Source organism: Actinomadura livida, from assembly GCF_014648675.1.
Classification (GTDB): Bacteria; Actinomycetota; Actinomycetes; order Streptosporangiales; family Streptosporangiaceae; genus Spirillospora; species Spirillospora livida.
Genome location: NZ_BMRO01000006.1, coordinates 252,768 through 310,438, shown reverse-complemented (window position 1 = coordinate 310,438; position 57,671 = coordinate 252,768). Strand labels below are relative to the sequence as shown.

46 protein-coding genes and 1 pseudogene (1 of these 47 only partly in view) are annotated in these 57,671 nt (G+C 69.4%); 35 read left to right on the top strand and 12 right to left on the bottom strand.

Features of this window, described 5'->3' with window-relative positions:
* Both IEZ03_RS38575 and IEZ03_RS16605 read left to right on the top strand, forming a co-directional pair.
* Positions 1-1,578: the end of a polymorphic toxin-type HINT domain-containing protein gene (locus IEZ03_RS38575; protein ID WP_184883529.1), read on the top strand. It extends 5,331 nt beyond the left edge of the window; only the last 1,578 of its 6,909 coding nucleotides appear in the window; its start codon lies beyond the left edge, outside the window; the stop codon is at positions 1,576-1,578.
* Positions 1,579-1,968 (top strand): hypothetical protein, encoded by a 390-nt coding sequence (locus tag IEZ03_RS16605; RefSeq protein ID WP_184883530.1) that lies wholly within the window; start codon positions 1,579-1,581, stop codon positions 1,966-1,968.
* Positions 1,969-3,309: 1,341 nt separating this feature from the next.
* Here IEZ03_RS16605 and IEZ03_RS16600 read toward each other — a convergent pair.
* Genes IEZ03_RS16600 through IEZ03_RS16590 form a run of 3 tightly spaced genes read right to left on the bottom strand, consistent with a single transcriptional unit; the run spans position 3,310 to position 7,195 of the window.
* Positions 3,310-5,319: a hypothetical protein gene (locus tag IEZ03_RS16600; RefSeq protein WP_184883532.1), complete on the bottom strand. Its 2,010-nt coding sequence runs from the start codon at positions 5,317-5,319 to the stop codon at positions 3,310-3,312.
* Positions 5,316-6,464 (bottom strand): 5'-methylthioadenosine/S-adenosylhomocysteine nucleosidase, encoded by a 1,149-nt coding sequence (locus IEZ03_RS16595; RefSeq protein WP_184883534.1) that lies wholly within the window; start codon positions 6,462-6,464, stop codon positions 5,316-5,318. The genes IEZ03_RS16600 and IEZ03_RS16595 overlap by 4 nt, the downstream gene beginning before the upstream one ends.
* Positions 6,461-7,195, bottom strand: a complete 735-nt coding sequence (locus tag IEZ03_RS16590; RefSeq protein ID WP_184883536.1) for an NUDIX hydrolase — start codon at positions 7,193-7,195, stop codon at positions 6,461-6,463. Before IEZ03_RS16590 ends, IEZ03_RS16595 begins: the two co-directional genes overlap by 4 nt.
* Positions 7,196-7,393: 198 nt before the next feature.
* Here IEZ03_RS16590 and IEZ03_RS16585 point away from each other — a divergent pair, with 198 nt between their 5' ends.
* On the top strand, positions 7,394-7,723 hold the full coding sequence (locus IEZ03_RS16585) for a hypothetical protein (protein ID WP_184883538.1): 330 nt from the start codon (positions 7,394-7,396) through the stop codon (positions 7,721-7,723).
* Positions 7,713-8,354: a nucleotidyl transferase AbiEii/AbiGii toxin family protein gene (locus IEZ03_RS16580; protein WP_184883540.1), complete on the top strand. Its 642-nt coding sequence runs from the start codon at positions 7,713-7,715 to the stop codon at positions 8,352-8,354. The genes IEZ03_RS16585 and IEZ03_RS16580 overlap by 11 nt, the downstream gene beginning before the upstream one ends.
* A gap of 398 nt (positions 8,355-8,752) precedes the next feature.
* Here the strand turns inward: IEZ03_RS16580 and IEZ03_RS38845 are convergent, their stop codons facing one another.
* From IEZ03_RS38845 to IEZ03_RS16550, 6 genes are all read right to left on the bottom strand, one after another.
* Complete coding sequence (locus tag IEZ03_RS38845) at positions 8,753-9,361, bottom strand: IS3 family transposase (protein WP_184883542.1); 609 nt, start codon at positions 9,359-9,361, stop codon at positions 8,753-8,755.
* 388 nt (positions 9,362-9,749) lie between these two features.
* A complete protein-coding gene (locus IEZ03_RS16570) occupies positions 9,750-10,760 on the bottom strand; it encodes an ABC transporter ATP-binding protein (RefSeq protein ID WP_184883543.1) in 1,011 nt (336 codons plus the stop codon).
* 2 nt (positions 10,761-10,762) lie between these two features.
* Positions 10,763-11,914 (bottom strand): ABC transporter ATP-binding protein, encoded by a 1,152-nt coding sequence (locus IEZ03_RS16565; RefSeq protein ID WP_184883546.1) that lies wholly within the window; start codon positions 11,912-11,914, stop codon positions 10,763-10,765.
* Complete coding sequence (locus IEZ03_RS16560; RefSeq protein ID WP_184883548.1) at positions 11,911-12,798, bottom strand: ABC transporter permease; 888 nt, start codon at positions 12,796-12,798, stop codon at positions 11,911-11,913. Before IEZ03_RS16560 ends, IEZ03_RS16565 begins: the two co-directional genes overlap by 4 nt.
* Positions 12,795-13,775: an ABC transporter permease gene (locus IEZ03_RS16555; protein ID WP_184883550.1), complete on the bottom strand. Its 981-nt coding sequence runs from the start codon at positions 13,773-13,775 to the stop codon at positions 12,795-12,797. The genes IEZ03_RS16560 and IEZ03_RS16555 overlap by 4 nt, the downstream gene beginning before the upstream one ends.
* Before the next feature lie 5 nt (positions 13,776-13,780).
* A complete protein-coding gene (locus IEZ03_RS16550; protein WP_221480670.1) occupies positions 13,781-14,596 on the bottom strand; it encodes a FadR/GntR family transcriptional regulator in 816 nt (271 codons plus the stop codon).
* 284 nt (positions 14,597-14,880) lie between these two features.
* Here IEZ03_RS16550 and IEZ03_RS16545 point away from each other — a divergent pair, with 284 nt between their 5' ends.
* The 17 genes and pseudogenes from IEZ03_RS16545 to IEZ03_RS37950 all read left to right on the top strand — a co-directional run bounded on the left by IEZ03_RS16545 (position 14,881) and on the right by IEZ03_RS37950 (position 36,615).
* Positions 14,881-16,218: an FAS1-like dehydratase domain-containing protein gene (locus IEZ03_RS16545; protein WP_184883552.1), complete on the top strand. Its 1,338-nt coding sequence runs from the start codon at positions 14,881-14,883 to the stop codon at positions 16,216-16,218.
* Between the two features lie 5 nt (positions 16,219-16,223).
* On the top strand, positions 16,224-17,792 hold the full coding sequence (locus IEZ03_RS16540) for a class I adenylate-forming enzyme family protein (protein WP_184883554.1): 1,569 nt from the start codon (positions 16,224-16,226) through the stop codon (positions 17,790-17,792).
* Between the two features lie 64 nt (positions 17,793-17,856).
* Positions 17,857-18,648: an enoyl-CoA hydratase/isomerase family protein gene (locus tag IEZ03_RS16535; RefSeq protein ID WP_184883556.1), complete on the top strand. Its 792-nt coding sequence runs from the start codon at positions 17,857-17,859 to the stop codon at positions 18,646-18,648.
* Between the two features lie 45 nt (positions 18,649-18,693).
* On the top strand, positions 18,694-19,509 hold the full coding sequence (locus tag IEZ03_RS16530) for an enoyl-CoA hydratase/isomerase family protein (protein WP_184883558.1): 816 nt from the start codon (positions 18,694-18,696) through the stop codon (positions 19,507-19,509).
* Positions 19,510-19,549: 40 nt separating this feature from the next.
* Positions 19,550-21,115, top strand: a complete 1,566-nt coding sequence (locus tag IEZ03_RS16525) for an ABC transporter substrate-binding protein (RefSeq protein WP_184883560.1) — start codon at positions 19,550-19,552, stop codon at positions 21,113-21,115.
* Between the two features lie 103 nt (positions 21,116-21,218).
* Complete coding sequence (locus tag IEZ03_RS16520) at positions 21,219-22,853, top strand: AMP-binding protein (protein WP_184883561.1); 1,635 nt, start codon at positions 21,219-21,221, stop codon at positions 22,851-22,853.
* A complete protein-coding gene (locus IEZ03_RS16515) occupies positions 22,850-24,046 on the top strand; it encodes an acyl-CoA dehydrogenase family protein (protein WP_184883563.1) in 1,197 nt (398 codons plus the stop codon). The genes IEZ03_RS16520 and IEZ03_RS16515 overlap by 4 nt, the downstream gene beginning before the upstream one ends.
* 14 nt (positions 24,047-24,060) lie before the next feature.
* Complete coding sequence (locus IEZ03_RS16510) at positions 24,061-25,236, top strand: acyl-CoA dehydrogenase family protein (RefSeq protein ID WP_184883565.1); 1,176 nt, start codon at positions 24,061-24,063, stop codon at positions 25,234-25,236.
* Positions 25,221-26,387 carry an acyl-CoA dehydrogenase family protein gene (locus IEZ03_RS16505; RefSeq protein WP_184883567.1) on the top strand — a complete coding sequence of 389 codons (1,167 nt, stop codon included), beginning with the start codon at positions 25,221-25,223 and terminating at the stop codon, positions 26,385-26,387. The genes IEZ03_RS16510 and IEZ03_RS16505 overlap by 16 nt, the downstream gene beginning before the upstream one ends.
* Positions 26,387-27,151 carry an SDR family NAD(P)-dependent oxidoreductase gene (locus IEZ03_RS16500; protein WP_184883569.1) on the top strand — a complete coding sequence of 255 codons (765 nt, stop codon included), beginning with the start codon at positions 26,387-26,389 and terminating at the stop codon, positions 27,149-27,151. The genes IEZ03_RS16505 and IEZ03_RS16500 overlap by 1 nt, the downstream gene beginning before the upstream one ends.
* Positions 27,152-28,399 carry a CaiB/BaiF CoA transferase family protein gene (locus IEZ03_RS16495; RefSeq protein WP_184883571.1) on the top strand — a complete coding sequence of 416 codons (1,248 nt, stop codon included), beginning with the start codon at positions 27,152-27,154 and terminating at the stop codon, positions 28,397-28,399. It begins immediately after the preceding gene.
* The gene (locus IEZ03_RS16490) at positions 28,392-29,537 is read left to right on the top strand and encodes a thiolase family protein (protein WP_184883573.1); all 1,146 of its coding nucleotides are present in this window, start codon (positions 28,392-28,394) and stop codon (positions 29,535-29,537) included. The genes IEZ03_RS16495 and IEZ03_RS16490 overlap by 8 nt, the downstream gene beginning before the upstream one ends.
* A 10-nt stretch (positions 29,538-29,547) precedes the next feature.
* Positions 29,548-30,696: an acyl-CoA dehydrogenase family protein gene (locus IEZ03_RS16485; protein ID WP_184883575.1), complete on the top strand. Its 1,149-nt coding sequence runs from the start codon at positions 29,548-29,550 to the stop codon at positions 30,694-30,696.
* Between the two features lie 714 nt (positions 30,697-31,410).
* Positions 31,411-33,534 (top strand): ATP-binding protein, encoded by a 2,124-nt coding sequence (locus IEZ03_RS16480; RefSeq protein ID WP_184883577.1) that lies wholly within the window; start codon positions 31,411-31,413, stop codon positions 33,532-33,534.
* A gap of 44 nt (positions 33,535-33,578) precedes the next feature.
* A complete protein-coding gene (locus IEZ03_RS16475; RefSeq protein WP_184883579.1) occupies positions 33,579-34,937 on the top strand; it encodes an FAD-dependent oxidoreductase in 1,359 nt (452 codons plus the stop codon).
* A 64-nt stretch (positions 34,938-35,001) separates the two neighbouring features.
* Positions 35,002-35,862, top strand: a pseudogene (locus tag IEZ03_RS37955) (Sco1979 family transcriptional regulator); the annotation flags it as partial.
* Positions 35,863-35,913: 51 nt separating this feature from the next.
* On the top strand, positions 35,914-36,615 hold the full coding sequence (locus IEZ03_RS37950; RefSeq protein ID WP_229808351.1) for a PP2C family protein-serine/threonine phosphatase: 702 nt from the start codon (positions 35,914-35,916) through the stop codon (positions 36,613-36,615).
* Between the two features lie 32 nt (positions 36,616-36,647).
* Here the strand turns inward: IEZ03_RS37950 and IEZ03_RS16465 are convergent, their stop codons facing one another.
* Complete coding sequence (locus tag IEZ03_RS16465; protein WP_229808333.1) at positions 36,648-37,592, bottom strand: class I SAM-dependent methyltransferase; 945 nt, start codon at positions 37,590-37,592, stop codon at positions 36,648-36,650.
* A 74-nt stretch (positions 37,593-37,666) separates the two neighbouring features.
* Here IEZ03_RS16465 and IEZ03_RS16460 point away from each other — a divergent pair, with 74 nt between their 5' ends.
* The 10 genes from IEZ03_RS16460 (at position 37,667) to ispG (ending at position 49,796) form a co-directional block, all read left to right on the top strand.
* The gene (locus tag IEZ03_RS16460; protein WP_221480672.1) at positions 37,667-38,203 is read left to right on the top strand and encodes a hypothetical protein; all 537 of its coding nucleotides are present in this window, start codon (positions 37,667-37,669) and stop codon (positions 38,201-38,203) included.
* A gap of 882 nt (positions 38,204-39,085) precedes the next feature.
* The gene (locus IEZ03_RS16455) at positions 39,086-39,607 is read left to right on the top strand and encodes a cupin domain-containing protein (protein ID WP_132044970.1); all 522 of its coding nucleotides are present in this window, start codon (positions 39,086-39,088) and stop codon (positions 39,605-39,607) included.
* A 14-nt stretch (positions 39,608-39,621) separates the two neighbouring features.
* On the top strand, positions 39,622-40,767 hold the full coding sequence (locus IEZ03_RS16450) for a DegT/DnrJ/EryC1/StrS family aminotransferase (protein ID WP_184883583.1): 1,146 nt from the start codon (positions 39,622-39,624) through the stop codon (positions 40,765-40,767).
* Positions 40,768-40,795: 28 nt separating this feature from the next.
* A complete protein-coding gene (gene wrbA / locus IEZ03_RS16445) occupies positions 40,796-41,407 on the top strand; it encodes an NAD(P)H:quinone oxidoreductase (protein WP_132044974.1) in 612 nt (203 codons plus the stop codon).
* 147 nt (positions 41,408-41,554) lie between these two features.
* Positions 41,555-43,141 carry a class I adenylate-forming enzyme family protein gene (locus tag IEZ03_RS16440; protein WP_184883586.1) on the top strand — a complete coding sequence of 529 codons (1,587 nt, stop codon included), beginning with the start codon at positions 41,555-41,557 and terminating at the stop codon, positions 43,139-43,141.
* A gap of 70 nt (positions 43,142-43,211) precedes the next feature.
* Positions 43,212-44,291: a methyltransferase gene (locus tag IEZ03_RS16435; RefSeq protein ID WP_221480673.1), complete on the top strand. Its 1,080-nt coding sequence runs from the start codon at positions 43,212-43,214 to the stop codon at positions 44,289-44,291.
* Between the two features lie 239 nt (positions 44,292-44,530).
* Positions 44,531-45,634 (top strand): type III polyketide synthase, encoded by a 1,104-nt coding sequence (locus IEZ03_RS16430; RefSeq protein WP_184883588.1) that lies wholly within the window; start codon positions 44,531-44,533, stop codon positions 45,632-45,634.
* 26 nt (positions 45,635-45,660) lie between these two features.
* Positions 45,661-46,620 (top strand): 4-hydroxy-3-methylbut-2-enyl diphosphate reductase, encoded by a 960-nt coding sequence (locus IEZ03_RS16425; protein ID WP_184883590.1) that lies wholly within the window; start codon positions 45,661-45,663, stop codon positions 46,618-46,620.
* A 51-nt stretch (positions 46,621-46,671) separates the two neighbouring features.
* Positions 46,672-48,513: a 1-deoxy-D-xylulose-5-phosphate synthase gene (locus IEZ03_RS16420; protein WP_184883592.1), complete on the top strand. Its 1,842-nt coding sequence runs from the start codon at positions 46,672-46,674 to the stop codon at positions 48,511-48,513.
* Between the two features lie 107 nt (positions 48,514-48,620).
* The gene (gene ispG / locus IEZ03_RS16415; protein WP_184883594.1) at positions 48,621-49,796 is read left to right on the top strand and encodes a flavodoxin-dependent (E)-4-hydroxy-3-methylbut-2-enyl-diphosphate synthase; all 1,176 of its coding nucleotides are present in this window, start codon (positions 48,621-48,623) and stop codon (positions 49,794-49,796) included.
* A gap of 279 nt (positions 49,797-50,075) precedes the next feature.
* Here ispG and IEZ03_RS16410 read toward each other — a convergent pair whose 3' ends face one another.
* Together IEZ03_RS16410 and IEZ03_RS16405 are read right to left on the bottom strand one after the other, a co-directional pair.
* The gene (locus IEZ03_RS16410; RefSeq protein ID WP_207945471.1) at positions 50,076-50,237 is read right to left on the bottom strand and encodes a helix-turn-helix domain-containing protein; all 162 of its coding nucleotides are present in this window, start codon (positions 50,235-50,237) and stop codon (positions 50,076-50,078) included.
* Between the two features lie 521 nt (positions 50,238-50,758).
* Positions 50,759-51,277 carry a hypothetical protein gene (locus IEZ03_RS16405; RefSeq protein WP_221480674.1) on the bottom strand — a complete coding sequence of 173 codons (519 nt, stop codon included), beginning with the start codon at positions 51,275-51,277 and terminating at the stop codon, positions 50,759-50,761.
* Between the two features lie 2,076 nt (positions 51,278-53,353).
* On the opposite strand from IEZ03_RS16405, the gene IEZ03_RS16400 reads away from it, so the two are divergent.
* The 4 genes from IEZ03_RS16400 to IEZ03_RS16385 form a co-directional block, all read left to right on the top strand.
* The gene (locus tag IEZ03_RS16400) at positions 53,354-54,259 is read left to right on the top strand and encodes an aromatic prenyltransferase (protein ID WP_184883595.1); all 906 of its coding nucleotides are present in this window, start codon (positions 53,354-53,356) and stop codon (positions 54,257-54,259) included.
* 231 nt (positions 54,260-54,490) lie between these two features.
* Positions 54,491-55,147, top strand: a complete 657-nt coding sequence (locus tag IEZ03_RS16395) for an undecaprenyl diphosphate synthase family protein (protein WP_184883597.1) — start codon at positions 54,491-54,493, stop codon at positions 55,145-55,147.
* Between the two features lie 150 nt (positions 55,148-55,297).
* On the top strand, positions 55,298-56,878 hold the full coding sequence (locus IEZ03_RS16390) for a DUF6851 domain-containing protein (protein ID WP_221480675.1): 1,581 nt from the start codon (positions 55,298-55,300) through the stop codon (positions 56,876-56,878).
* A 194-nt stretch (positions 56,879-57,072) separates the two neighbouring features.
* Positions 57,073-57,671, top strand: a 599-nt coding sequence (locus IEZ03_RS16385) for an aromatic prenyltransferase (RefSeq protein ID WP_229808332.1), incomplete at its 3' end; no start/stop codon positions are given.

Sequence of the window (57,671 nt, the reverse complement as noted above, 5' to 3'; positions counted from 1 at the left end):
GCGAACACCCAACAAATCACCATCCGACGCTTCGACCCCTTCGGCGCCATTCGCGCCCTCGACGAGGACGCAACCTGGCCGAGCGATAAGGGCTTTGTCGGCGGCACCCAAGACCCCATCGGCCTCACCCACCTCGGCGCACGCGAGTACGATTCGCAAACAGGCCGCTTCATCTCCATCGACCCACTCATGGACCAAGCTGACCCTCAACAGATGAACGGCTATACCTATGCCAATAACAACCCCATCACCAACGCTGACCCCGACGGCAGAATGTGCCGCAGAACTCCCGAAGGTGTGGAGTGCTTCAACGGTGATGGCGTGGACCGCCGACCAAACAACAAGGGCGGTTACGACGTCTACAATCCTCGTGGTCGTAGAGTCGCGAGAAGCGGTGACAGTGACGCAGGAAGCAGCAGGAGCTCGATTGGGCGCCGCACCATCGGAGCCTCAGGTATCACCATTCCTAAACATCTCGAAGAAAAGCGTTTTAGGAAACTTTTCTGGAACCTTTACGGTCAAATGACTAACGGGCTCGTCATCAAGGACCCCGACTACCTATACGCGGTTGAACTTCAAGCAGCACTCAACACCTGTAGAGAAATAGACGAATGCCTACAAGACGGATATACGAAATTTCTAGCCGCATTTTCAATTCTGAATGCCGGGCTTTTTGTTGGTTCGGGAGGTGGGCGCAGCGGTTCGCGCAAGGGAAGGGCTAACGGAGCACTCGTTGCCAAGTCGAAAAGGCGTCTAGGGATATGCAGCAGCAGCTTCGTCCCCGGCACACCCGTCCTCATGGCCGATGGGAGCCACAAGCGCATCGAGGACCTTGAAACCGGCGACAAGGTCATTGCAACCGACCCCAAGACCGGACGCACCGAAGACAAACCCGTCATCGCCACCATCACCAGCAAGGGCGACAAAGACCTCGTCCGAATCACCATCAACACCGATGCCCCCCGCCGCTTCCGTGCAAGCGGCAACGAACCACCGCACGCCACCACCAAGGTCATCGCTACCGAATTTTCCAACAGTGGCGTACTCATCGCCACCGACACTCACCCCTTCTGGGTCGCTGGCGAAATCAATGCCTGGGTGCAGGCCGCCGACCTCAAGCCAGGCATGTGGCTCCGCACCAGCGCCGGCACCTACATCCAGATCACCGCCACTGAGCACCGGACTGCTCGCCACCAGCGGGTCTACAACCTCTCTATTGGAGACATTCATACCTTCCACGTGCTTGTGGGTGAAACGTCAGCGCTTGTTCACAACGACGGCAGAGATGATCGCCCTGTAGCCGCTCGAATTCCGTCCCTGGAGGGGCTGACGCAAACTAAGGCACACGACATACTGGAGCGCGGTGGGCTAGAACTGAAGTACATGGCGGGGAGTGGTAAGTGGGTCAGATATGATGCTCCAGATGGTAGTAGTGTCCACATCGAGATGGTGAACGGTCGCGTCGTGCGCACATCCGTTATCGACATGGGGCCGAACACGAAAAATAGGACTCAGAGGTGGACGCCGGATGGTGAGAGGACGGATTCGCACGACACAGGAGAAAGGATTGAATGTTAGGTGACCGCAGAACTTCGTTCCGCCTGCGAGGAAGCCCATTTCGCTTTGGTCGGGTATGTGAATGAATTTTTTGAGGAATTCGCTTATATGGCAGGCTCGGAGGAGCAGTGCCGGATCGTGCTGGCAAAAAATGCCGGAACAGAAGAGGTGGCCATACGACTTGCAGGTATTCGCTTTCTGTCTATCACTAACTCAGCTGCGTTGAGCGATGGATCCTCTATTGTCGATGAAATCTCTATTTCTTACCTTCCGTCGACCGGAAAAAATTGGCCCACTGGTGCCGAGCACATGATTCGGCAGTTTTCTGAACTCCCGTCTCTGGTGTGGTTGAGGATCACTGGCTTGGTTGAGTTGAATGTAATTTCATCGATGCTAAACATTTCTCGTTAGATCCGGGGCCGATGATGCCTGAAAGGTGATTAAGGGTGACTGGCCAGCAGTTTGAAACTGATGATTAATTCTGGATCGGGTGTAACTTTGAAGCGCCCCGACGATTTTGGAGGCGCCGCCGGCGGCCAGCGCGAACAGCAGCGCGATCCCGATGTAGCGGGCGGCGACGTTGCGGTGCTCGGTCTCGAAGCCGAGCGAGGTGCCCGATGCTGGTGGCGGCGGTGGCGCTGGTGAAGCTGCCGTTCGGCGGGTGGCTGGTGCGGGGGCGGGTTTCGACAGTCGAGTGATCTCGGCGATTTTGTCGTTCGAGGATGGTGATTGGCAGGGCGGCTGTGACCAGGTCGCCGATCCGAAAGGGGCTTTTGGCTGTGCGGCGCAGGACCCGCCAGCGGCCAGCCAAGCGGGCAGTTGGTCAACCCGGTGCCGGAGCGGGGTCTGGAGGCCGAGCTGACTCCGGACCTGGCCTACGCACCTGTACGCGTATGGCATGAGCGTCCGCGACGTCCTGCACCACCTCAGGTAGGTACACGGCACCGAGTCGTCCCACGAGCAGATCTCCCGGACTGCCATCCCAAGTGATGGACGAGGCCAAGGCCTGGCAGACCCTCCCCTGGAACCGGCGATTCAGTGGTGTTCCTCGACGCGGTCATGGTCAAGGTGCGCGACAAACACTGGTGCAGAACAGGCCCGCCTACATCGCGGTCGGCATCGACGCCGAAGGGCACAGCGCATACTGGGCATGTGGCTGGCGGCCCCCCATCAACACTGCCACCGCCGCAGTGAGTTCCCGGTTCTAAACCTCGGACATCACCGCTCTGCGCAAGATCTTTGTCTTTGGCGCACAGTCGGCGAGGATCCAAATTTGTGGCCGACGGTCATCACGGATAGTATCGTCTTTTGGGAATACCCGAAAAGTATGACGGATTTTTGGTGGGAGTCATGGATCAGACGATTCGGTGTCCAATCTTTCCTGACGACTTCCCGAGTAGCCATCGTGCGTCAAATAGCTGACTAGGGCTCCAGTCGGAGGCGCCTGAGATCGGGAGGGCGTGTCTGGTGAGAAACTGCTCTGAAGAAGGTCCGACCACAGAACGGTAGTGGCTCCGCCTGCGGAGCGCGAGGCCCGTGACGGTTTGTGTCGATCAGGGGTGTTCGCGGGCGGTGTGCGTCGTCGGTTGGCGGGACGGTGCCGGTGCTGACGTGCGTCGTGTCCCCGCTCGGTCGGCGTCCCCTCACGCCTCCCCGCCGGTCGCCGTCCGCCGTCCGACTGGTGCCGGTGCGTTGATGGGGCCGCCTGCATCGACCGAGTCGTGTCGCAAGATTTCTACCCCGAGAAGCGCCTCACTTGGACTCCGCCGGGTGGGGACCGGACTCTGTCCGGTCGCCCAGGCGTTGGCGTTCTCGTACGATCCACCGCTTGCCTTCCGCGGCGATTCCTTCCATGACGGTCAGGGTGTGGCGGAGATTGGCGGCGTCTTGCGTTACTTCTGACACGACGCTGCTGGGCTCGTCCTGGAGTTTCTCCGCTTCCGGGGCCATTGCCTCGACGTGGATCTCCTCACCGTTGACGAGGGTGAGTCTGAAGTCGTGTTCATCGTCGTCGGTCTGGCGTACCCGTACGGCGGCGACCGCCTCGTAGCGGTAGTTGGTCCGGTGCCGATCGTGGAAGGTGCCCTTCGCGAAATCGAGTTCGGCGTTGAGTTGCCGTACCCCGTCCGTGGTGAGGAGGAAGAGGAGCAGCTTGTAGCGCTCGTAGCGCCAGGGGCCTTTGCGTACGCGTGCGCTTCTGCCTGGGAAGGCGCGCGTCTCGATGAACGCGTGGGAGATCAGGCCGCTCATCGTTAACCGGTAGTGGCGTAGTGCCTCGTCCAGGAGCATCTTCCGGTCGCAGTCCAGCCAGGTGGCCATCTGGCGGTCGTCGGGTTTGTCGGCGAGCTTCGCCTTCCAGCGCTTGAAGGCCGCTTCGCAGGCCTTCAGCGTCTGTGTGTTCTCGGCGAGGTCGGCCGCATATCGCCTGCGCTCCAGGACGATGCGCAGCCAGGCGTGGGCGGCGATCACGCCCGCCGGCAATGCCAAGGCGGCCGTGCGGACGACGCTCAGCGGGTCGATCCGTACCGCGACCTCCAGCGTCCACGTAACCCCGGGGACGAGGAGGGCGAGACCGAGGACCGTCAGCAGCATGGAGGCCGGGGGAGTGGCGAGTTCCTGCCGGTAGTTCCACAGCGTGCCGTTCTCCCACCGTGTCCTGACGTCGCTGACCCGGTACCGGATCAGCCAGGAGATCCTTTCGACGCCGGTCCGCTGCTCCCGGTAGACGTCCACGATCTCGTCGCGCAGGCACCTGCGGATCCCCGCCGTCTCGGCCAACCAGACGGACCTGCTGGTGTCGCGTGGAACGTATCTGGCGAAGTAGTGGTCCAAGCGCCGGCTCACCTTGTCGGCGAAGCCGCCGGAGGGGGCGCTTCGCGGGCGCGTCCACGGCGCATATTGCGCATCCTTCACCCGGCGCCGCTCGATGCGGAAGCGCCACTCCACACCGCCCCTTGCGGCGCAGTAGCCGCCACCGACGCTCAGCAGGTACGCGAGCAGAGCGACCGCCTGAAGTTCCCGCACCAGAAGGTAAGCGATGTGGATCGCCGCCGCGGTCAGAACGGCGGTCGACACCAGAGCTTGAACCCAGGTGCCGGTTGTGAGGTCCGGTGGCCGCGGCTCACGAACCCGTGGCCGGGCCGGTTTCGGCTCGAAGAACTTCCAGACACGGTCGGCTCTGCCGTTCGCCATCTGTTTCTGCTGGGCGCTGTCCAGGGCGCGGCGCCACATCTGGTTCTCGAGTGGCCCGTCCAGGAACAGCTGCAGGTGCCGAAGGATCATGGAGCGCTGCGGGTCGGCAAGCCCGTCGAGGTCCTTGAGCAGGGGACGCAGGTCCTCGTCGGGTTGCTGCGCGGACTCCAGCAGCCGGCATAGGGTCCGCACTCCGTCCGCCCATGCGTCGTCACCGGTGGCGTTGCAGGTTCCCGGTGCCCGATGCAGCATTGTGAGGTGCTCCTGCGGCATCTCATGCCGTGTCCGGCCGCTGACGAGGGCGAGCTGCCAGTGGAAGCAGACCCGGCTGCCGGTGAGACCGCCGTCCATGACGGCTCGGCCGATGAGCTCACGTGCCTTACCCGGTATCCCGCCCGTGAGCAGCCGGACGCCGATTTCGAACATCTCCGCAGGCGATGCGCCTGCGGGGGTCTCGTAGACATATACGTCGCCGTGCACGACTCCTGCCTGGACCCCTACGTAGGCGGAATCTCCGGCGTAGTTCGTCGTGGTGCCATTCGGTGCAGCGGTGGTGTCCTGCGCGGTCATGAGAGGCCTTGAACCAGGGCGATGACGCTCGCCACTTCTGCGGAAAGGGCGGCCACGTCCCCGACCAGCCCGCGTACCTTCTTCAGGGCCAGCGTCACCGCCCCGACGTCCTGCGGATCGGTCGTCTGCAGTGTCTCGCGGGCGGCGGCGAGTTCCGCCTCGGCCGCGCGGTAGGTGTCCTCGTCCAAGTGTCCCGCCGTCCGCGCCTGCCGAAGCCGGAGGGCGAGTTCGGCGATCGCCGTGGCTGGATCGGTGGGGGGTCCGTGCTCACCGGACACCCGGATGCCTCCGTGCACGTGCCCGGCCTGCACGACCACCCGTGCGTTGTCCTTGGCGACGTTGCGGATAGTGTCGCTCATCATCGGTGTTCCTTTCGGATCGGCCGGTTCGCGTTGTTGCGGTTCCTCGGCGGAGAGGGTTTCGGCCAGTGCGGTGGTGAACGCCGCAGCGTTCGCCACCGCCCGTGCCTGCCAGTGCTCGCGGTCGGTGGTCTCCTTGGTGCCGTCGGCGTGGTCGCTGACGCCACGGATCACGACCACCGGCAGGGACCTGTTGAGGTGCGCGGCCTGAGCCACGCCGGCGCCTTCCATCTCGATGGCGCGTGCGTCGTTGTAGTTCTGCCGGATCCAGTGCGCGTGCGGCGAAGTCGTCGAGTTCAGTACGATTTCGCCGGCTGCGATCGGCCCGAAGTGCACCGTGGGCTCTTGGTCATCGAGCTCGTCCGCCCATGCGCGGTTGCGAGCCACATGCCGGGCGACCTGGTCGGCGCCGTGCGACACCTCCCAGACACGGGGGCGGCTCTTGAACCCGTCGTCCTCGCTCGTCCCGCCGTGGAAGGCATAAATGTGGGTGGCCACCACCACATCCCCGAGGGCGATGTCGGAGTGCAGGGCCCCGGCGACCCCTGCGAACAGCAGCGCCGCCGGGGAGAACTCGTTGATGGCGCGTTCGGCCAGCACCGCCGCGGACTGGTTGCCCTTCCCGACGAGGCCCAGTGCGATGCGTGCCCGGCCGTGCGCCAGCCGGCCCACCTCGAATCGGGTGCCCTGCGGGTGGCGATACAGCCGCGGCTTGTCAAGCTTCGTCCGGACGGACTCGTACTCCACGTCCAGCGCCGTGAGAACGACGATCGGATTGCCGCTCATTGTCCCGATCCCTTCGTGATCGACGGTTCGACTGGCCGGGCCATCGGCGGATTCAAGGCCTTCTGCGGACCGGCTTTGAAGACTCGGGCCGGCCGGCCGGTCGTGCCCTTGCGTTCCGGGCCGGCCGCGACGATGAATCCGCTGGTCTTCTGGACCTTGCGATAGAAATTGCGGGGGTCGAGAGAGATCCCCCATACCGCTTCGTAGACCCGCTGGAGGTCGGTGATCGTGAACGTCGGGCCGCAGAACGCCGTGGCGAGCGCGGAGTGCTCGAGCTTGGCGCGGGCGTTCTCGACGCCGTCCTCGACGATCCGCCGGTGGTCGAAGGCGAGCTCCAGGTCGCCGGAGAGCACCTGATCTGCTCGCTGCCACCGGGCCCCGGCCGCGTCCGTTCCGGCAGCCGGTTCCGGGAGCCGCGGTGCGATCGCCAGGAAGGCGACCGACACCACCCGTCCGCGCGGGTCCCGGCCAGGGGCACCGTAGACGCCCAGGTGCTCAAGGTGCAGCGTATCGACGTCCATGTCTGTCTCCTCCTCCAGCTCGCGGTGGGCCGCGGCGGTGATGTCCTCCTCGGCGTGCTGCAGGAAGCCGCCCGGAAGCGCCAGAGCCCCCTTATAGGGCTCGATGCCGCGTTCGATCAGCAGCACATGAAGGAGAGACTCGCGCAGCGTCAAGATCACCAGATCGACGGCGAGCATGACTTCGGGGGGAGTCCAGCGGTCCTCGGCCATGCGCTGACCCTAGCTTTTTGTCAGACTGACAAAAAGTAGTTTCAGGATGCCGTCCTGGCCATCGCCTTGTCACCCGTTGGCAAGACCGTTGGCCGCAAACCAGCCTCACTTGCGCTCCGGCCGTGGCTGGTCTACTCCTGGGCCAGCACCTCCCATGAAGAAGGTCCTCCCGGTGGTGGATAGGGCACACTGGTGTGTATGGAGGGGCACGGTGGAGCGCCGTTCAGTTACGCCGAGACCAGGCCGTACGAGGTGGCCGGGTCACTGAGTGAGCTGCAAGGGCCGGAGCACGGGGTCGTGGTGCTTCCGCTGGAGCTGGCGTGGGGTGGGCGAACCGAATTCGACCTCGATGACGACTACGATCGGTCTGCCGTTTACAAGATCGTGTTGGAGGAGGGCGGTGCGGAGCACCAGCGGCAGTTGATCAACGGCCGACTGCTGGTGGAGCACTGGGACGAGATTCTCCCGGCACGTCCAGTCCGAGCCCTGTGGGAACGGCGCTTTCCCCAGCTTCGGCATGCCGCCTGATGGATCGGTTCCAGTTCCGGTTGGTCTGCATGCGCTGGATGTCGTCGGTGACCGAGGTTTCGTGCTGGGCGGTGGGCACGCCGTCCAGATGCACGGCATGGGCGCTCGTCCTTCAGAGGACATCGACCTGTTCTCCTCTCAAAGAGGAAGCCCGGAGCAGGTCGCCGACGACGTCATCGCCGCCTATGCGAGCCAAGGGCTGCGACCCGAAGTGGCCCGGCGCACGCCGGACCTCGTCCAGATGACGGTCACTGACTCTGATGGCAATGCCTGCAAAGTGGATCTCGGGGTGTTCTGGCGGGCTCACGCTCCGGTGATTCTGGAAGTCGGCCCGGTACTGCACCCTGACGATGCCGTGGCCGGCAAGATGGACGCTTTGTTCAACCGGTGGGCACCACGCGACTTCCTGGACATCGATGCGGTCTTGGCTAGCGGACGTTATGACCATGACCACCTCTTGGCCGTGGCCGCGGAGCACAACCCGGGCTTCGACACTGCCTTGTTCGCCGAGTCGCTCTCCTATCTGCACCGCATCCCCGACCGGGACTTCACGGCCTACGGCGTGCCCGTTGCGCAGATCGCAGTAATGAGAGACCGGTTTGCCGACTGGGAACGAATGCTTGCACCGTAGGCAACGACGCGAGCCGCTGCTTGCCGCGCCGTCTTGGCGTTGATGCGGGCATCCCATACTCCGTATGGGCGGTATGTGACTTCTGTGTCGCGGGTTCCTGTAATGAGCATTCTGATGGGCCGACGGGTCACCCAAGGTAATTGGCGGTTAAGGGCCAGGAGCGTGAATCGTGGGAGATCAGAAGTGACTTGATCTTCCTTGAACTGGTGCCACTGGAGCGGAAGGCGGGCTTCTGACCTGGGGTGATGTCTGAACGGCCTGTGCTGCCGGGTTGTCCGATCGTTTTCACACCGAAGAGGTCACTGGTTCGAACCCAGTATCGCCCACATTTCCCCAGCTCAGAGGTCTGCTCTCGAAGAGAGTGGACCTCTTGTCGCTGTTCGGGTCTGCCGAAGTGGTCACATGTTCGTAGTGGCGTCAGTGCAGGTCAGTCTGCCCGTCGATGACTCGGACCGCGCGTGACGGTTCTGTGGGGCAGATCCGGGGCAAGGATCTTGCCCCAGCGAACCTGTGGTCACCGGTTCAGCCTGAGATGGGTCACCCTCCGTGTTGGCGAGACGCCGGCTCCGACCTCGCCCGGGTCCTGGTGCCGACAGCTGCCGGGGGTCGGATCTGACCTGTGCTGGTGACGACAGTTCCGTGTGCAGGCCATCCCCTGGACTTGGATCTTGAATCCCAGGGGTGACCACCTTCGGTGCCACCCCTGCATGACAGGCCCTCCATTGAAGCGCCCCCGGGTTCGGTAGAGGCTCTAGGTTGTGGCTGTGACCTGCAGTTCTGTGTGGCTCTGGCGGTAGTAGAGGGCCTCGTATCCGTCGGGTGGTGTTGTACCAGTCCACGTACTCGCCAATGGCCAGCTCGACGCCGGTCAGGTTCTTCCACGGCCCACACGGTTTGATCAGCTCGGTCTTGAGCCACTCGTCACGGACCGCCCGGGGCGCGGCCGGACGTGACTCGGCGGCGTAGTAGGTGAACGGTGCGATCTTGGTGCCGTGCGCGGACAGCACCCGGCAGATCGGCTCGACCCTGCGGAACGCGTCGATGAACGCGATCAGTATTTGTGTGGCCGGTCGAGCTCGGTCGCGAAGAAAGCGCCGCGGCTTTCAGGATTTCGTTCGCCCGCCGCAACTCGGTGTTCTCTCGCTTGAGCTCCGCTGATTCCTCGGTCGTGGGCGCCGGCTTCGAGCTCGGCCCGCCAGTCGCGCACTGTCTCGGTCGAGGTGACTCCCTGCCTGGCCGCGACGGCCTTCATCGCCGACCACCCACTCGGGTGAACCGGGTGGACCTCGGCCCCAATTCGGACCGCGCACCTGCGCGGCTCAGGGGGATAGGTGGACGGACGTGCCATGACTCGATCTCTCAGGGACGCCTCCATCCGACCCGGGCGGTTCACCTTTACCTCTGGTCAGCGTCAGGTCGTCTCTGATTCCTGTGGTGGCAGGCGACGTAGTGATCTTTGGCGATCTCTTTGAGTACGGGCTCTTCCTTCGTGCAGAGGTCGGTCGCCAGTGGGCATCTGGTGCGGAAGCGGCAGCCTGAGGGCGGGTCGACAGGGGAGGGGATCTCGGTGCCCAGGCCGTATCCGGGAGCCGCCGGCGCCTGACCGAGGCGGGGTATGGAGCCGAGCAGCAGGGTGGTGTAGGGGTGGCTGGGCGCCTCGTACAGGCTCGCGGCGGAGGCCACTTCGCAGATCTTGCCGAGGTACATGACCATGACCCGGTCGCTCACCATCCGCACGACCGCCAGGTCGTGGCTGATGAACAGCATCGACAGGTCCAGTTGTGCCTTGAGGTCGCCGAGCAGATTGAGGATCTGGGCCTGTACCGAGACGTCGAGCGCCGCGACCGGTTCGTCGCAGATGACGACCCGCGGTTCGAGCATGAGCGCGCGGGCGATCGAGACACGCTGGCATTGGCCCCCGGACAGCTCCGACGCGCGGCGTCCTCCCATCGTCTCGGGGTCCAGTCCCACGGAGCGCATGGCGGCGCGGGCCGCGTCTAGCTGCTCCCGGCGGGTGCCCCGTCGCCATATCTGCAGTGGCTCGGCGACTATGTCGAGGACCTCCCGCCACGGGTTGAGGGAGGCGATCGGGTCCTGGAACACCATCTGCAGCCGCGACCGTACCTGGCGCAGGGCGCCGGACCGGAGGACGGTCAGGTCATCGCCTTCGAAGTGCACATGTCCCGCCGTCGGCTTCTCCAGCTGCACGATGGCCTTCGCGGTGGTCGACTTGCCGGAGCCGGACTCGCCGACCAGGGCGAGCGTCTCACCGGGCAGGATGTCGAAGTCGACGCCCGACACGGCGTGGACGCGCTTGCCGCCGCGCAGCGGGAACTCGACGACGAGGTCCTCGGCCCGAAGCACCGCGCCGGCGCTCCGCAGGTGCGCCTTTCCCGTACCCGCCATGGTCAGGCTCCTCTCACGACGTCGGTCTCGGTCACCGCGAGTCCCGCCGCCGTACGCCCGCGCGCGAGGTTGGCGGCGAGGGCCTCCTGCGCTGCGGTCCCGTCCAGCGGCAGGTGGCACCGGTAGCCGCGTCCGCCGGGGGTTGCCGCCAGGGGCGGTTCCGTGGTCAGGCATCGTTCGACGGCGTAGCGACACCTGGACGCGAACCGGCAGCCGGTCACCCGGCGCTCCGGTGGCAGCGGTTCGCCGGGGATCGTGTGGAGACGGGTTCCCGGCGCCTTGTCGACGGTCGGCGTGGATCGCAGGAGCGCCGCGGTGTACGGCATCAGCGGCGCGTCGAGGACCGCCGCGGTCGGGCCGGACTCGACGATCTGGCCGCTGTACATCACGGCGAGTTCGTCCGTCCTGCTCGACACGACCGCGAGGTCGTGGCTGACCAGGATCATCGCCATGCCGCGCCGGGACTGGTGCAGGCTGAGCAGGTCGAGGACCTGGGCCTGGACGGTGACGTCCAGTGCGGTGGTCGGCTCGTCGGCGAGCAGAAGGTCCGGGGCGCAGGCGATGGCGATGGCGATGACGATCCGCTGCCGCATCCCGCCGGACATCTCGTGCGGGTACTGGCGGAGCCGCCGGGCGGGCTCGGGGATCGCCACGCTCTCCAGGAGCCGGAGCGCGCGGTCCTGGGCCTCATCGGGGGAGAGGGGAAGGTGCTCGCGGAGGGCCTCGGTGATCTGGAATCCGATCCGGTGGTTGGGGTGGAGCGTCGTCATGGGGTCCTGGAACACCATCGCGATGCGGTCGCCCCAGATCTTGCGCATCCGGGCGTTGGACGCGGTGAGGAGTTCCTCGCCGTCGAACCGGACGCTGCCCTCGTGCCGCACGCCGCGGGACCGCAGCAGCCGCATGATCGACCGGACCAGGACGGATTTGCCCGATCCCGATTCACCGACCACGCCGAGCGTCCGGCCTTGGGGGAGCACGAGGCCGGCGTTCCGGAGTGCGAGGACGGGGCCGCCGGGGGTGGCGAACTCCGTCGCGAGGTCGTCGACCACGAGCAGCGGGGCGGACGTGCCGGAAGGCCGCCCGTCCGGCGCCGTCTGCTCGGGGGGCCGGTGTCCGAGGGCCGGTGTTGATCGCCGGCTGAGCCGTTTCATGGGTTCCCCTGCCGCGACGACCGGCCCAGCACGCCGAGTGAGAGCACGGTGATGAACAGGATCGCCGCCGGGACGAGCACGAGGTACGGCGCCTGATCGAGTGACGACTGCCCGTCCGAGATCATTCCGCCCCAGGTCGGGGTCGGCGGCGGGACGCCGAGTCCTAGGTAGCTGACCGACGCCTCCGCGACGACCAGGCTGGCGAGCACGACGACCGAATAGGCGATCACCGGGCGCAGCACCGCGGGCAGGATCTCCCGGACGAGGATCCGGAACTGCCCCGCGCCCATCACCTGGGCCGCCTGCACGTGGGGCCGGCCGTGGACGGTCCGCGTCGTGCCGCGGGCGAGCCGGGCGAACGACGGCATGGCGTACAGGGCGAGGCCGAGCACCAGCGGGGTGAGGCCCGCGCCCATCGTGGCGCCGAGTGCCAGCAGGAGGACGACCCCGGGCACGGCGAGGAGGCTGTCGGTCAGCGCGCCGAGGACGAAGTCGGAGGCCGGCCGGACGGCCGAGAGCATCCCCATCGCGACGCCGGCCGCCATCCCGAAGACGGTCGCCAGGACGCCGATGAGCAGCGAGACCTGGGCGCCGTGCGCGAGGCGCGAGAGCACGCTCCGCCCCAGCCGGTCCGTGCCGAGGAACTCCGGCCAGGCGCCGAACGGCGCGGACTCGGCCGGCGCGATGTTGACGGTCGGGTCGGCGAGCGGAAGGACGTCCGCCAGCAGTGCCACCGAGATGACCAAGGCCAGCCATGCCCCGGCGAGCCACACGCCCACCCGGCGGCGTCCCTTCGGCCGGGTGCGCGCCGGCGCTCGCCCGTCAAGGCCCGGTTCCGCGGGCAGCACCGGGGGCGGCCCGGCTCCGTCGATCTTGGATTTCATTCTGCTGCAACTCTCGGATCGAGCTTCACCAGGAGGAGGTCGACGGCGAAGTTCGCGACGACGTAGATCAGGGCGATGAACGCCACGAGGCCCTGCATGAGGAGGAGGTCGTTCGAGCGGATCGCGGTGATGAGGAGGGAGCCGAGGCCGGGCAGGTTGAAGACGAATTCGATCACGATGGCGCCGCCGAACAGCCGGGCGAGCGCCAGCCCCAGCAGGGTGGTGGTCGAGATCGACGAGGGGCGCAGGACGTGCCGGAACAGCAGCCGGGCGGTGCCGATGCCCTTCGCGCGGGCGAGCGCGATGTAGTCGTTCTCGAGCGTCGCGACCGCGTCGGCGCGCAGGATCGGCGTGATGATCGCGATCTCGACCAGCGCGAGCGACAGTGCCGGCAGGAAGGCCGCGGAGAGGTTGCCCGGCACGCTCTCGTCCAGGTAGGTCCAGTTGCTGGCCGGGAACCAGCCCGTCCCGATCGCGAAGGCCAGGACCAGGACGAGGCCGATGACGAAGCTGGGCACGGCGATGAGCGCCGAGGTCATCGCGTTGATCGCCCGGTCGGCCCACGAGCCGGACCGGTAGGCGGCGTACAGCCCGAGCGGGACGGCGACGAGGACGGTGAACAGCATCGCCAGCACCGTGAGCTCGATCGTCACCGGCAGCCGCTCCGCGATCAGCGTGGTGACCGGCCGGCGGGTCGAGTACGACTCGCCGAGATCCCCGGTGACCACGGACGCCGTCCATTCCCACCAGCGCTGCAGTATCGGCTGGTCGAAGCCGTACTGCTCGCGCACGGCGGCGATGACCGCGTCGCTCGCCGTCTCCCCGGCGATGGCGACCGCCGGATCGCCCGGAACCAGGTCGATGAGCAGCGAGGTCCCGAGCGTCACGATGAGCAGGACCGCGGCGAGCCGGGCGACCCGGAACGCGAGCAGCCGGGCCGACCGCGGCGCCGCGATGCTCCGGAGACCGTTCTTCATGCCGGTCAGCCGATCCCGGGTGGTTCCGCCTGGTCGTGCGCCCGTCCGGCCGCGGCGCCGCCGCCGGCGGGACGCGGCACCGAGGGCCCGGCGTCGACGAGGTAGTCGTGCACGGCCTCGATGTGCCTGCGCGTGCGGTGCAGCGCGAGTGCCAGGTCGCCCGCGACGATGGACTCCACGATGGCGCGGTGGGCCTGCTTGGACTCCTTCACCTTCGCCTCGCGGTCCCCGGCGCCGTGGTCCGCGCCGCCGGCGCCGCCCATGCGCCACTCGGTCAGGTTGACGAGCACGTCGATGAAGAGGGCGAGGGCGGGATTGCCGGACATCTCGGCGAGGACGCGGTGGACGTCGTGCGAGTGGTGCCCCGGCTCCGTGCTGGTCTCCTCCGCCTGGAGCGCCGCGCGGAGCCGGTCGACCCCGGCCTCGTCGAGCTTCTGAACCGTGCGTTCGACGGCGTGGAGTTCGAGGCTGAGCCGCGCCTCCAGGAGGTTGGAGACGGATACGTCCTCGTAGTCGAGATAGAGCATCGCGGCCCGGATGAGCGCGGTGGCGTCGGGCGCGCTGACGACGAGGCCGCCGCCCGGCCCGCTGCGCATCTTCACGACGCGGTGGTGTTCGAGGATCCGCACGGCCTCCCGGAAGATCCCGCGGCTGACCCCGTACCGCTCGATGAGCTCCGGCTCGGTTCCGATCAGCTCGCCGATCGGCCACCGGGCCCGCATGATCTCCCGCTCGATCTTGCCCGCCAGCTGCTCGGCGCGCTTGCTGGCCGGACGGGCGGCGGCGTCCATGGCCGGGCCGTCACCACTTCGGGGCTTCACGGCGCTCCCTTCCCGACCGGAGTCCAGCGGGGCCGCTTTCCAACGCCCGAAGGGCTTCTAGGATCCTCATAACGCGCAATCCTCAACGCTGACCGTGGTGGGTGTCAACCTGTCGCGGAGTTCGGACCATCGGCTTGCGGGTCGTTCTTCCTGCTGATGGGTGCGCATCTTGGCGCGGTCGTCCCGCAGGTTTCCGGGATCGGGGTATTGACATCAGACATATCCGCGATCCAGGGTACTAGTGCTCTAGATACCGGACCTGCCGCGATGTCCCGGAGGAACACTTGCCAGACCCAGACTTCGGACGGATCACCGACGAGCGGGTGCGCCGGCTGCGAGACCGGATAGGTGTCGACCTCGACCCGGCGAACTTCGAACCTCCGGACGAGGATCCCGCCGGGTGGCGGCCCGCCCCGACGGGCTTCAACCACGAGGTCACCGCGGACGGCGTCCGTCACTTCGTCAACGGCTACGGCGATGACGACCCTCTGTACTGCGACCCCGAGTACGCCGCCGGGACGCCCTGGCGCGGGCTGATCGCCCCGCCCACGTTCGTGTGGTCGATGTACCTGCCGCCCCGCGACGACGACATCACCTACGGCGGCGGGGACGAACCGCCGCGCCGGCTCAAGCCCGGGACCCGGGAGCGGTTCCGGGGAGACCCCCTGCGCGGTACTGGCGCCCTCCAATCCCGACTGGAGTACGAGTTCTACCGGCCGCTGCGAGCCGGTGACCAGCTGTTCGCGAAACGGTCGCTGCTCGCCGTGGACGAGAAGGAGAGCAGCTGGGGCGGCCGCGCCGTCCACGTCACCTGGGGCCTGGTCACTTGGAACCAGCGGCGCGAGCTCGTCCACCTCCAGCGCGGCACCTGGGTCAAGACCGAGCGGCGCGAGGTCAGGAACGGCGCCGCGGGCGGCCGCAAGCGGGTGCAGCCGCCCGCCGACCCGTACACCGCCGAGCAGCTCGCGGAGATCGACGCGGCCTACGCGGCGGAGGAACGGCGCGGCGCCGAGGTCCGCTACTGGGAGGACGTAGAGGTCGGGGAGGAACTGCCGGGCAGGGTCAAGGGGCCGCTGCGGCTCACCGACGTCATCCTCTGGCACGCGGGCTTCGGGCAGGCGTTCCCGACCTACGCATTCCGGCTCGCCTACGAGAAGCGGAAGCAGACGCCTGGGCTCTACACGCCGAACGAGTACAACGTGCCGGACATCGTCCAGCGCATGCACTGGGACGCGGAGTGGGCCCGCAAGGTCGGTGCGGCCGAGCGGTACGACTACGGCGCGCTCCGCGAGACGTGGCTGTGCCAGCTCGTCACCGACTGGGCGGGCGACGCCTCGTACATCACGTCGCTGGAGGCCGAGCACCGCCGGTTCAACTACGTCGGCGACACGACATGGCTGCGGGGCAGGGTCGTCGGGAAGACCCGCGAGGGCGGCCTGCCGCGCGTGCAGCTGTCGGTCTGGTGCGAGAACCAGCGCGGGGAGGTGACCTCGCCCGCCACCGCGACGGTCGCGCTGCCCAGCCGCGGCGACGGTGACCTGGCCATGCCCGCGCCGCCCGCGGACGACCCGCTCGATCTCCTCCGGCTGGAGATCGACCGGCTGAAGAGCACCGGAGCTTGAGCGGCATGGCGACAGAGACCTCCACCGGCCACGAGACCGCCGACCACGAGACGGCGGGCATTGCCCGGCTGCGGGCCGTCCTGGACCCGGCGCTCGACGTTCCCGGCGTCCTCACCGGCTCCGACTGGACCACCTGGGGCCAGCTCGGGCGCTGCGCGGAGTCGATCGCCGCCCGCCTCGACGAGATCGGCGCCGGGGCCGGGTGCCCGGTCGTCCTCGTCCTGCGGAACCGGCCATCGGGCGTCGCGGCGCTCCTCGGGACGCTCGCGCACGGGCGCGTCCCGGTGCTCGCGTCATCCCTCCACCCCGCGCCGCAGATCCGTGCCATCGCCGTGTCCGCCGGGGCCGGCGCGGTCGTCCTGGACGAAGAGGACCATGCCGCCGGCCTGGACCGCGAGCTCGCGGCCGAGGGGGTCGGCTCCGTCGTCATCCCCTCCGGCTCGGGCGAGGCCGTGGTGAGCGCGCGGACGGTCGCCGCGGCATCGGAACCGGCCGAGCGGCGGGCGAGCGCCGCGATCGGCGGCGGGGTCGCCATGATCGTGCCCACGAGCGGTACCACGGGCGCTCCCAAGCAGATCCCCGTGCGGTGGGAGCAGATCCCGTTCGACCCGGCGGCCCCGATACGCCGGCCCCACGATCCCGCGCAGCGCCCGCCGGTCGTCCAGGCGCTGTCGATGGCGACCATCACCGGCGTGCGGGGCGTCTTGGCGGCGGTGGCGAGGGAACGTTCCATCGCGCTGCTGGAGCGGGTCGACGTCGAGGAGTGGACGAAGCTGGTGGAGCGCTTCGGCGTCAGGCGCACCGGACTGCCGCCCGCGGCGATGCGGATGATGCTGGACGCGAAGGTGCCGCCCCGGCGGCTGCTTGGCATGGAGGCGTGGCTCACCGGGTCCGCGCCGCTGGAGCCGGGGCTCCAGCGGGAGTTCGAGGAGTACTTCGGCGTGCCGGTCCTGGTCGCCTACGGGTCCACCGAACTCGGCGGGTCGGTGGCCGGCTGGACGCTCGGCCTCCACCGCGAATGGCGCGACCGGAAGCTCGGGTCGGTCGGCCGCGCCCGCGCCGGCGTCCGGCTCCGGATCGTGGACGAGTCGACCGGTGAGCCGGTGCCGGAAGGCGAGCCCGGGATCCTGACGGTCCGTTCCCCGGCCACCGCGGGGACCGGTGACGGCTGGTTCCGGACGAGCGACCGCGCCCGCATCGACGCCGACGGGTTCCTGTTCATCCTGGAACGGGCCGACGACGTCGTCATCCGGGGCGGATTCAAGGTGTCGCTCGGCGAGCTGGAGGACCTGTTCCGCCGGCATCCGGCGGTCCTCGACGCGGGCGCGGTCGGCCTCCCCGACGAGCGCCTGGGCCGGCTTCCCGCCGTCGGGGTCGTGCTGGGCCGGGAGACGTCGGTGACGGCGGACGACCTGCGCGCGTGGGCCATCGAGCGGACCGCCCGGTACAAGGTGCCGCGGATCGCGGTCGTCCCGAGCCTGCCCATGGGGGCGTCGCACAAGGTCGACCGGACCAAGCTGGCCGCCGTCCTCGGACCGCTGGTCGGCCCGGATGCCGCCGAGGGAGGGGCGTGACCATGCGTTTCCATTCGAGGTCCACGCCGGCGAACCCGGTCGGCCGCCGGGCGGTGGGCGCCGTATGAGCACCGTGGTGACCGAGCGCGACGGCCGCGTCCTCGTGGCGAGACTGAACCGGCCCGACGTCCTGAACGCCTTCGACCCCGAGATGACGGACCGCCTCGCGCGCGTGGTGGACGAGGCGGAGTCCGACCCCGGCGTCCACGTCCTGACGATCACCGGGACGGGCCGGGCCTTCTCGGCGGGCCACGACCTGTCGGCTCCTCCCGATCCCGGCCGCGAGTTCGGCACCGCCGCGATGTTCAAGAAGCTGACCCTGTTCCCCAAGCCGCTCGTCCTCGCGATCAACGGCCTCGCCGTCGGCCTCGGCGTGACGCTGACCTCGTTCGCGGACGTCGCCGTCATCGCCGACGACGCGCGGTTGCGCTGCCCGTTCGTCGGGATGGGCCTGACGGCCGAGGCCGGGAGCACCTACCAGCTCACCCGGCTCCTCGGGCCGCAGCGCGCGGCGTGGTTCCTGATGTCCGGCGCCTGGCTGTCGGCACGCGAGAGCGTCGAGGCGGGGCTGGCCATGGAGTGCGTGCCCGGCGGCCGTGTCCTCGACCGCGCGCGGGAGATGGCGGGCGTCCTCGCCGCCCAGCCCCTCAACCCCCTCATGGAGACCAAGCGGCTGCTCAACGCCCCGCACCGGGAGGCGCTCATCGCCAGCATCCGGGCGGAGAACGAGGCGGTGATGCGGCTCAGGGAGGCGCCCGCCTACCGGGAGGCCGTCAATGCCTTCCGGGCACGCCGCGAACCCGACTTCAGCGAGGCCAACCTCGCCCGCTACAGCACGGAGGACGAGGACCGATGAGGCACATGCGGCCGCGCAGGCCGAGCCCAGGGAGGGGCACGTTCGATGGACGAGAGTGAAAGCGGGCAGGGGCCGTCGGTCCTGGTGACCAGCGAAGGCCACATCGGCTTCATCACCTTGAACAGGCCGGAGAAGCTCAACGCACTGAGCCCGGACGTGTTCGCGGGGCTGGAGGCGGCGTGGCGGCGCTTCGACGCGGACCCGGCGATCCGCGTCGTCGTCTTCACCGGGACGGGCCGCGGGTTCTGCGCCGGCGCGGACATGGTGGCCCCGTCGGTGACCGGCCGCGACCGGCCGGAGCGGGACGGCCACGTGGACATGCCGAAGTTCACCGCCCGCCACCTCGGCTGCCACAAGCCGGTGATCACCGCGGTGAACGGCGTGTGCGCGAGCGCGGGGCTGCACTTCGTCGTGGACTCCACCGTCGTGATCGCCAGCGACCGGGCGACCTTCCTCGACACCCACGCGAACCTGGGGCAGGTCGTCGCGCTCGAGCCGATCGGCCTCGCCCGCAAGATGCCGCTGGGCGCGGTGCTCCGGATGGTCGCGCTCGGGAGGGCGGAGCGGATGAGCGCGCAGCGGGCGTACGAACTCGGGATGGTCAGCGAGGTGGTTCCCCACGAGAACCTCGCCGACCGGGCGCGGGAACTCGCCGCGATGGTCGCCGAGCTGTCCCCGACGACGCTGCAGCGCTCCCTGCGCGTCATCTGGGAAAGCCTCGACCTCGGGCTCGCCGAGGCCGAGGAACGCGGGTGGCGGATGGTCCAGGACCACTACGGACACCCCGACAACGTCGAGGGCCCCCGGGCGTTCGCGGAGAAGCGGACGCCCGACTGGGTCGATCCACCAGAGCGTGTGTGACCGATCGATGTCCGAACCCACCCCGCAAGGACGGTCTCCGATGATCAGACGGATCCATTTCAAGTCGGGCAGGCCGTGGTCGCCGGCGGCGCTGCTCGTGGCCATCACTGTCCTGGCCGCGGCCGCGTGTTCCCCGGGGAACACGGCGGCGGCCAAGAAGGACAGCATCGAGTACCTCAGCGTCGTCCAGGCCGACGTCCCCGCTCTCGACCCCGCGCAGGGGTCGACGAGCGGCCAGACCTCCGGGCCGCTGTGGATCGCGCTGTACGACACCCTCGTCAACATCACCCCGGACGGCCGGATCGAGCCGAGGCTGGCGAACGAGGTGACCTCCAACGACGACGCGACCGTCTGGACCGTCAAGCTCCGTCCAGGCCTCACCTTCGCGGACGACACGCCGCTCAACGGCGAAGCCGTCGCCGCGCACTGGCGGCGGCTGGCCGAGCCCGAGGTCGCCTCGCCGGCGCAGGGCGACGCGGCGGCGCTCAAGGACATCAAGGTCGCCGACGACCAGACGGTCGTCGTCACCCTGGACGAGGCGGACGCGCACTGGCCCACCCGGCTCGCCTCCTCGGCGCTGGCCCTGATCCCGTCGCCGGCGGCGGTGAAGCAGCATGGGAAGCAGTACGGCACGAGCCCGGAGACGACGGTCGGCGCGGGCCCGTTCCGGGTGAAGTCCTGGCAGCGCGACGACCGTGTCGTCCTCGTCCGCAACGAGGACTACTGGAACTCCGCGCAGGTCGCGCTCAAGGAGATCGTGTACCGGATCATGCCGGACCCGTCGCTGCGGAGTAAGACGTTCGCCTCGGGCACGGGCGACGTCAACGCCGTGCAGACCGCGGGCGACGACCTGGTGAAACTGCGGAAGGAGCACGACGAGACCGCGTGGGAGTCGGTGGGCGGGCTCTCGATCGCCTTCAACGTCCGGGACGGCCACCCGACCAGCAGCCGGACCCTCCGCGAGGCGCTCGTCGCCGCCGTGGACATCGAACCGACGCTGCAGCGCGCCGTGCCCGGTGCCGAGCCGGTCCGCAGCCTCTTCATCGACTCCTCGCCCTTCAGCGCCCCGGTCGAGATGCCGTTCGGCGACAAGGCCCGCGCCCAGGAACTGGTCGACGGCTACCTCGCCGAGTCCGGGAAATCGTCGGTCAGCCTCACCTGGGTGGTGAACCAGCAGTTCAGCACCTTCGCGCAAGCGTTCAAGCAGGAATGGGACAAGATCAAGGGGCTGGACGTCCGAATCGAGGTCGTGCAGTCCGTCCTCGACCGCAACCGCAGCCGCGACTTCGACCTGACGATGTCCGGCTTCGGCGGCGGGACGCCCCGGGTCCTGGTCGACCTGCTGCTGTCGACGGAGAAGGCGACCAACCTCACCGGGATCTCCGACTCCGAACTCGACGACGCGCTCGGCCGCTACCTCACCGCGGACGGCCGCGAGGCCCAGCGGGCGTCCCTGGAGCAGGTCCAGAAGCGGCTGGTGGCGGAGCTGCCCTACCTGTGGGCGCACCGGCTGATCGCGAGCTACTTCGCACGCGACGGGATCAGCGGGCTCAAGATCCTGACCGACGGATCACTGGACTTCGCCTCGCTCAAGGCGGGCGAGTAGTGCACGTCGCGACACTGGTGAGCGGCTGCCGCGCCCGGAGGCCACGACGGCTCCGGGCCGGCACCCCCGCCCGCCGCGGCCCGGCCTCCCGGGAGGTGCCGCGGTGAGCCCGGACGACGGCCACCGGCCGCGGGACGCGGCGGGCATCGTGTTCCGGTACGTACTCGAACACCGGGCCGCGACCACGCCCGACCGGGTGTTCGCCACCTTCCCCGATGACCGGACGGAGTGGACCTGGGCGCAGGCCGACGAGGCGGCGAACCGGCTGGCGTCGGTCCTGGCCGCCCACGGCGTCGGCCGGGGGGACCGGGTGGCGGTCCTCAGCGACAACGGCGCCTCGATGGTGCAGACGCTGCTGGGGACCACGAAGCTCGGCGCCGTCTTCGTGCCCTTCAACACAGGATGGAAGGCCGACCAGATCCGGCACGCGTTCGACGTCGCCCGTCCGTCCGTCTTCCTCTGCCAGGCGAGGTACGCCGACCGCGTCTCGGGCGTGGAGCCCGGTGACGGCCTGCCCGCCCTCGTCATCGTGTCGGACACAGATGCGCAGGACACCGATTCGCGGGTCGCGGAACTCGCGTCCCTCGGCGTGCTCGCCGACCTGACGGGATCGGCGTCCCCGGCGAGGCCGGCCGACCCCGGCATCGACGTGTGGGATCCGTACGCGGTGATCTTCACGTCGGGGACGACCGGGCGCTCCAAGGGGGTGCTCTGCCCGTACGGGCAGCTGCTCGGGCAGGTGGAGCATCCGATGCTGCCGCACTGCACCCCCGGCGACGTGTTCATGGGCGACATGCCGCTGTACCACGTCGGCGGCCTCCTGGCGTTCATGGCGGTGCTGCAGCTCGGAGCGCGCTGGGTGGTGACGCCCCGGGTCCGCGTCGGGACGTTCTGGGACACCGTCAAGTCCTTCGGCGTCACGCACGCGACGCTGCTTCCGCAGGTGGCGACGTTCATCGAGAAGCAGCCGCCGCGGCCCGACGACGCCGACAACCCGCTGCGCATCATCATCACGGGCTCGTACTCGCGCGGACTCGACCGCTGGTGCGAGCGGTTCGGCGTCGAGCACCGCTACCGCTACTACAACGCGACGGAGCTGTGCGCGCCGCTCATGACCGGCCTCGACCCGCCGGAGGACGCCGCGACCGGCCATGTGCGGCCGGGCGCGACGGTGCGGGTGGTGGACGAGCACGACGTCCCGGTCCCCCGGGGAACCGTCGGTGAGCTGGTGGTGCGGACCGACCTCCCGTGGGAGATGTTCCTCGGCTACGTCGGCGACCTGCCCGCCACGGCCGCCGCCTGGCGCAACGGCTGGTACCACACCGGCGACCTCTTCGTGCAGACCGCCGAGGACACCTACCAGTACGTCGACCGCCTCAAGGACGCCATCCGGCGGCGGGGGGAGAACATCTCCTCGTTCGAGGTGGAGGAGGTGATGCTGCGGCACCCGGCCGTCGTCTCGTGCGCCGCGATCGGGGTCCCGGCCGACGACGTCCCCGGCGACGAGGACATCAAGGCCTGCGTCGTGACGCGGGAGGACACCGGGTTCGATGTCGCGGAGTTCATCGCGTTCGTCGGGCGGCACCTGCCGTCGTACGCCGTCCCGCGCTACGTCGAGGTGTACCGGGAGCTTCCGCGCACGTCCACGCAGAAGGTGCGCAAGGCCGATCTGCGGGCGGCCGGGGTGACCTCCATGACATGGGACCGGCTTGGGGCAGTGGAAGGAGTCCGAAAATGATCGACGAACCGGGGCTGGACGACTTCCGGGCCGGTCTGCGGTCCTGGATCGAGCGGGAGGTGCCCGCGGACTGGCGCGACCGGCTCCGCGGCGACCTGCGGGAACTCTACGTCTGGTGGGCGAGCGCGCTCCGGGACGCCGGATACGGACCCCCGCACTGGGCGCGGGAGCACGGCGGTCCCGGGCTGAGCCTCGCCCGGCAGCTGGTGGTCTACGAGGAGGTGGCCCTCGGCGACTGCCCGGACTACCCGGGACTCTTCTCGTGCGCGTACAACCACGTGTACAGCACGCTCACCGCGCACGGCACGCCCGACCAGGCGGCCGCCCACCTGCCGCCGATCCTCGCCCACGACCGGGTGTGGGCCCAGGCGTTCTCGGAGCCCGAGGCCGGGTCCGACCTCGCCTCGCTGCGGACCACCGCGACCCGCGACGGCGACCGGTACATCGTCAACGGGCAGAAGATCTGGTCGACGCGCGCCCCCCACGCGGACTGGGCGATCCTCCTGGCGCGCACCGACCCGGACGCCCCCAAGCGCCGCGGCCTCTCCTACTTCCTGGTCGACCTGAGCAGCCCCGGCATCGAGGTCCGGCCGATCAAGCAGATCACCGGTGTCGACGACGACTTCGCCGAGATCTTCTTCACCGGCGTGAGCGTCCCGGCGGCGAACCTCGTCGGGCGGGAGAACGACGGCTGGCGGGTCGCCCAGACGACCCTCGCGTCCGAGCGCGGCCCGCTGGCGGTGCCGACCGCGCTGCGCCTGCGGCGGATGCTCGACGCCGCGCTGCCGCTGGCGATCGGCCGGGCCGAAGACGAAGGCGCCGACTTCGCGACGTCCTCGGTCGGCCGCCGCTACGCGGACCTGCACGCCGACGTCGAGATCCTCGCCGAGCTCATCTACGGGACCCTCGCTCGGTTCATCGAGGCCGGGACCCCCGGTGTGGAGGCGTCCTTGATCAAGCTCTTCCTCAGTGGGCTGATGCAGCGGACGTCCGAGTTCGGCCTTGACATGGCTGGCGCAGCGGGCCACTACGAGCAGCCCGGCAAGGTCGTGCGAGGCCTCGACACCCACGACTGGCTCGTCGAGCACCTCGAGTCGTGGGTGTGGACGATCGCCGGAGGCACCGACCAGATCCAGCGCAACATCATCGGGGAGCGGGTGCTCGGGCTGCCGAGAGACCCGCTCGTGAGCTGAGGAGCTGATTCCGGGTGCAGATCGTGTCGCTCACGAGCGAACAGCGGATGCTGCGGGAGGTCGTACGGGAGATGCTGGACGCCGACAGCGGGCCCGACGCGGTGCGCCGGTCCGGCGGCACCGAGCACGGGTTCGATGAGGCGCTGTGGCGGAAAGCCGCGGATCTCGGCTGGTTCGGTCTGGAGGTGCCCGAGGAGTCCGGGGGAGCGGGCGGAACCTACCTGGAGACCTCGATCGTGCTCCGCGAGATCGGCCGGTGCGCGACCCCGGGCCCGTACCTGCCGCACAGCCTCGCCGTCGCGGCGATGGCCGCCGCGCCGGACTCGGCGCCCGCCGGGCGGTGGCTGGACACGATGCTCTCCGGTGAGGCGATCGGCGCGGTCGTCCTGCCCACCGTCATCGCCGATGGCCGGACCCGGTACCCCGTCCGGGCGGTGGAGTCCGGCCCGGACGCCGTGCTCCACCTCACCGGGTGCGTGGCCGACGTGCCTGATCTGGGTGTGGCCGACGTCGTCGTCGTCGCGGCGGACGGGCCGGACGGTCCCTGCGTCTTCGCTGTTCCGGCCGAGGAAGCGTCCTTGCAGCCGGAGTGGAACCCCACGCACGACCGCACCAGGCGCCTCTACCGCCTCGATTTGGACCGGTGTGCGGTCGCGGAGCAGTGGCGCCTGGCCGCGGGCGAGGAGGCGGCCCGGCTCGTCGACTCGCTGATGTGGCGCGCGGCGACCGGCATCGCCCTCGACGGAGTCGGCGGCGCCGGACGCGTCGTCGAGATGGCGGTGGAGCATGCGAAGGAGCGGGAGCAGTTCGGGCGTCCCATCGGCGCGTTCCAGGCGGTCAAGCACATGTGCGCGGACGCCTTCCTAGAGGCCGAGACCGCCCGTGTCGCGGCGGACGCGGCGGTCATGGAGATCGCCGGCACCGGCCCGCGCCGCGCCTACTGGAGTTCGGTGGCCAGGTTCCGCGCCGCCGACGCCTACGCCCGCGCCGCCGGTGCCGCCCTGCAGATCCACGGCGGCATCGGGATGACGTGGGAGTTCGACCTCCATCTCTGGCTGAAACGGGCGAAGCTGAATCGAGCGATCTTCGGGTCCTGCGACGCCCACCGGGCACGCGTCGCGCGCATCGCGAGCGGAGCCCACGAGCTCGTCGCGGCGGGGGAGGGGGATCGCCGGTGGACTTCGCGCTGACGGAGGACCAAGAGACCATCCGGCGGTCAGTCGCGGACCTGGTACGCCGGTTCGACGACCACTACTGGCGGGAGAAGGACCGCGGGCACGAGTTCCCGGCCGAGTTCTACGAGGCCATCGCCCGCGGGGGTTGGCTGGGGCTGACCATCCCCGAGGAGTACGGCGGGCACGGGCTCGGGATCACCGAGGCGACGCTCCTGCTGGAGGAGGTCGCCCGCTCCGGCGGGGGGATGAACGCCGCCAGCGCGATCCACCTCTCGATCTTCGGGATGCACCCCGTGGTCGTGCACGGCTCGGACGAACTGAAGCGGCGGACCCTGCCGCGGATCGTCTCCGGTGACCTCCACGTCTGCTTCGGGGTGACCGAGCCGGGCGCCGGCCTGGACACCACCCGGATCACGACCTTCGCCCGCCGCGACGGTGATTCCTACGTCGTCAACGGCCGCAAGGTCTGGATCTCCAAGGCGCTGGAGTCGGAGAAGATCCTCCTGCTGACGCGGACGACCCGGCGGGAGGAGGCCGCCCGCAGGACCGACGGGCTGACGCTCTTCCTCACCGACCTCGACCGCGCCCACGTCGACATCCGCCCCATCCGCAAGATGGGGCGCAACGCCGTCAGCTCCAACGAGCTGTTCATCGACGACCTGCGCGTCCCGGTCGAAGACCGGGTCGGGGAAGAGGGCAGGGGCTTCACCTACCTGCTCGACGGCCTCAACCCCGAGCGGATGCTGATCGCCGCCGAGGCGCTCGGCATCGGCAGGGTCGCCCTGGAGAAGGCGGCGAGGTACGGGACCGAGCGGGAGGTGTTCGACCGGCCGATCGGCATGAACCAGGGCATCCAGTTCCCACTCGCCGACGCCCTGGCCCGCCTGGACGCCGCCGAACTGGTCCTGCGCAAGGCCACGTGGCTCTACGACGGCGGCAGGCCGTGCGGGCGGGAGGCGAACACCGCCAAGTACCTGTGCGCGGACGCCGGGTTCAGCGCGGCCGACCGCGCGCTGCAGACGCACGGCGGGATGGGCTACGCCGAGGAGTACGACGTCGCGCGGTACTTCCGCGAGGCCCGCCTCATGAAGATCGCCCCGGTCAGCCAGGAGATGGTCCTCAACTACCTGGGGTCGCACGTGCTGGGAATGCCGAGGAGCTACTGATGGACACGAGCCGGTTGTTCGACCTGACGGGACGCTCGGCGCTGGTCACCGGTGCGGCCGGAGGGATCGGCGCCGCGGTGGCGCGCGCCCTGGCGGGCGCCGGGGCGGCGGTGCTGGTCACCGACGCCGACGCGGACGCCGCGGCCGAAGTCGCCGCGCGGATCACGGCGGACGGCGGTCGCGCCGACAGCGCCGCCTTGGACGTCCAGGACCGGGCCGCGGCGGACGCGGCGGCCGCACGTGCGGCGGCGCTGACCGGCGGGACGCTGCATGTGCTGGTGAACAACGCGGGCGTGACCGCTCCGGCGATGTTCGCCGACACCACCGAAGAGTCGGTGCAGCGGCTGATCGACGTCCACCTCGTGGGGGCCTTCCGCTGCTCGCAGGCCGCGCTGGCGTACCTGGCGGCCGACGGCACCGGCCGGATCCTCAACGTCACGTCGTCGGCCGGGCTGACCGGCACGCTCGGCCAGGTCAACTACTCCGCCGCCAAGGCAGGCGTGGTCGGCCTGACCAAGTCACTGGCCCGCGAGCTGGCCAGGAAGAAGATCACCGTCAACGCGCTGGCGCCGCTGGCCGCCACACCGATGACCGAGACCATCCGGACCAACGAGAAGTTCGCCGCCACCATGCTCGCCCGGATCCCGATGGGGCGCTGGGCCGAGCCGGAGGAGGTCGCCGGGGCGTTCGTGTTCCTCGCCTCCGACGCCGCGTCATTCGTCACCGGCCAGGTGCTCCCCGTCGACGGCGGGCTGGTGATCTGAATGCCCGGCTCCGCCGCGGGCCCGCTCACCGGGATCACGGTCGTCACCCTGGAGCAGGCGGTGTCCGCACCCCTGTGCACCCGCACCCTCGGCGACCTCGGCGCGCGGATCATCAAGATAGAGAACCCCGGCGGTGGCGACTTCACCCGGTACTTCGACGATGTCGTCCACGGCCTGTCCGCGCACTTCGTCTGGGTCAACCGAGGCAAGGAGTCCGTGGCGCTCGACGTGAAGAGCGCCACCGGGATGGCCGTGCTGCACCGCCTGCTCGACCACGCCGACGTCCTGGTCTCCAACCTCTCCCCGGGCGCCACGACCCGGCTCGGCATCGATCGCGCCGGCCTCGCCGGGCGGCACCCCCGCCTGATCGCCGTGGAGATCGACGGGTACGGCGCGGGCGGCCCGCTGTCCCACAAGCGGGCCTACGACCTGCTCGTCCAGGCCGAAGCGGGCGCGTGCGCGATCACCGGGCGCCCGGGCCGCCCCGCCAAGCCCGGCCCGCCCATGGCCGACGTGTGCACCGGCCTGTACGCGGCCTTGTCGATCCTGGCGATGCTGCGCGACCGTGACCGGGACGTCCGCCGCGGCGACGGCCCCGCCACCGCCGCGGTCAGCCTGTTCGACACCATGACCGAGCTGATGGGATACGCGCTCACCCACGCACAGCACACCGGAACGGACCAGGAACCGGTCGGCATGGGCTCACCGGCAGTGGCGCCGTACGGCGCCTACCGCACCGCCGACGACCGCACGGTCGTCCTCGGAACCACGAACGACCACGAGTGGCGGCGACTCGCGCGAGACGTCCTGCAGCGCCCGGACCTGGCCGGCGACGAACGGCTCCGGACGAACCCCGGACGCGTCGCCGCCCGCGCGGAGCTGGACGCGGAGATCGCCGCCTGGTGCGCCCGGCACGACATCGACGACGTGCAGCGGGCCGCCGACGCCGCCGGGATCGGCAACTCCCGCTACAACCTCCCCACGGAGGTCGTCGCACACCACCACCTCACCGCCCGAGACCGCTGGCGACCCGTCGAAACGCCCGGCGGCCCGACGACGGCACTGCTGCCGCCTCCGGTCCTGTCGGGCTACGAGCCCCCGATGGGGGCCGTGCCCTCCCTCGGCGAGCACACCGACTCCGTCCTCACGGAGGTGGGGCTGGGCCGTGACGAGATCGCCGGGCTTCGGACGCAGGGCGTCATCGGACCGATCAGGAACGAGTCGAATGGGGACGCGAGCAATGCGTGAAGCACTGATCGTCGAAGCGGTCCGCACACCGGTGGGCAGGCGGAACGGCGGGCTGTCCGGACGGCACGCCGCCGACCTGTCCGGTCTCGTGCTCAACGCGCTCCTGGAGCGCGCCGGAGTGGAACCCGACGTCGTCGACGACGTCGTCTGGGGCTGCGTCGGGCAGGTGGGGGACCAGTCGAGCAACATCGGGCGCTACTCGGTGCTCGCCGCCGGCTGGCCGGAGAGCATCCCCGGCACCACGGTCAACCGCGCGTGCGGATCGTCGCAGCAGGCGCTCGACTTCGCCGCCCAGGCCGTGATGTCCGGGCAGCAGGACGTCGTGGTCGCGGGCGGGGTCGAGATCATGAGCCGCGTCCCCCTCGGAGCCTCGCGCATGGACGGGATGCCCTACGGCCCCCGGGTGCTGGAGCGCTACGACGGCTTCTCGTTCAACCAGGGCCTCTCGGCCGAGAAGATCGTCCGGAGATGGGACTTCTCCAGGGCGCGACTCGACGAGTTCGCCGCGCTGTCACACGAGCGCGCGGCCGCCGCGCAGGACGCGGGCGCCTTCGACTCGCAGATGGTGCCCGTGGACACCGGTGAGCACACGGTCACCGCCGACGAGGGCGTCCGGCGCGGCACCAGCGTGGAGACCCTGAGCAGGCTCAAGCCGTCGTTCACCGAGGACGGGACGATCCACGCCGGCAACTCGTCGCAGATCTCCGACGGGGCCGCCGCGCTGCTGGTGACCACCCCGGAGAAGGCACGCGAGCTCGGCCTTGCGCCGCTGGCGCGCTACCGCTCCGGCGCAGTGGTCGGCGCCGACCCCGTCCTCATGCTCACCGGCCCCATCCCGGCCACGGAGAAGGCGCTGCGCAAGGCTGGACTGGCCCTGGCCGACATCGGGGTCTTCGAGGTCAACGAGGCGTTCGCGCCGGTGCCGCTCGCATGGCTCGCCGAAACCGGCGCCGATCCCGCCCTGGTCAACCCCTTGGGGGGCGCGATAGCGCTGGGCCACCCGCTGGGCGCGTCCGGCGCGGTGCTGATGACCCGGATGATCCACCACATGCGTGAGCGCGGGATCCGTTACGGCCTGCAGACCATGTGCGAGGGCGGCGGCACCGCCAACGCCACCGTCGTCGAGCTGGCGTCCTAGGGGAGACGACGTGCACCGGGATCTGTTCGACGAGGACCACGAGGCATTCCGCGCGGTCGTCCGCGACGTCGTGGCCAAGGAGGTCGTCCCGCACTACGCCGACTGGGAGAAGGCGGGGCGGATGCCCCGCGAGCTGTTCGAGAAGCTGGGCTCGCTCGGACTGCTGGGGATGGCCATCCCCGAGCGGTACGGGGGCGCGGGTAGCGGCGACTACCGTTACAACGTCGTCCTCCAGGAGGAGGCGGCCCGCGCTCTGGTCACCCTGGGCACGGTCCGCACCCAGCTCGAGGTCGTCCTGCCGTACTTCCTCGCCTACGCCGACGAGCAGCAGCGCGAGCGCTGGTTCACCGGCCTCGCCGCGGGCACTCTGCTCACCGCCATCGCGATGACCGAACCGGGCACCGGCTCCGACCTCGCTGGGATCCGGACCGCCGCCGTGCGCGACGGCGACCACTACGTCCTCAACGGCGCCAAGACCTTCATCACCGGGGGGCTGCTGGCCGACCTGGTGATCGTGGTGGCGCGGACGTCGAGCGACGCCGGGAACCGGCGGGCCGGGCTCACGCTGCTGGTCGTGGAGGACGGCATGCCCGGCTTCACCCGCGGACGCGTCCTGGACAAGCTGGGCATCAAGGCACAGGACACGGTGGAGCTGTCCTTCGAGGACGTGCGGGTGCCGGTGGCCAACCGGCTCGGTGAGGAGGGGGCGGCGTTCGAGTACCTCACCAGCAACCTCCCCCAGGAGCGGATGACCGTGGCGGTCGGGGCGGTCGCCCAGGCCCGCTCCGCACTGAACAGCACGATCGAGTACGTCAAGGAGCGCAAGGCCTTCGGCGCCCCCGTCGCGTCGTTCCAGAACACGAAGTTCGAACTCGCCGCTGTGGCCGCCGAGATCGAAGCGGCACAGGCGATGCTCGACCGTGCCGTCCTCGAACTCGTCGGGCGCCGGCTGTCCGGCGCCGACGCTGCGAAGGTCAAGCTGTTCTGCACCGAGATGCAGGCCCGGGCCGTCGACCGCTGCCTGCAGCTCTTCGGCGGCTACGGCTACGTCACCGAGCACCCCATCGCCCGGCTCTACGCCGACGCCCGCGTCACCCGCATCTACGCGGGCACGAGCGAGGTCATGAAGGTCATCATCTCCAGATCGCTGGGCCTGTGAGCGGACCGCTCCCGCTACTCCAGGACGCGCCCTTGCATGCACGCGTTCCACCTCATGGAGGACGTCGAATACACAGATACCGATTCCCTGCAAGTGGCGGCGGCCCATGCCCCCTAGATCTGGGACAGCGGCCACATGGACACTCGCCCATATGTCGTTGGAGATGCAGCTGGGCGACCATCCGGGTGTGGTCATCGCCCAGGGCCCGGCGGCGGTCCACCAGGATCCGCATCTAATGCCCGCTTGCGATGGGCGGCCCCGCCCAGGGGGCCGTCACGGCCCGGGGCTGTGCGGGGGAAGTAATGGCGTGAGTGACATTTAAGGGTTCGGGGCGAGCGGGGTTCGAAGTTGCGTCCGCAGGTCCACTGGTCAGGTGGCGGGGTGAGTCGACAATGCGGACCGCGGGCACGCCCAGCATTCATCGGACCTCGCCGGATTCTTCTGGAGCGACCTGACATGGCCGCGCTCGCCTCGACGTGGTGCTGATGTGCCTGGGGCTGTGACCACATCGGGCCACCTTGCCGAGGGCGATTTGGGTGGGGATCCCTTCACAGGGTGTGGTTGCTGGTGGCTCGTGTGTTGGGTGGGGGTTTTCGTGAAGTCTGTAATGGTTCTTCCTGATCGGAGATCAGTTTCCAAATATGCCCTTTTGTTGCGGGCCGTCTGGGTAAGGTTGTGCGTCGTCGTGGCGGGTGCGTGGGGGGTGAGGTGGTCGTGGCTGGAGCCGATGTGCCGGGGAAAGGCAATCTCGTTCCTCAGAGGACCGCTCTCGTCGGTCGGTATGCCGAGCTCGCCGAGGTCAGGGGGCTGTTGGACGCCGGGCGCATGGTGACGGTGTCCGGGGTGGGCGGTGTCGGCAAGACGCGGGTCGCGGTGGAGGCCGCGCGGGAGCTGGAGGGACGGTTCCGTGACGGCGCGTGGGTGGTACCGCTGTCAGGTCTGCGAGACGGATCGCTCGTGGGCCACGCGATCGCCCGCACCCTGCGAATCGTCGACCAGACCGCGCGTCCGCAGCTCGACGTCCTGGCCGATCACCTGTCCGGCAGACGGCTGCTGCTGGTACTGGACACCTGCGAGCATCTCCGGGACGCCTGTGCGGGTGTGGTGGACGTCCTGCTGAAGGCGGCGCCCGGATTGCGCGTGTTGGCCACCAGTCGTCAGTCCCTTGGCGTCAGCGGTGAGCGGGTACTGGAACTCGCGCCACTGGAGACGGCGGATACGGTTCCGCGGCCCGCGGCGGTCACCCTGTTCGAAGACCGTGCCGCCTCGGCAACGGGTGATTTCGTTGTCGGCGATGGCAACCGGCGTACCGTCGTGCGGCTGTGTCGCCGGCTGGAGGGACTTCCGCTGGCCCTGGAACTCGCCGCCGGCCAGCTGCGCCGGCTCTCCCTTGAGCAATTGTCGGATCGGCTGGACGACCGGTTCGAAATGCTGGTGGACGGAACCGCGGATGTGTCCGGGGAAGTGTCGCGGCACGACGCGCTGCGTACGACGGTCGGCTGGAGTCATGAGCTGTGCACGAGCCAAGAGCGGCTGTTGTGGGCTCGGCTGTCGGTCTTCGCCGGGGACTTCGATCGGCGGGCGGCCGAACACGTGTGCAGCGACGGTGTGCTGCCCGTGGACCGCGTCTCGGGGACGCTGGCGGCTCTGGTCGACAAGTCGATCCTTTCGCGGACCGGAGACGGCGCGGACGTCCGGTACCGCCTGCTGGACACCTTGCGCGAGTACGGCGCGGAATGGCTCGGTGAGCTGGGCGAGCAGGAGAGTGTGCGCGGGCGGCACCGCGATTGGTATCTGCGTGTGGTCGAGCAGTGCGAGGCCGAGTGGTTCGGCGCCGGGCAGAAGGAGATCTTCACGCGGCTGCTCAGCGAGCACGCCGATGTGAGCGCGGCCCTCGACTACTGCCTCACCGCTCCCGGCCAGGCGCGAACCGGCCTGCGGATGGCCGGGGCGCTGTGCTTCTACTGGGTGGGCTGCGGCTTCCTCGCCGAAGGGCGGTACTGGCTGGATCGGGCACTCGCCCTTGATACCGCCGCGACCCGGATACGCGCCAAGGCCCTCTGGGTGAACGGCTACATCGCCATCAAGCAGGGTGAAACGGATGCCGCGACCGCATACCTGGAGGCCGGCCGGGCGGCGGCCGTGCAGAGCGGCGACTCGGTGGCGTCGGCCAATGCGGTCCATCGGCTGGGCTGCGTCGCGCTGGTGACCGACGATCACGCGCAGGCGGCGACATTCTTCAAGGATGCGCTGGCGGCCTATGACTCCCTCGGAGAGCTGAACACCAGCGTGATCATGGCGCGCGCCGAGTACGCCATGACGGTGGCGTTCCAGGGAGACCTGCCCTTCGCCGTCGAGTTGTGCGAAGGGGTCCGCGCGATCTGCGAGGAGCACGGCGAGCAGTGGGTCAGGGCCTACGCGCTCTACGTCCTGGCCTTCGCGGCCTGGACCGGGGGCCGGGCCGAGGAGGCCACCGGCCTCGCCCAGCAGTGCGTGGACATCAGCCGGACCTTTCATGATCTGGTGTGCGCGGTGTTGGGCATCGAGCTTCTCGCCCTGTTCCACGCGGCGGGCGGCCGTCCACGGGACGCCGCGGCCCTGCAGGGGGCGGCCGGACGCATCTGGCGGACGGTGGGGCTCCCGCTGTTCGGTTCCGCGTATTTCAACGCCCCGCACAACGAAGGCGAGGCGCTTGCTCGGCAAGCTCTGGGCGACGAGGCGTATGGGCACTTCTTCGAGCAGGGGACGGGCCTCGATCTCGACCAGGCCGTCGCATTCGCGATGGGGGAGCGCCCGAGCGCCCTCCCGCTCACGGAAGCCTCCGATCGCCGCCGCTGACGTCCTGGTGAACGCCCGGTTCCGCACCCCCGAGGAGGAAGACCATGACGCAGCGCCGTGAGCATGCCGTTGTCGTCGGCGGCAGCCTGATGGGGCTGCTGGCGGCCAGAGTCCTCACCGACCACTTCCCCCGGGTCACGTTGATCGAGCGCGACCGTTTCGCGGAGGCCGTCGGGTCCCGTCCCGGTCTGGGGCAGGCGCGCCATCTGCACGTGCTCTGGAGCCGGGGATTGGAGATCGCCGAGCAGCTTTTCCCCGGGCTGGAGGACGAGCTGCTCGCCGCGGACGTCCCGGAGGTCCGGGTGCCCGCCGACATGCTTTGGCTGAGCTCCGCCGGATGGCGGCGCCGGTTCGAATCGACCCGCCTGCTGACCTTCAGCCGGGACCTCCTCGACTGGACCGTGCGCGCCCGGCTGGCCAAGACCGGGAACCTTCAGATGCTCACCGGGCACGAGGTGACCGGGTTGCTCGCCGACGCCGGGGCCGTCACCGGAGTCGAGGTGCGCGAGCGCGGGACGACGGAACCGGGCGAGCCGGTCACCGCGGACCTGGTCATCGATGCAACCGGGCGCGCCTCGAAGACCCCCGCGTGGCTGGAGCGGCTCGGCTACCCGGCCGTCCGGGAGACTCTGATCAACCCGCTGCTGGGATACGCGAGCCGCACCTATGCCGTCCCCTCCGGGTTCGACCCCGGCTGGAAGGCGCTCTACCTCCAGGCCGACCCTCCGCGGGGCACGCGCACCGGCGCGCTGTTCCCCCAGGAGGGCGGACGGTGGATCGTCAGCCTCTTCGGCGTCGGCGAGGACTACCCGCCCAACGAGGACGGCGGCTTCCTGGACTTCGCCAAGAGCCTGCGCAGCCCGGTGCTCTACGAGGCGATCCGCGACGCCGAGCCGCTCACCCCCGTCGTCAGCTACCGGCGCACCGAGAATCATCGCCGTCACTACGAGCGGATGCGGGCATGGCCGAAGCGGTTCCTCGTCTCGGGCGACGCATTGTGCGCCTTCAACCCGCTCTACGGCCAGGGAATGACCGTCGCGGCGAAGTCCGCGCTCACGCTGGACGCGTGCCTGCGGGCGGACGGGGACCTCGACGGCCTGGCGCGGCGCTTCCACCGCAAGGTGATCAAGAACGCCAGCGGCCCATGGCTGGTGGCCACGGGGGAGGACCTCCGGTACAGCACCACCCAGGGCGCCACGGCCGGTCTCCAGACCAGGATCCTCAACCGTTACGTGGACCGGGTCCAGCACCTCGCCAACGTCGACCCGCGAGTATGCGACCGGTTCGTCGACGTGCTGGCGCTCACCGCCCAGCCCCAGTCCCTGTTCCTGCCAGGGGTGCTCTGGCGCGCCGCCACCACGCGCACGCGCCAGCCCACCGGACCCGACGACCTCATCCCGTGAGCGGGATGCGATTCAACGCGCGAGGAGCACGCGATGCCGCCGCAGACGCCTTCGGAGGTGGGAGGTGACCGCTGATCGCCCGGGATCGAGCTCGACGGTGCTTCGCATCATCCTCGGCGCACAGCTGCGCCGCCTGCGGGAGGCGTCCGGGCTGAGCCGCCACGAGGCCGGCGATCGCATCCGGAGCTCGGAGTCGAAGATCAGCCGGATGGAACTCGGCCGGGTGGGCTTCAAGGAACGGGACGTGGCCGATCTGCTCACCCTTTACGGCGTGGCCGACCAGGGCGAGCGGGACACGATCCTGGAGCAGGTCCGCCAGGCCAACACGGCGGGATGGTGGCACCGGTATCACGACGTCCTGCCCAACTGGTTCCAGACTTATGTGGGGCTCGAGGAAGCGACGTCGCTCATCCGGACGTATGAGATCCAATTCGTCCCCGGCCTGCTGCAGACCCCCGACTATGCGCGCGCGGTCATCCGGCTCGGAAATCCGGACGCGTCCGCCGCCGAGATCGAGCATCGGGTCGAACTGCGCTTGCGCCGCCAGGAGCGGCTCTCCGGGCCCGATGCCCCTCGGCTGTGGGCCGTCATCGACGAGACGGCGCTGCGCCGGCCACTCGGCGGAGCCGAGACGATGCGGGGCCAACTCGAGCACCTCATCGCCATGTGCGCGCGACCGAACACCACGATCCAGGTCATGCCGTTCCGTTTCGGGGGCCACGTCGCGGAGGGCGGCGCGTTCACCATTCTGCGCTTCCCCGAGCCCGAACTGCCGGACGTGGTGTACCTGGAGAACCTCACCGGTGCGCTGTATCTGGACAAGGCGGAGGAGACCGAAAGCTACCTGCAGACGATCGAACGGCTGTGCGTGGACAGCGCCACTCCGGAGTCCACTCCCGAGGTCCTCTTGGACCTCCTTCGGAAGGAATATCAGGCGCCGACGGCGACCACGGCCTCTGCGCAGCGAGGTGGCACGGTGCGCACGCGGAGTCGCCTGGTTCCGGCGGCGACCCAGGTCCGTGGCGATTTCCATGCCGTCCTGCCCACGCCTTTCGGCACCCGGATCCTGATCGGGGACGTGCTCGGTACAGGCGGATCGGCCCATCAGACGGCGGCCGCCGCACTCGGCAACTTCCGGCAACTGGCTCCCAATGAGCCGAATCTGCCGGGGTTGGCCGAGCGGATGCACTCGGTCCTCGCTCCGATGCTCACGGACGACGAATTCGTCACCGCCCTGCTGCTCACCTTCCGCGAGGACTACGCCGAAATGGTGTGCTGCGGGAACCCGCCGCCCCTGCTGTTGGGAGAGGGGCGGGTATCGCCGATCGAAGCCCTGCCCGCCTATCCGCCGCTGACCCTGCTCGACCTCGGCGGCCACTGGTGCGAGACCACGACCGTGCCGCTCCGTCAAGGTGATCGCCTGCTGCTGCACACCTACGGTCCGATGCAGGTGCGCGACGAGCGAGGCCACGCTTACCCGCTTGCGGAAAGGGCGGCCGCACTGAGCGCGGACGATCCGGCCTCGACGCTGGAGAATGTTCAGGCCGACCTGCTCGATCACGTGGTGGACGGTCTCAGCCTCCCGATGACACTCCTGCTGGCGAACCTCGAACGACCTACTACTCAACCCGTCACCGACAAGGCGGCGGTGCACTGGACGGCGCAAGCGAATGACTGAGCTGGCTGGCCATCTGGCCAAGTCGTAGAGGGCTATTCCTTGATTGCTTGCAGTGTGTAGCTGGCGGCAAGTCGTTCGGGGTGGTGAGTCAGGCGCCATTCGCCGGTCTCGTCCATGGTCATGTGTCCGGGGAGGGCCTGCCAGGGGACGCTGTCGTGCTCGGCCAGGCCGGTCAGCCGCATTCCGGCCGCGAGCAGCGCGGTGATGGTCTCGCCGAGTCCGTGGTTCCATTCGTGGGTGAGGGCTTGGGTGAACTCGGTCTCGGTCTGCACGTAGGTTCCGGGCTCGTCGAAGATCACCGGCTCGGCGGTTTCGAAGTAGGGGTAGCGCAGGCTGGGCGGGCCGGCGGTCTCGTCCAGTGCGAACAGCATGGGGTGGCCCTCGCGGACGAACAATCGGCCGCCCGGTCGCAGCAGGTCGGCGACGACTCGGGCCCACCGCGTCACGTCCGGCAGCCAGATCAGGGCGCCCATCCCGGTGTAGACCAGATCGAAGCTCTCGCGGCCGAAGACCTCGACGGCGTCGTAGAGCTCTGCGTGGTGGAAGTCGATGGTGCTGCCGGTGGCGGTGGCCAATCGCCGCGCCTGGTCCAGCGCGGCCGCGGAGAAGTCCAGGCCGCTCATCGTGGCGCCCAGGCGTGCCAGGGACACGGTGTCGGTGCCGATGTGGCATTGCAGGTGCACGGCACGCAGCCCGGTCAGGTCGCCGAGGCGGGGACGGTCGAATCGGACGACGCCACTGAGGTGCCCGGGGTCGTTGATGAACCGATCGAATTCGTAGTCGGGGGAATCGGCATGTGCCGGGGCCCGTTCGTCCCAGTTGGCCCTGTTGATCGCCACGTAGTCGTCCACATCAGTACTGTGCCAGCGCGCCGCGCCCTCACCCAACGAATATTCACCGGCCCGGTACAGCAGCACCTTGTTGGCGGCCTGTATCGCGCGCACCCTTCTCAGATCCGAGTACGCGATCCGCGGCATGAGCGGATGCCCGGGGCGCTGCTGCCGATTTAAGCGATGTTCTCGGCGAAACCGGTCGCTTAGGATGCCGGGTCATGGCGATGTTCGTGCACGTGACCTCGGCGGCGAATGCGCCGCGGATCCGGCGGTCCGGGATCCGCGCGGAAGGCCGCGGGCAGGGCGGTGCGCGTGGGGTGTACGTCTTTCCGGTGCTGCGGTCGTACACCCTCACCCATCAATGGCTGCGCGAGTTGGCCCGTTTCGGTGGCCAGGGACGGCCGGTGGCCGTTCACGTGCGGCTGGACGACGCTCAGCAGGTACTGGCCGGGCATTACGCCGAGCGGGTACGGGACGCCCAGGTCGCCGTTCCGGCGGCAGAGGCGGTCCGGCGGATCGCGGCACTTGAGGACCCCCGTGGATGGGAGGTGTTCGTCCCCCGGGCGATCCGGCCTCGCGAGGTGCACAAGATTCGTGCCGTGCCGCAGGTGGTCGGCTGGCGGTACCGGCCGGGCGCGCACGGCGTGCGTCCATGCACCTGCCTGGGGTGCCGGGAGCGCGGCGGCTACGGAGCGCGGCGCCTGCTCGAACGGCTGCCGCACCCCATGGACGGTCCGGCGTCGCCGAGTTGCTGAGCGGTCTCGCCGACGATCCGCACCCGGACGTCCGGGAGGCCGTGGAACTGGTCCGCGAATAGCGCTGACGGCGCTCGGGGCCGGGCCGGTTCAGTCGCAGCAGGATGGTCAGGGCAAGGCTCTATTGTGGGCGATGTATAGTCGCAAGAAGCATTTCAATGCGGTAAAGCATAAACTGTTGGAAGCCGCCGCCAGGGTCAATCCAGTGATCGTTTTGAGTTGCTGGGGGAGATGGGCGTCGCAGCACTGTTCGGGGTGAGGCGAGGCGGCTGCCGACCCCGCGGACACCGGCGCCACGGCCGGGTTGGCGGCCTCGGAGGACGGGATCCGGCGATCGGCAGTGGTCGCCCAGCGGCCTCGGTCTAACGGTTCCGTCGTGTTGATATGTCCTCTGACCTCGTCATTCAGGCGATCCGTGTCGCCCGGCCAGTCGATGTCATCGAGGCTGGGCCGACGGGAGCCGGCGCGGGCGGCTGGGCCCCGGCGGCGGTCGAGGGTTGACAGGCGGGGGGCGAAGAACTTATATCTAGACTTACTCGCCCCGATTCCACCCACTTGCCCGGCTTCCGCTTTTGGAAGATCGCCGGATGATCGGGACGGCGAAACTCCGCTCCGCGGTACCGCGGGAGCCAGGGAGCGATCCCGACCGGAAGTCGCAGACCTCTGCAGGTCACGGGACCTGCGATCACGGTTTACCGGCATTTCACCTGCGCACCCTCTTTCGGTGCGCTCTCCGGTGTCATTCGACGACGCGTCCGACGACATCGCCGCGCCCGCGCCGGGGCGCGATGCCGGCGCGCGCGGAAGGTCGATCCAGTGTCACGGGTGCGCGGGCACCCCCGTCTCGAGTCGGTTTTCCGCAGACGACAGGAAGCGAGTCGCATGAGTGGCCTTATTGTCCCCCCAGGTCAGGGACGAAAGCTCAGCACGAAGGCGCAGGAGATCACCTTCAAGGTCACTGCGGCGGACGGCTTCGTCATCTCGACGTTCGAGGTGGTGGTGCCGCCCGGGTTCGACGTGGGCGCCCACGTCCACCAGCACGCGCAGGAGTTCTTCTACGTCCTGGAAGGGGAGATCGACCTGCTGGCGTTCGAGCCGGTCGAGCGCACCGGGGAGGACTGGCGGGACTGGAAGTCCCCGGCCGGGGACGGGGTCGTCCGCGCGGGCCCGGGCAGCTGCATGTTCGTCCCGCCCGGCTGCCCGCACGCGTTCACGAACGCCACCGACGAGCCGGTCCGCATGCTGTTCCAGAGCTACCCGTCGCCCGATCACGAACGCTACTTCGAGGAGATCGCGGAGATCTTCTCCAGCGGCCGCTCCGTCGACTCCGGCGCGGTCGAGCGGATGCGCGAGCGCTACGACATCAGCCAGATCACACCGCTTCGCTACGGAAGCCCGGCATGACGGGAGGTGACCCGATGGACGCGATTCCACTGGTGCACGCGAGCCTTGGAGAGCGGGAACTGGCGGCCGTCAAGGAGGTGTTCGCGTCCGACTGGCCGGCCGGCCAGGGCCCCCGGGGCAAGGCCCTGGAGCGGGAGCTGGCCGAGCGCTTCGGCGTCGCCGACGCGGTCGCGCTGAGCAGCTGCGCGGCGTCGCTGCACCTGAGCCTGCTGGCGCTCGGCGCCGGGCCGGGCGACGAGGTCATCGTCGCCGACTACACGTTCCCGGCCCCCGCCCATGCCGTCCGGTACGTGGACGCGGTGCCCGTCTTCGCCGACGTCCGCGCCGACACCGGCACCATCGACCCGCAGGCCGTGGCGGACCTGATCACACCCCGGACGGTCGGCGTGATCGCGGTGGACACGGTCGGCCTGCCCGCCGACTATGCCGAACTGCAGTCGATCGCCGACCGCCACGGGCTGTTCCTCGTCGAGGACGCCGCATGCGCGGTCGGCGCGACCTACCAGGGCCGCCCGGCGGGGACGCTGGCACCGGTCGCCTGCCTCTCCTTCCACGGACGCAAGGGCATCACCAGCGGCGAGGGCGGAGCCCTGCTCACCACGGACCCGGCGCTCGGCGGGGACGTACGGCTGCGGTCCTCCTTCGGCATCGGGAGCATCGCCGAGCAGGCGCGGGTCATCGGCCTGCCGATCCCCGAGTTCACCGAGATCGGCTTCAACTACAAGCTCTCCGACATCGGCGCCGCGATCCTCCAAGTGCAGCTGGGCCGACTCGACGAACTGCTGGAGCGCCGGAGCGCGGTGGCGGAACGCTACGCCGAACTCCTCAAGGACGAGGAGCACGTCACGCTCCCGCACGTGCCGGCCGACCGCACCCACGCCTGGCAGTCGTACATGGTGACGCTGGAACCGGGCGTGGACCGGGCGGGCGTCGCCGCCGACCTGCGCGCCCAGGGCATCGGCTGCGGGCACGGCACGTGGGCGAGCCACCTGCAGCCCGTCTACAAGACCGACCAGACGTGCCCGGTCTCGGCGGACCTCTTCCGGCGCAACCTCGCCATCCCGATGCACGCCGAGCTGACCGACGAGCAGGTCGAAAGGGTCGTGGCAGCCCTGCGGAGCGCGCTGCGCGCCCACGCGCGTCCGCACCCGGCGCGGTGACCGCGCGCGTACCGGAGAGGAGACCGACATGCGGAGTGTGAACGCCGCGATCATCTACTACAGCTCGACCGGCACCGTGCACGCGCTGGCGTCGGCGGCGGCGGAGGGCGCGGAGAAGGCCGGGGCGCAGGTGCGGCTGCGGAAGGTCCCCGAGCTGGCCCCTCCCGAGGCGATCAGCGCCAACCCGGCCTGGGCCCGGCATGTACAGGACACGGCCGACGTCGCCGAGGCCGCCCTGGACGACCTGGAGTGGGCCGACGCGGTGCTGTTCGGCACCCCCACCCGTTTCGGCAACCCGGCCATGCAGCTCAAGGCGTTCATCGACACGACCGGCGGGCTGTGGCGGCAGGGCGGCAAGCTCGCCGACAAGGTGTACTCGGCCTTCACCTCCACCGGCACCGCACACGGCGGGCAGGAGTCCACGATCCTCGCGCTGGGGAACGTGTTCTACCACTGGGGCGGCATCATCGTGCCGCCCGGATACACCGATCCCGTCCAGTTCGAGCTCGGCAATCCCTACGGCACGTCCCACCGGGCCGCCGACGGCGCGCCGGGCGACGTCCCGCTGCGGGCGGCCGCCTACCAGGCCAAGCGCGCCGTGGACGTCGCCGCCGCGCTCAAGGCCGGCCGCGCCGGCTGACGACTCCCTGTACCTCCCGCCCCTGTACCTCCCGATCTCCGGGCCCGCCGCACGTCCTCCGCGGCGGGCCCGTCAACTCCCCACGACCGAAACGCGCGGGCGCGGCCCGGACGACGCAGCTGAACATCGCAAGGGAGTCAGTCCCCCATGAAGCGTTCCATCGCCTACAGATCGGTCCAGAAGCGCGGTCTCCACATCGGCCTTCTGCCGGAGATGGCCGCGGCCGTCAACGCTTCCACGCCGATCGACCTCGACCACGACCTGGACGTCCTGCCCGGCGCAGGCAGGCGCATGACGGTCACCGACTTCGCCGACCACATCCGCGACCTGGCGGCCCGCCTCTGGGCGGCCGGTGTCCGGCCGGACGAGCACGTCGTCCTCTACAAGACGGCCAACGCCGACGCCTGGATGCTCGGCGCGGCCACGTCCCGCATCGGGGCGATCCCCGTCATGCTGTCGCCCTCGCTGGACGCCATCACCGTCGGCGCGCTGCTCAAGCGGCTGGGCCGGCCGAGCCTGCTCACCGACGGGCGCACGCTCGACGCGCTGGCCGAGCTGCCGCTGGCGGACCTCGTCGAGCGGACGCTGATCGTGCGCGGCGACCGGCCGGGTGCGCTGTCGCTCGCGGACTACGCCGGGGCGCCCGACGTCGCCCCGCGGGTCCGGCCGATCGACGCCGCCGCCGTCATCACCCACACGTCCGGCACGACCGGGGTCCCCAAGCTCGTCGTGCACACGCCCCGCACGCAGGCCGTGCGGCTCAGGCCGCAGTGGCGGCTCCTGTCGCTGATGCGCCGCAGGGAGACCGTCGCGATCCACATCCCGTTCGTGCACTCCCGGATGGTCGCCGCGATGTCCCTCGCGCTCCTCCAGGAGATGCCGGTGCTGCTCATGCGGGAGGGCTCCCTCGACCGCGTCGCCGAGGCGTTCCGCGAGCACCGGCCGGGCTTCGTCGAGGCGCTGCCCAACTCGCTCATGGAATGGGAGGCGCTGACCGACGACCCCCGCAGGCCGTTCTCGTCGGTGCGGTACTTCAGCAGCACCTTCGACGCCATCCACCCCCGGACGATGAGCCGGCTGCTCAGGTCGTCGGCGCGGCGCGGGGCGCTCTACTTCCAGATCTACGGGCAGAGCGAGGTCGGCCCGGCGGTCGGCCGCGCCTACTTCCGCCACTCCGCGCACCGCACGAACGGGCGCTGCGTCGGCTGGGCGATGCCGCAGGGCTGCGCGAAGATCCGCCTGGTGAGCCGGGACGGCCGGCCGGTGTCCGAGCAGAACCCCGGCTACATCGAGGTCGCGTGGAGCGGGCTCGCGAAGACCTACTTCGCGGAGCAGGACCGGTACGACGAGAACCGGTTCGGGGACTGGTGGCGGACCGGGGACGTCGGCTACCGCACCAGGCTCGGCTGCCTCCACATGCTCGACCGCGAGGTCGACATGATCGGCGGGGTGCAGAGCTCGCTGGAGGTGGAGGACCAGGTGCTCGGCAGGCTGGAGGAGCTGAGCGAACTCGTCGTCGTCCACGGCCTGAAGTCCGAGCCGATCCCGGTGGTCTGCACCACCGACGACGCGCCGCTGGACCGGGACCGCTGGCGCGCGGCCGTCGCCGGCTTCCCCCAGCTCGCCGACCCGATCCAGATCCCCCGGGCCGAGCTGCCGCGGACCGGGACCCTGAAGGTGCAGCGGCTCGCGCTGTCCCGCCGGCTCAAGGAAGAGATGAAGGACCGGGCGTGACCCGGATCGACCCCCCGCGACCCGCCCCCGGCGACGGCGGCGGGAAGACCGACTCGAAAGGGCCAGTGCAATGACACCGGAAGCCACGCTCGCGCGATTCCGCGAATACATGGTGGGACCGACGCGGTTCATGACGCTGCTGTCCTGTTTCGAACTCGGCATCATCGACGCGCTGCGGGAGCGGCCCGGCATGACCGCCGCGGAGCTCGGCGACGCGGTCGGCGTGAAGCCGGACGCCGTGGAACAGCTCCTGTTCCTGCTGGTCAAGGAGGGCTTCGTCGGGTACGGCGGGGCCGCCGAGGAAGGCCGCGGCTACTCCCTCGACGCGCTCGGTGCCGTCCCGGAACGGGATCTGAAGCGCGCGCTCGCCTACATGAACATGATCAAGGTGGTCGCGCTCAGGCAGCTGTTCAACCTGACCGAGAGCGCGCGGACCGGCACGCTCGTCGGCCTGAAGGAGCTCTACGGGGCCGAGGGGACCCTGTACGACGCGGTGGCCGAGCACCGGGACCTGCGCGAGGCGTGGGCGAAGCTGATGGACACCGTCACCGCGAACATCGACCCCTGGTTCTTCGGCAACATCGACATGCCGTCCGGTGCGCAGGTGCTCGACCTGGCCGGGAACACCGGGCTGGGGGCCGTGCACACCTTCCAGATGAAGCACGTCCCCGGGATGCGGGTCACGACCTTCGACCTTCCGGAGAAGGAGACCGAGTGCCTGGAGAACTTCCGGGCCCACGGCGTGGCGGAGCACTGCTCGTTCATCGGCGGCAACGTCTTCGACGGGATCCCCGAGGGCTTCGACGTCGTACTGATCAAGCACTTCCTGGACATGTTCGACCGGGACGCCGTCATCCAGATCCTCAACGGCGTCCACAAGTCGCTGCCGGTGGGCGGGCAGGTCAACATCCTGGTCCCCGTCTATCCGGAGGACGTCACGGAGACCGACAACCACAACGTCGACTTCTTCCCCGCCTTCTTCATCGGCTGCACCATGGGCCAGGGCGGGCCGCAGAAGCTCTCCACCTACCGGAGCTGGCTGGAGGAATGCGGGTTCGAGGTGACGAGGACGGTCACCAAGGACCCCGCGGAACTGCCGCAGGACGTCATCCCGGTGCCGGCCGTCCTCTCCGCCACCAAGACCGCGTGAACACCGGTCGGCCGTAACCCGGGGGCGGCCCCTGAGATTTCGAGACACGGCGTCCCGCGCTCCGCGGGGCGCCGTGCCGGTCCCGGCCGCCCTCCGCCGGGCGTCCGCGCGCCGGACGCGGCCGCCCGCGCGCCCGGGCCGGCCCTCATCTCCTCGGACGCCAATCGAGGCGGCGCGGCCGATCCCGCCGCCGCCCGACTGGACTGCAACGTGGCCTCTGAAGAAAGTGGACCCGATACATGCCAACGCTGTGCAAGCCGTCGATCCGTGTGCCGGAGTACGTCGTCACCATGGAGGACACTCTGGAGTTCGCCGAAAAGGTCCACGCGGGAAAACCGCAGCTCCCTTTGGCGCTCCGCCTGATCCAGAACACCGGAGTGCGGAAGCGGCACATCGTCCAGCCCATCGAGGAGGCGCTCCTCCACCCGGGTTTCGAGGAACGGAACCGGCTCTACGAGTCCGAGTCCAAGAAGAGATGCCCCGAGGTCATCGAGGAGGCGCTGGCGAACGCCGCGGTGACGGTGCGCGACATCGACGCCATCATCTACGTGTCGTGCACGGGCTTCATGATGCCGTCGCTCACCGCCTGGCTGATCAACAGCATGGGTTTCCGGTACGACACCCGGCAGATCCCCATCGCCCAGCTGGGCTGCGCGGCGGGCGGCGCGGCGATCAACCGCGCGCAGGAGTTCTGCACCGCCCACCCCGAGAGCAACGTCCTGATCGTCTCCTGCGAGCTGTGTTCGCTGTGCTACCAGCCCGGTGACGACAACGTCGGCGCGCTGCTGTCCGACGGGCTGTTCGGTGACGCGGTCGGCGCCGCCGTGGTGCGCGGCAACGGCGGTGTCGGCGTCGCCCTGGAGCGCAACTCGTCGTACCTCATTCCCGGCACCGAGGACTGGATCTCCTACGCCGTCCGGGCGACCGGCTTCCACTTCCAGCTGGACCGCCGGGTGCCCGGGACGATGGAGCCGCTGGCCCCGGTGCTGCGCGAGCTGGCCGCGAGCCACGGCTGGGACGTGCGCAATCTCGGCTTCTACATCATCCACGCCGGCGGCCCGCGGATCCTCGACGACCTCGCCAAGTTCCTCGACGTCGACCGCGAAATGTTCCGCTTCAGCTGGGCGACGCTGACCGAGTACGGCAACATCGCCAGCGCGGTCGTGCTCGACGCGCTGCGCAGGCTGTTCGACGAGGACCGGGTGACCCCGGGCGACACCGGCGTGATCGCGGGCTTCGGTCCCGGGATCACCGCGGAGATGGCGGTGGGCCGCTGGACCGTGGACGCCCCCGCGGAGATGGAACGAGCCCAGCTCGACGAGCTGACGTCCTCCCTCCAGTAAGACGAAGCAGCCACCTGAGAGGAATCATGACGCATTCGCAACGCCGAGTCCTGCTCGCGAAGCCGCGCAGCTCCTGCGCCGGGGTGGACCGGGCCGTGCGGACCGTCGAGGTCTGCCTGGAGAAGTACGGGCCGCCCATCTACGTGCGCAAGCAGATCGTCCACAACGCCTTCGTCGTGAAGTCCCTCGAAGAGCGGGGCGTCATCTTCGTCGAGGAGACCGAGGAGGTGCCGGAAGGCGCCACCGTCGTCTTCTCCGCGCACGGGGTGGCGCCGGCGGTGCACGCGGAGGCCAAGGCGCAGAAGCTGACGACGATCGACGCCACCTGCCCGCTGGTCACCAAGGTCCACAGGGAGGCGGTCCGGTTCGCCGAAGCGGACTACGACATCCTGCTCATCGGGCACGAGGGCCACGAAGAGGTCATCGGCACCCTGGGCGAGGCGCCGGACCACATCCACCTGGTCGACGGCCCGGACGACGTGAAGAACGTGCAGGTCCGCGATCCCGACCGCGTGGTGTGGCTGTCGCAGACCACGCTGTCGGTGGACGAGACCCTCGCCACGGCCGCGGCCCTGCGCCGCAGGTTCCCGAACCTGCTGGATCCGCCGTCGGACGACATCTGCTACGCCACCCAGAACCGCCAGGTCGCGGTGAAGGAGATCGCCGCGGGTTCGGAGCTCGTCATCGTCGTCGGCTCGGCGAACTCCTCCAACTCCGTCCGCCTGGTCGAGGTCGCGCGGGAGCGCGGCGCCGCCGCGCACCTCGTGGACTACGCCGAGGACATCGACGAGTCGTGGCTCGACGGCGTGACGACCGTCGGGCTGACCAGCGGCGCCTCCGTTCCCGACGAGCTCGTCCAGGACGTGCTGGCCTGGCTGGGCGAACGGGGATACGACGAGGTCCAGGAGATCGAGCCGGTGACGGAGCGGATGCACTTCGCCCTGCCGCGCGAACTGGACCATCCGGCCACGGCGGAGACCGCATAGCGGGCCCGCACGTCCGCGGCCGCAACGACGCGGCACGAGGAAAGGACACCAATGGCATTGCTGGAAGGCATACGTGACCCCGCCGACCTGCGCGAACTGCCCGCGGAGGAAATGCCCGCGCTGGCGGAGGAGATCCGCGGGTTCCTGGTGCGGGCGGTGGCCCGCACCGGCGGGCACCTGGGCCCCAACCTGGGCGTGGTGGAGCTGACGCTCGCGCTGCACCGGGTGTTCAGCTCACCCCGCGACAAGATCATCTTCGACACCGGGCACCAGTCGTACGTGCACAAGCTGCTCACCGGCCGGCTGGACGGCTTCGACGGGCTCCGCCAGCGGGGCGGACTGTCGGGCTACCCGTCGCAGGGCGAATCGGTGCACGACCTGGTGGAGAACTCGCACGCCTCGACCGCGCTCGCCTACGCCGACGGCCTGGCCAAGGCCAACCAGCGGCGCGGGCGCACCGACCGGTCCGTGGTCGCGGTGATCGGCGACGGCGCGCTCACGGGCGGGATGGCGTGGGAGGGGCTCAACAACCTGGTCGGCGCCCCCGACCGGCCGGTGATCGTCGTGCTCAACGACAACGGCCGCTCGTACGCCCCGACCATCGGCGGGCTCGGCCGGCACCTGCATGACCTGCGCACCTCGTCCGACACGTGGCTGGACGTCTACACCCGCGACGGCCACGTAGTGGAGGACAACCTGTTCACCAACATGGGCTTCGGCTACATCGGCCCGGTCGACGGCCACGACGTGTCCGCCTGCGAGCGGGCCTTCGATGCGGCCCGCGCCATGCGCCGTCCCGTGGTCGTGCACGTCGTCAGCAGCAAGGGCCGGGGATACGCGCCCGCCGAGAACGACCAGGCCGACCATATGCACGGCATCGGCAAGATAGACCCGGAGACCGGGGAGGCGCCCAAGTCGTCCGGCACCTCCTGGACGAAGGTGTTCGCCGACGAGCTGTGCGCGGTGGGCGAGGACCACGACGAGGTCGTCGCCATCACCGCCGCCATGCCCGGACCGACCGGGCTGGCCGCGTTCGCGGAGCGGTTCCCCGACCGGGCGTACGACGTCGGCATAGCCGAGCAGCACGCCGCCGGTTCGGCGGCCGGGCTCGCCCTCGGCGGGCTGCATCCCGTCGTCGCGGTCTACTCCACGTTCCTCAACCGGGCCTTCGACCAGGTCGTGATGGACGTCGCCCTGCACCGCCTGCCGGTGACGTTCGTGCTGGACCGGGCCGGGATCACCGGGCCGGACGGCGCCAGCCACCACGGCATGTGGGACATGTCGATCCTCGGCGTGGTGCCCGGCCTGCGGGTCGCCGCGCCCCGCGACCCCGCCCGGCTCCGCGAGACCCTCCGAGAAGCGGTCGAGGTCACCGACGGGCCGACCGTCCTGCGCTTCCCGAAGGCCACCGCCGGCCCGGACATCGACGCCGTCGTCCGCGTCGACGGGATGGACGTGCTGCGCCGCAGCCGCGGGCTCTCCCTCGACGTCCTCATCGTCTCCACCGGGGTGCTCGCCGAGGCGTGCCTCCAGGCCGCCGACATCCTGGAGGACCAGGGCATCGGGATCACCGTCGTCGATCCCCGCTGGGTCATCCCGGTCAATCCGGCGCTGACCGGCCTCGCGGCCAGGCACCAGCTCGTCGTCACCGTCGAGGACTGCAGCCGCACCGGCGGGGTGGGGGCGTGCGTCGGCCAGGCCTGCGCCGACGCGGGGGTGCGGACCCCCGTCCGCAACCTCGGGCTTCCCCGCGCCTTCATCGAGCACGGCGACCGGAACGGGCTCCTGGCCGACATGGGCCTGTCCGGCGAGCAGATCGCCCGGACCGTCCGGGACCACCACGCCGACCTGTGCGTCCCCGCGCGAACGGGCGCGGAGACGAGCCCGCGATGACCGCCGGCGACCCCGGCGGCCGTCCGCACGCGGCCCGGGCCGCCGCCCGGGCCACGCGCCCGGCGGCGGCCCGGAGCCCGGTGACCGAACAGAGAGGATGATCGGACATGGTCGATCTCGGTATGCCCAAGGTGACACCGGCGCTCAGCCCGCGGCGGAAGAGCAGGCGGCTGACGCTGGGGAACGACGGCCGGGCCGTGCAGGTGGGCGGCGCGGCGCCGGTGAGCGTCCAGTCGATGACCACCACGGTGACGGCCGACGTGAACGCGACCCTGCAGCAGATCGCGGAGCTGACGGCGTCCGGATGCCAGATCGTGCGGGTGGCGGTGCCGTCGGCCGACGACGCCGAGGCCCTGCCGGCGATCGCCCGCAAGTCGCAGATCCCGGTGATCGCCGACATCCACTTCCAGCCCAAGTACGTGTTCGCGGCGATCGACGCCGGGTGCGCGGCCGTCCGGGTGAACCCGGGCAACATCAAGGCGTTCGACGACAAGGTCGCGGAGATCGCGAAGGCCGCGGCCGCCGCGCGCGTCCCCATCCGGATCGGCGTGAACGCGGGATCGCTGGACAAGCGGCTGCTGGCCAAGCACGGCAGCGCCACGGCCGATGCGCTCGTGGAGTCGGCGCTGTGGGAGTGCTCGCTGTTCGAGGAGCACGGGTTCGGCGATCTGAAGATCTCCGTGAAGCACCACGACCCGGTGGTGATGGTCTCGGCGTACCGGAAGCTGGCCGCGGCGTGCGACTACCCGCTGCACCTCGGGGTGACGGAGGCGGGACCGCAGTTCCAGGGCACGGTGAAGTCGTCGGTGGCGTTCGGCGCCCTGCTGGCGGAGGGCATCGGCGACACGATCCGGGTGTCGCTGTCGGCGCCGCCGGTGGAGGAGGTCAAGGTCGGGATCGCGATCCTGGAGTCCCTCGGCCTGCGCGAACGCGGCCTGGAGATCGTCTCGTGCCCCTCCTGCGGCCGGGCCCAGGTGGACGTGTACAAGCTCGCCGAGGAGGTCACCGCCGGTCTGGACGGGCTGGAGGTGCCGCTGCGGGTCGCGGTGATGGGCTGCGTCGTCAACGGTCCGGGCGAGGCCCGCGAGGCCGACCTGGGCGTCGCGTCGGGGAACGGCAAGGGACAGATCTTCGTCAAGGGCAAGGTCATCGCGACCGTGCCCGAATCGAAGATCGTCGAGACGCTCATCGACGAGGCGATGCGGCTGGCCGAGGAGGCGGGCGACGGCGACGCGGCGGCCGCCGGGAAGCCGGAGGTCATCACCGTCCCCGTTCCGGGCTAGCGCGCTCCGGGGCGCGGTGATCTGGAAACCGGTCGTCGAGCGATCGAAATCGGGAGCATTCCGAATATCGTTCTGTCGTATCGCGGGAAGCGCCGGCCGCGCCCCGAATTCGCCCCCGGCAGGACGGCGTGGCACGTCGGCTGCCGGGGGCTTTCGCGTACCGGTCCCGTGTCGTCCGGACCCGGGACCGGGTGCGAGTCCGCGCACCGCTCGGTGAAAATTCGCCCCTGGTCTCGGCGGGCGATCCGGCGTTGCGCATTATGGCGGGTCAGTACACGATCACGATCCCTGGGCCGGGGGGTCGAACGTGTCCATGACGTCGTCCGGATGGTAGTAGACGCGACGGTTGAGGGTGTAGCGGCGCCACTGTGACTGGTGGGCGTAGCGGTAGACCGTGCCCTTGGGAATGCGCCAGATGGCGGCTATGTCATCGACCGTCAAGCCGACTTTGTGGATCTCGCGATTCAGCATGTTCCTCCCTGTGGTGACCTTCTACTGGAGCTCGGTGACCCCTTGGAGCCGAGGGGGCACCGCAGCGCACGTGGAGTTCGATCAGCAGGCCGGAAAACGCGAATGGCGAATCACGTCGCGGGACGAGCCGATCGCACGCATGGTCCGGGAACCGGGCACCGTCAATGACGGGCGGATGCGAAGGGGAGCCGTATCGACATTCCCGGCCCGGACCGGATGCCGGCGCTCACCGGCCGGCCGAGGTGATCATTCGCGATGGACGCTCAGCGCCGATGCCGCGGCACGTCCCGGCCGGACGCCCCGGGGGGCGGCAAACGGGCCGGTGATCACCAGGAGATGACGGCGGGGAGCCGAGCCGTCGGCGTGAGAACAGGGCGGTGGCGAGGCGGCGCGGCGCGCCGTGTCGCGCGGGTGCGGGGCCGCAACGGCTTTCACCGGCGGGTCCTCGCAGGTGAGGAGCCGCTGCGGTCGGTCAGGGAGCCGTCCTCCGGTCAGCGTCCCTGGATCTGGCGGGCGAGCGTGGCCCATCGGGTGGCGGGCCACCGGTGGTCGGGATAGGTGGTGCAGACGATCTCGGCGGGAAGCGCGTCCTCACGCCGGCGCATGTGGGCGACGAGCTCGCCGCTGCAGGTGGGACAGGAGCCGACCGGCACCCGGCCGCCGCCTTTCGAATAGGCGGTCTTTCGCGCGGCGCGCGTGAGATCCCCGATCTCGTCCACGATCTCCGCCGCGGCGGGGTGGGCGGCGAGCCACTCGGCATGCCGGCAGAGGAACTGCGCGAGCGCGCGGATGTCCCGCGGGGGGCGCTGGAGCCGGCGTTCGTCGGCGACGAGGCTGGCCCAGGAGGCGAGGACTTTGCGAATCGCGGTACGTATCTCGGTGGCCGCGGCGCTCATCGGGTCGGCGGTGGTGCTCTTCCGGGGACCGGTGCGGATCATGCGCATGGTCCCCTGGCCCGTCTGGTTCATGCAGTCGTCGTAGAGCGTGGGCAGGTTCCGGATGTCGCCCACGAGACGGTCCAGGCATACCGAGCACACGAACCGGCCGTCCCCGGCCCTTCGTGCCTTCTTGTCAATATTCCCGCTCTGTTTTTGGCACGATCCAGCTTGACACAGTATGCGTCCCTTCATGTTCTCCCCGTAAAAGCCTTGTCCGCTGCGGGCCGGGTGGTGTGCGCGTACTCCTGCCATGCTCTCTGCATACTCTTCAAAACAGTCATCTACGTCAACTGCCACGCGAGAAAACACCAAGAGAATTAGCGCTACTGCCCGCTGAACAGGGAAAATTCGCGCACGCCGGGTACGGTGCCGCGGTCAGACACCTCACCGGGTGATCAGGTCGGTGGTTACCCGGGATAGGGACCAGGTTGAAATGTCAACGTGTTATTCTGCGTTATAGCGCGATCACGAAACGTCATAGATCGAGCTTATTGCGCCGGCCGGTCACTCGGCCCAATCGCGAATTTGGGGCACCCGTAACGCGGAGGGCGACACCTTCTCGAATGCTGAGATGAGCGACGGGCGGGCGGGCCCGAGGCCGGGCGGAGCCGGGGTTCGCCCCCGGGCCAAGCGGGTGATCTCCCTCGGTGAGGACGGCGTGGCGCCCGCCGGCGGAACGCTTTGCCGCCTCCGCCCGCGCGGCGGCGCGCGCCCTGAGCGCGAATCGACTGCCTGGCCGCGCACTTGACGACGGTCACGGTCGCCGGTAGAGGAGCCGCCTCCGCCCCTGCCGTCCGGTCGAGGGGCGGCACAGCGTGCTCCAGGGGCCGTCATGGGCCTCACCAGAGCTCAGGAGTACTTCCGGCCCCCCGGCGGCAGGGCGGGCCGTGTCGCGGGCTCTCGGCGCCTGCGGCCATTCCGGTCACACCGCCACCACGGCTCGCCGACCGCTCGATCTCATCGATTGGGAACGGTTTCTTCCCAGGAGGAGCGCCGCGCGCTCTGTCGGCCGAGGAGTCCCAAATTACAGCGAACGTCGCTGGCGTACATACCCACATGACCGTGTTAGCGGCCGATGGCCGACCTCGGTAAGCGAACGGAGGCACACGTTATATAGCGGCGTTGTTCAAGTTGGGTCTTTTCGCCGTTCCCGGGGACCGGCCGGACCTTGATCGGACCGTGAGAGGAGTCGAAGTCATTGTTCGAGGACGCTGAATTCTGTCCATCAATTCCCGGTACTCGCCACCCGGCCGGCATGGGGGAGAGACCCCCTCCTCGCCGTCACCCTCCGTGGCGTGCGGCCCCGCAGCCTTCCACGCCTCCGCTCGGCGCGGGGGCACGCCCTGCGCCGAGCGCGATCACGCTGCGCCCTCGGCCCCACGCCTGAAGTCCGCGTGCGGAGCGCCCTGCCGGCCGACCGGATCGATGCCGTCGTGCGGCACGGGTCGCCAGGCCATGAACGTCCGTGTACAGCGGAAATGCCGACGTGATCAGCTGGAGTCGGCGGCAGCGGGGGCCTTGACATCCTGCAGCGAAGAATCTATATCTATGGTGGCGTCTTTAGGGTTTGCCCAAGTGCCGGCCAATGCCAGATGCAGGGTCCCATTTCACCGCGCTACCCGTTCACCGCCGTGGCGTTCGACCACGGGCCGTGAACGAGCGCCATTATCTCCTGGCTGGAACCGGCTCTGTCAACGGTCTGTCCAATTAATCGGCCGACGCGCCCAGTGATCATATGAGTGGGGCGTCCGATGGCCGGCCCGTGCCTGTGATCGCGCGACCCCGCGAGGCGGGAACGCCGAGGTCTGGGGGCCGCGGAAGACGACACATATCGTCCGACCAGGCATGGAGTCGCGCCACCTGCGAGCCTTGACAACCTGTGGCGAAGAACATATATCTAGGGTGGTAGCTCCGGACTTTGCCTTCTGACGGGCCCATCATCGGAGCAAGCTCCCCGTTCCGCCGTTTTGGCGGCACGCCGCCCCAGTTGAGGGTGGCGCCATTTCTCGCGACCCGGCACGCGGTAATTGAGATCCGCAGCGCCGCATCTTTTCCTGGCACGCCCATTTCCCGCCGGTGACCCCCGTGTCACCGGCGTTCGACCTGTTCCGTCCCACACGACAAATCAAGATCGACGCGGGAGGCGCAATGGCCGGCACAGCCGAGCTGGAAGCTCTTTACTCCGACATCGAGAAGGCCGCCGGACTGCTCGACGAGCCCTGCTCGCGGGACGCGGTCTGGCCCATCCTGACCGCGTACGCGGACGCCCTGCCTCCGCACGCCCAGATGGCCTACCGGGTGGCGACCAACTCCGCGGGCCTCGACTTCCGCATCGCGTCGCTCGCCCCCGACCTCCACCCCTACGCCCTCGCGCTGGCGAACGGCCTCACCGAGAAGACCGACCACCCGGTCGGCGACCTGCTCTCCGATATCCAGGACCGCTTCCCGCTCGACTACCACGGCGTCGACTTCGGCGTCGTCGGCGGCTTCAAGAAGACCTGGACGTTCTTCCCCCTGAACAACCTGCAGAAGGTGACGGAACTCGCCGACCTCCCGTCCATGCCGCGCAGCCTGTCCGAGAACCTGGAGTTCTTCACGCGCAACGGCCTGGACGGCAAGACGAGCCTGATCGGCATCGACTACCCGAGCAGGACGCTGAACATCTACTTCCTCGGATCGCCCCCCGAGATGCGCGAGCCGGACGCCGTCCGGTCGATGATGCGCGAGCACGGACTGGCCGAGCCGAGCGAGCAGATGCTCACGCTCGCCCAGCAGGCGACCGGCTACTACACCACGCTGAGCTGGGACTCCTCGAAGATCGAGCGGATCACCTTCGCCGTGGTGGTCCGCGACCTGGACGCCTTCCCCGCCGGCGTCGAGGTGGATCCGAAGATCGAGAAGTTCGCCAAGGACGTCCCGTACACCTACGCTCCCGCCACGCGCAAGGGGATCTACGGCGTCACGGCCGCGCCGAGCGGCGAGTACTACAAGCTCCAGTCGTGGTACCAGATGCCGCCCCAGATGGTGCAGATGCTCGCCCCTGACGCGGGCTGACGGCACCCGGCGTCGGCTCGCCGGTTCCACCCGACGCGCAGAGCACCCGTCACCACGCCCATGGCGACACCCCCGGTGACGGGTGCTCTTTCGCGTGCGGTTCTCCTCCACCCCGACTCCGGTGCCACCGGCGTGGTCGCGGGTTCCGATCCAGGTCCCGGCCGCCGGGCCGGCGGCGGGCCGCCCTTCCCACGGTGAGACCCCGCACAAGATGACAGAGAGGCGAGAACAGTGACCAACTTGATGCTGCTGCCGGACGGAATGCGCCGCTGGTCCCAGGAGCAGGGCGTCTCCCTCGACGACGGCTACACGGCGATGGCGGACAAGCTCATCGACTTCATCGGCTGGGCCAAAGAGGACGGCATCACGACGCTCTACATCACGACCTCGTCCGCGGCGAACTTCAGCCGCCCCGAGGCCGCGGTGACCACGTTCCTGGTCGCCTTCAACGACGTGGCGCGCCGCTGCCACGGCGACTGCAACTTCGACTTCTCCGGGTCGCTGGACCTCGTCCCCGAGGAGTACCTCACGGAACTGGAGGAGCTCCGCGACAAGTCGGACAAGGACTCGGGGTTCACGCTCCACTACATCCTCGGGATGTCCCTCACCCGCGAGGTGATCGGGATCTTCAACCGGTACAACGGCAAGATCCCGGCGATGACCGAGGAGATCCTGACGGAGAGCGCGTACGTCACGAAGCCGGTCGACTTCGTCATCCGGACCGGCGGCGCGATCCGCATGTCCTCCTTCTTCCCGCTGATGTCGCCGTACGCGGAGCTCCACTTCTCGCCCGTCCTGTTCCCGAACATGACGCGGGCCGACTTCGACCGGGCGCTCAAGGACCTCCGGGGCCGGGAACGGCGCTTCGGCGGCTACCCGGCGACCTGACGCACTCCCCGCCCCGGCTCCCGACGCCGGCGAGCGGCGTCGCCGCCGACACGACCACCGGGCCCGGATCGTCCATGTGCGACGACCCCGGGCCCGGCCACCCCGCCCCACCTCCGCAAGAAATCCTCTGCAAAGGACAGGGACACCCCCATGACGACGTCCAACCTCCCGCCCGCTTCAGGTCTCCTCCCGAGCCGCAGGCTGCTGCTGTTCGGCGGCCTCGGCGTCGCCTCGACCGCGGCGCTGGGCCTCGGGCAGACCGGCACCGCCCATGCCGGGAAGCGCGAGGACGAGCCCTCGATCGACTTCGACCTGGACACCGACAACTACCTGAAGTTCCTGGGGCCCAGCGACGACACCGCCGGGGAGTCGATCAACCAGGACGTCTTCGGTGCCATGGACATCACCACGTTCCTGTGGCTGAACCGCATCACGGCCATCGCCGCGTTCGACGCGGTGGCGCCGTACCACGAGACCGCGGTCGGCATCTACGCCAAGATCAAGCGGCGTCCCGCCAGCGAGTCCGCCACGAACCGGAACATGAACATCGCCGGCCTGTACGCCGGGTGGCGGGTCTGGCAGGGAGTGTTCGGGGAGTCGAGGCCCGCCGTCCGGCAGTTCATGACGGCCCTCGGGCTCGACCCCGACGACCAGTCGGAGGACACCACCAGCCCCATCGGCATCGGCAACGTCGTCGGCAAGGCCGCCTGGAACGCGCACAAGCAGGACGGCATGAACTTCCTCGGCTACGACGGCGGCCGCCGCTACAACCCCAGGCCGTGGGGCGACTACACCGGCTACGTCCCGGTGAACACCCCCTACGAGCTGACCCACCCCTCCCGCTGGCAGCCGCAGCTCGGTCCGCACAACGGGCGCCGCGTCGGCGGCGGGCCGGGCGACATCGGCATCTACGTCGCGCAGCACGTGGTCACCCCGCAGGTCCGGCGGGTCAGGGCGCTCACCTTCAAGGACCCGACGCAGTTCAAGATCTCCCGCCCCGACTTCATCGACCACCGCGACCGCCGCCGGTTCCGGCGCCTGGTGGACGGGATCATCGACGCGTCCGCCGGGCTCACCGACGAGCAGAAGGTGATCGCGGAGGTCATGGACAACAAGCGCTGGGGCATCGGGCACTCGGCGGTCCACCTCCTCAACAAGCACGACCAGAACGGGGAGCAGGGCATCCCCGGATGGGCGTTCTTCCAGCTCGTGCACACGCTCGCGACGTTCGAGACGACGATCGCGGTCTGGCACCACAAGATCAAGTACGACGCGGTCCGGCCGATCAGCGCGGTCCGGTACGTGTACGGCAGGCGCCGGCTGACGGCGTGGGGAGGCCCCGGCAAGGGGACGGTCAACGACATCCCCGCCGAGGAGTGGAGCAGCTACCTGCCCACGGGGGACCACCCTGAGTACCCCTCGGCCTCCACCACGGTGTGCGCCGCCTCGGCGCAGGCGGCCCGGCTCTACTTCGGCGAGGACACGCTGGACTGGAAGTTCACCGTGAAGAAGGGCGAGACGAGGACGGAACCGGGGATCGCCCCGAGCAAGGACGTCGAGGTGCACTTCCCGACCTGGACCGACTTCAACCAGGTCTGCGGCGACAGCCGGGTGTGGGCCGGGGTGCACTTCCAGGAGACCATCGACCGGTCCAGGCCGTTCGGCGACCAGTTCGGCGACCTGGCCAACGACTTCGTGCAGCGGCACATCAAGGGCCAGGTCAAGAGCTGACGCGATGAATGAGCGGGCAAGGGCGGCCGGCGCGTCGGCCGGCCGACCCGCCCGCTCCTTCATGAGAAAGGGTCCGCCTGCGAACAGGGCCTTCCGGCAGCCCGGCGGTTGCAAAAAACCGGACCGGCGCCGGAAGGCCCAGTTCTCATATTCGAAAATGCCACCGCCGCATGAGACTGAGACTTGGAGGACCGATGTCCGGAGCCGCCGGGATGGAAAAGGTGTACTCGGCCATCGAGCAGTCGGCTCGAATGCTGGACGTGCCCTGCTCGCGTGACAGGGTATTGCCGATCCTCGCCTCGTACGGGGACGCGATCAGCAATGTCGCGATCATTTTCAGCGTGTCGACCGGCAGCCAGGAGTTCGACTACACCATCCAGCTGCCCGAGGAGATCGACGACCCCTACGCCCACACGCTGTCGCACGGCCTCGTGGCGAAGACCGACCATCCGGTCGGCGCGCTGCTCTCGGACATCAAGGCGCGTATTCCCGTCAGCGAGTACTTCGCCGACTACGGGGCCGTCGGCGGTTTCCAGAAGCTCTACCCGAGCTTCCCCGGTTCCCCGCAGAAGGTCGCGGACCTCGCCGGCATCCCGTCCATGCCGCGCGCCGTCGCCGAGAACGCGGACCTCTTCGCCCGCTACGACCTGGCCGACGTCGCGCTGGTCGGGATCGACTACAAGCGCAAGACGATGAACCTGTACTTCCAGCTCGGCGCCGAGGTCGCGGGCGATCTCGAATCTAAGGCCGTCCTCTCGCTGCTGCACGACTGCGGAATGCCGGAACCGGACGA

What these genes read in the sequence shown, in the direction of transcription:
- IEZ03_RS16600 (WP_184883532.1), bottom strand. Translation starts at nt 5,319, where the DNA reads ATGACCGCGCAGGACACCACCGCTGCACCGAATGGCACCACGACGAAC.
- IEZ03_RS16595 (WP_184883534.1), bottom strand. Translation starts at nt 6,464, where the DNA reads ATGAGCGGCAATCCGATCGTCGTTCTCACGGCGCTGGACGTGGAGTAC.
- IEZ03_RS16590 (WP_184883536.1), bottom strand. Translation starts at nt 7,195, where the DNA reads ATGGCCGAGGACCGCTGGACTCCCCCCGAAGTCATGCTCGCCGTCGAT.
- IEZ03_RS16585 (WP_184883538.1), top strand. Translation starts at nt 7,394, where the DNA reads ATGGAGGGGCACGGTGGAGCGCCGTTCAGTTACGCCGAGACCAGGCCG.
- IEZ03_RS16580 (WP_184883540.1), top strand. Translation starts at nt 7,713, where the DNA reads ATGCCGCCTGATGGATCGGTTCCAGTTCCGGTTGGTCTGCATGCGCTG.
- IEZ03_RS16570 (WP_184883543.1), bottom strand. Translation starts at nt 10,760, where the DNA reads ATGGCGGGTACGGGAAAGGCGCACCTGCGGAGCGCCGGCGCGGTGCTT.
- IEZ03_RS16565 (WP_184883546.1), bottom strand. Translation starts at nt 11,914, where the DNA reads ATGAAACGGCTCAGCCGGCGATCAACACCGGCCCTCGGACACCGGCCC.
- IEZ03_RS16560 (WP_184883548.1), bottom strand. Translation starts at nt 12,798, where the DNA reads ATGAAATCCAAGATCGACGGAGCCGGGCCGCCCCCGGTGCTGCCCGCG.
- IEZ03_RS16555 (WP_184883550.1), bottom strand. Translation starts at nt 13,775, where the DNA reads ATGAAGAACGGTCTCCGGAGCATCGCGGCGCCGCGGTCGGCCCGGCTG.
- IEZ03_RS16540 (WP_184883554.1), top strand. Translation starts at nt 16,224, where the DNA reads ATGGCGACAGAGACCTCCACCGGCCACGAGACCGCCGACCACGAGACG.
- IEZ03_RS16535 (WP_184883556.1), top strand. Translation starts at nt 17,857, where the DNA reads ATGAGCACCGTGGTGACCGAGCGCGACGGCCGCGTCCTCGTGGCGAGA.
- IEZ03_RS16530 (WP_184883558.1), top strand. Translation starts at nt 18,694, where the DNA reads ATGGACGAGAGTGAAAGCGGGCAGGGGCCGTCGGTCCTGGTGACCAGC.
- IEZ03_RS16525 (WP_184883560.1), top strand. Translation starts at nt 19,550, where the DNA reads ATGATCAGACGGATCCATTTCAAGTCGGGCAGGCCGTGGTCGCCGGCG.
- IEZ03_RS16515 (WP_184883563.1), top strand. Translation starts at nt 22,850, where the DNA reads ATGATCGACGAACCGGGGCTGGACGACTTCCGGGCCGGTCTGCGGTCC.
- IEZ03_RS16500 (WP_184883569.1), top strand. Translation starts at nt 26,387, where the DNA reads ATGGACACGAGCCGGTTGTTCGACCTGACGGGACGCTCGGCGCTGGTC.
- IEZ03_RS16495 (WP_184883571.1), top strand. Translation starts at nt 27,152, where the DNA reads ATGCCCGGCTCCGCCGCGGGCCCGCTCACCGGGATCACGGTCGTCACC.
- IEZ03_RS16490 (WP_184883573.1), top strand. Translation starts at nt 28,392, where the DNA reads ATGCGTGAAGCACTGATCGTCGAAGCGGTCCGCACACCGGTGGGCAGG.
- IEZ03_RS16475 (WP_184883579.1), top strand. Translation starts at nt 33,579, where the DNA reads ATGACGCAGCGCCGTGAGCATGCCGTTGTCGTCGGCGGCAGCCTGATG.
- IEZ03_RS16465 (WP_229808333.1), bottom strand. Translation starts at nt 37,592, where the DNA reads ATGCCGCGGATCGCGTACTCGGATCTGAGAAGGGTGCGCGCGATACAG.
- IEZ03_RS16460 (WP_221480672.1), top strand. Translation starts at nt 37,667, where the DNA reads ATGGCGATGTTCGTGCACGTGACCTCGGCGGCGAATGCGCCGCGGATC.
- IEZ03_RS16455 (WP_132044970.1), top strand. Translation starts at nt 39,086, where the DNA reads ATGAGTGGCCTTATTGTCCCCCCAGGTCAGGGACGAAAGCTCAGCACG.
- IEZ03_RS16450 (WP_184883583.1), top strand. Translation starts at nt 39,622, where the DNA reads ATGGACGCGATTCCACTGGTGCACGCGAGCCTTGGAGAGCGGGAACTG.
- wrbA (WP_132044974.1), top strand. Translation starts at nt 40,796, where the DNA reads ATGCGGAGTGTGAACGCCGCGATCATCTACTACAGCTCGACCGGCACC.
- IEZ03_RS16440 (WP_184883586.1), top strand. Translation starts at nt 41,555, where the DNA reads ATGAAGCGTTCCATCGCCTACAGATCGGTCCAGAAGCGCGGTCTCCAC.
- IEZ03_RS16435 (WP_221480673.1), top strand. Translation starts at nt 43,212, where the DNA reads ATGACACCGGAAGCCACGCTCGCGCGATTCCGCGAATACATGGTGGGA.
- IEZ03_RS16430 (WP_184883588.1), top strand. Translation starts at nt 44,531, where the DNA reads ATGCCAACGCTGTGCAAGCCGTCGATCCGTGTGCCGGAGTACGTCGTC.
- IEZ03_RS16425 (WP_184883590.1), top strand. Translation starts at nt 45,661, where the DNA reads ATGACGCATTCGCAACGCCGAGTCCTGCTCGCGAAGCCGCGCAGCTCC.
- IEZ03_RS16420 (WP_184883592.1), top strand. Translation starts at nt 46,672, where the DNA reads ATGGCATTGCTGGAAGGCATACGTGACCCCGCCGACCTGCGCGAACTG.
- ispG (WP_184883594.1), top strand. Translation starts at nt 48,621, where the DNA reads ATGGTCGATCTCGGTATGCCCAAGGTGACACCGGCGCTCAGCCCGCGG.
- IEZ03_RS16400 (WP_184883595.1), top strand. Translation starts at nt 53,354, where the DNA reads ATGGCCGGCACAGCCGAGCTGGAAGCTCTTTACTCCGACATCGAGAAG.
- IEZ03_RS16390 (WP_221480675.1), top strand. Translation starts at nt 55,298, where the DNA reads ATGACGACGTCCAACCTCCCGCCCGCTTCAGGTCTCCTCCCGAGCCGC.